58 protein-coding genes, 5 pseudogenes and 2 riboswitches (1 of these 65 running past the window's edge) are annotated in these 53912 nt (G+C 68.4%); of the genes and pseudogenes, 21 read left to right on the top strand and 42 right to left on the bottom strand.

Annotation, left to right across the window (positions count from 1 at the left end):
- Positions 1–51, top strand: the end of a protein-coding gene (locus tag ACFYWM_RS40365) for an arsenate reductase ArsC (protein ID WP_389925744.1). It extends 354 nt beyond the left edge of the window; 51 of the gene's 405 nt are visible here — the last part of the coding sequence; its start codon lies beyond the left edge, outside the window; its stop codon occupies positions 49–51.
- A gap of 325 nt (positions 52–376) precedes the next feature.
- On the opposite strand, the pseudogene ACFYWM_RS40360 reads toward ACFYWM_RS40365, so the two are convergent.
- The 10 genes and pseudogenes from ACFYWM_RS40360 to ACFYWM_RS40315 all read right to left on the bottom strand — a co-directional run.
- Positions 377–538 (bottom strand): annotated as a pseudogene (locus ACFYWM_RS40360) (YnfA family protein); the annotation flags it as partial.
- A 21-nt stretch (positions 539–559) separates the two neighbouring features.
- Entirely contained in the window at positions 560–1021 is a 462-nt protein-coding gene (locus ACFYWM_RS40355) for a MerR family transcriptional regulator (RefSeq protein WP_389925741.1), read from the bottom strand.
- Between the two features lie 56 nt (positions 1022–1077).
- Positions 1078–1374: a rhodanese-like domain-containing protein gene (locus ACFYWM_RS40350; RefSeq protein ID WP_389925739.1), complete on the bottom strand. Its 297-nt coding sequence runs from the start codon at positions 1372–1374 to the stop codon at positions 1078–1080.
- A gap of 15 nt (positions 1375–1389) precedes the next feature.
- A complete protein-coding gene (locus ACFYWM_RS40345; RefSeq protein WP_389925737.1) occupies positions 1390–1758 on the bottom strand; it encodes a hypothetical protein in 369 nt (122 codons plus the stop codon).
- Between the two features lie 81 nt (positions 1759–1839).
- On the bottom strand, positions 1840–1977 hold the full coding sequence (locus tag ACFYWM_RS40340; RefSeq protein WP_389925734.1) for a hypothetical protein: 138 nt from the start codon (positions 1975–1977) through the stop codon (positions 1840–1842).
- Positions 1978–2343: 366 nt separating this feature from the next.
- Positions 2344–2691: a metalloregulator ArsR/SmtB family transcription factor gene (locus tag ACFYWM_RS40335; RefSeq protein WP_389925730.1), complete on the bottom strand. Its 348-nt coding sequence runs from the start codon at positions 2689–2691 to the stop codon at positions 2344–2346.
- A 33-nt stretch (positions 2692–2724) separates the two neighbouring features.
- Positions 2725–3966, bottom strand: coding sequence for an MFS transporter (locus ACFYWM_RS40330; RefSeq protein WP_389925728.1), 1242 nt, complete (start codon positions 3964–3966; stop codon positions 2725–2727).
- Positions 3963–4238 carry a hypothetical protein gene (locus tag ACFYWM_RS40325; RefSeq protein ID WP_389925726.1) on the bottom strand — a complete coding sequence of 92 codons (276 nt, stop codon included), beginning with the start codon at positions 4236–4238 and terminating at the stop codon, positions 3963–3965. Before ACFYWM_RS40325 ends, ACFYWM_RS40330 begins: the two co-directional genes overlap by 4 nt.
- Before the next feature lie 48 nt (positions 4239–4286).
- On the bottom strand, positions 4287–5717 hold the full coding sequence (locus tag ACFYWM_RS40320) for an FAD-dependent oxidoreductase (RefSeq protein ID WP_389925723.1): 1431 nt from the start codon (positions 5715–5717) through the stop codon (positions 4287–4289).
- Positions 5718–5921: 204 nt separating this feature from the next.
- Positions 5922–6263, bottom strand: coding sequence for an ArsR/SmtB family transcription factor (locus ACFYWM_RS40315; RefSeq protein WP_389925721.1), 342 nt, complete (start codon positions 6261–6263; stop codon positions 5922–5924).
- A 57-nt stretch (positions 6264–6320) separates the two neighbouring features.
- On the opposite strand from ACFYWM_RS40315, the gene ACFYWM_RS40310 reads away from it, so the two are divergent.
- Together ACFYWM_RS40310 and ACFYWM_RS40305 are read left to right on the top strand one after the other, a co-directional pair.
- Positions 6321–7409, top strand: a complete 1089-nt coding sequence (locus ACFYWM_RS40310) for a flavin-containing monooxygenase (RefSeq protein ID WP_389925718.1) — start codon at positions 6321–6323, stop codon at positions 7407–7409.
- An 895-nt stretch (positions 7410–8304) separates the two neighbouring features.
- Entirely contained in the window at positions 8305–8721 is a 417-nt protein-coding gene (locus tag ACFYWM_RS40305) for a hypothetical protein (RefSeq protein WP_389925715.1), read from the top strand.
- A gap of 121 nt (positions 8722–8842) precedes the next feature.
- Here the strand turns inward: ACFYWM_RS40305 and ACFYWM_RS40300 are convergent, their stop codons facing one another.
- Positions 8843–9910 carry a hypothetical protein gene (locus tag ACFYWM_RS40300; protein ID WP_389925712.1) on the bottom strand — a complete coding sequence of 356 codons (1068 nt, stop codon included), beginning with the start codon at positions 9908–9910 and terminating at the stop codon, positions 8843–8845.
- A 292-nt stretch (positions 9911–10202) separates the two neighbouring features.
- Positions 10203–10493: a molybdopterin cofactor-binding domain-containing protein gene (locus ACFYWM_RS40295; protein ID WP_389925709.1), complete on the bottom strand. Its 291-nt coding sequence runs from the start codon at positions 10491–10493 to the stop codon at positions 10203–10205.
- Here ACFYWM_RS40295 and ACFYWM_RS40290 point away from each other — a divergent pair.
- Together ACFYWM_RS40290 and ACFYWM_RS40285 are read left to right on the top strand one after the other, a co-directional pair.
- Entirely contained in the window at positions 10480–10923 is a 444-nt protein-coding gene (locus ACFYWM_RS40290) for an aldo/keto reductase (RefSeq protein WP_389925707.1), read from the top strand. The two genes, ACFYWM_RS40295 and ACFYWM_RS40290, sit on opposite strands and share 14 nt — an antisense overlap.
- Positions 10924–11506: 583 nt before the next feature.
- The gene (locus ACFYWM_RS40285; protein WP_389925705.1) at positions 11507–12070 is read left to right on the top strand and encodes a flavodoxin; all 564 of its coding nucleotides are present in this window, start codon (positions 11507–11509) and stop codon (positions 12068–12070) included.
- Positions 12071–12133: 63 nt separating this feature from the next.
- Here the strand turns inward: ACFYWM_RS40285 and ACFYWM_RS40280 are convergent, their stop codons facing one another.
- Positions 12134–12595 carry a VOC family protein gene (locus tag ACFYWM_RS40280; RefSeq protein WP_389925702.1) on the bottom strand — a complete coding sequence of 154 codons (462 nt, stop codon included), beginning with the start codon at positions 12593–12595 and terminating at the stop codon, positions 12134–12136.
- A gap of 160 nt (positions 12596–12755) precedes the next feature.
- Here ACFYWM_RS40280 and ACFYWM_RS40275 point away from each other — a divergent pair, with 160 nt between their 5' ends.
- The gene (locus ACFYWM_RS40275) at positions 12756–13760 is read left to right on the top strand and encodes a helix-turn-helix transcriptional regulator (protein ID WP_389925700.1); all 1005 of its coding nucleotides are present in this window, start codon (positions 12756–12758) and stop codon (positions 13758–13760) included.
- 45 nt (positions 13761–13805) lie between these two features.
- Here the strand turns inward: ACFYWM_RS40275 and ACFYWM_RS40270 are convergent, their stop codons facing one another.
- The 4 genes from ACFYWM_RS40270 to ACFYWM_RS40255 form a co-directional block, all read right to left on the bottom strand.
- The gene (locus ACFYWM_RS40270) at positions 13806–14750 is read right to left on the bottom strand and encodes an acyltransferase domain-containing protein (RefSeq protein ID WP_389925698.1); all 945 of its coding nucleotides are present in this window, start codon (positions 14748–14750) and stop codon (positions 13806–13808) included.
- A gap of 10 nt (positions 14751–14760) precedes the next feature.
- Positions 14761–15615: a type I methionyl aminopeptidase gene (gene map / locus ACFYWM_RS40265; protein WP_389925696.1), complete on the bottom strand. Its 855-nt coding sequence runs from the start codon at positions 15613–15615 to the stop codon at positions 14761–14763.
- Positions 15616–16074: 459 nt separating this feature from the next.
- Positions 16075–16944 (bottom strand): nucleotidyltransferase domain-containing protein, encoded by an 870-nt coding sequence (locus tag ACFYWM_RS40260; RefSeq protein ID WP_389925694.1) that lies wholly within the window; start codon positions 16942–16944, stop codon positions 16075–16077.
- Between the two features lie 69 nt (positions 16945–17013).
- Positions 17014–17871, bottom strand: a complete 858-nt coding sequence (locus ACFYWM_RS40255; RefSeq protein ID WP_389925691.1) for a hypothetical protein — start codon at positions 17869–17871, stop codon at positions 17014–17016.
- Positions 17872–18666: 795 nt separating this feature from the next.
- On the opposite strand from ACFYWM_RS40255, the gene ACFYWM_RS40250 reads away from it, so the two are divergent.
- A complete protein-coding gene (locus tag ACFYWM_RS40250) occupies positions 18667–18822 on the top strand; it encodes a hypothetical protein (RefSeq protein ID WP_389925688.1) in 156 nt (51 codons plus the stop codon).
- Here ACFYWM_RS40250 and ACFYWM_RS40245 read toward each other — a convergent pair.
- From ACFYWM_RS40245 to ACFYWM_RS40220, 6 genes are all read right to left on the bottom strand, one after another.
- Positions 18819–19985, bottom strand: coding sequence for an acyltransferase (locus ACFYWM_RS40245; RefSeq protein ID WP_389925685.1), 1167 nt, complete (start codon positions 19983–19985; stop codon positions 18819–18821). The two genes, ACFYWM_RS40250 and ACFYWM_RS40245, sit on opposite strands and share 4 nt — an antisense overlap.
- 73 nt (positions 19986–20058) lie before the next feature.
- Positions 20059–20691: a TetR/AcrR family transcriptional regulator gene (locus tag ACFYWM_RS40240; protein WP_389925682.1), complete on the bottom strand. Its 633-nt coding sequence runs from the start codon at positions 20689–20691 to the stop codon at positions 20059–20061.
- Between the two features lie 129 nt (positions 20692–20820).
- Positions 20821–21804: a BtrH N-terminal domain-containing protein gene (locus ACFYWM_RS40235; protein ID WP_389925679.1), complete on the bottom strand. Its 984-nt coding sequence runs from the start codon at positions 21802–21804 to the stop codon at positions 20821–20823.
- A gap of 135 nt (positions 21805–21939) precedes the next feature.
- A complete protein-coding gene (locus tag ACFYWM_RS40230; protein ID WP_389925677.1) occupies positions 21940–22494 on the bottom strand; it encodes a DUF1697 domain-containing protein in 555 nt (184 codons plus the stop codon).
- An 84-nt stretch (positions 22495–22578) separates the two neighbouring features.
- Positions 22579–24636: a CHAT domain-containing protein gene (locus ACFYWM_RS40225; protein WP_389925674.1), complete on the bottom strand. Its 2058-nt coding sequence runs from the start codon at positions 24634–24636 to the stop codon at positions 22579–22581.
- Complete coding sequence (locus tag ACFYWM_RS40220; RefSeq protein WP_389925672.1) at positions 24633–25637, bottom strand: tetratricopeptide repeat protein; 1005 nt, start codon at positions 25635–25637, stop codon at positions 24633–24635. The genes ACFYWM_RS40225 and ACFYWM_RS40220 overlap by 4 nt, the downstream gene beginning before the upstream one ends.
- Positions 25638–25673: 36 nt before the next feature.
- On the opposite strand from ACFYWM_RS40220, the gene ACFYWM_RS40215 reads away from it, so the two are divergent.
- The 5 genes from ACFYWM_RS40215 to ACFYWM_RS40195 all read left to right on the top strand — a co-directional run bounded on the left by ACFYWM_RS40215 (position 25674) and on the right by ACFYWM_RS40195 (position 28101).
- Positions 25674–26021 carry a hypothetical protein gene (locus ACFYWM_RS40215; protein ID WP_389925670.1) on the top strand — a complete coding sequence of 116 codons (348 nt, stop codon included), beginning with the start codon at positions 25674–25676 and terminating at the stop codon, positions 26019–26021.
- A gap of 3 nt (positions 26022–26024) precedes the next feature.
- A complete protein-coding gene (locus tag ACFYWM_RS40210; RefSeq protein WP_389925668.1) occupies positions 26025–26921 on the top strand; it encodes a hypothetical protein in 897 nt (298 codons plus the stop codon).
- Between the two features lie 172 nt (positions 26922–27093).
- Positions 27094–27420, top strand: a complete 327-nt coding sequence (locus ACFYWM_RS40205) for a PadR family transcriptional regulator (RefSeq protein ID WP_389925666.1) — start codon at positions 27094–27096, stop codon at positions 27418–27420.
- Positions 27417–27773 carry a DUF1048 domain-containing protein gene (locus ACFYWM_RS40200; RefSeq protein ID WP_389925663.1) on the top strand — a complete coding sequence of 119 codons (357 nt, stop codon included), beginning with the start codon at positions 27417–27419 and terminating at the stop codon, positions 27771–27773. The genes ACFYWM_RS40205 and ACFYWM_RS40200 overlap by 4 nt, the downstream gene beginning before the upstream one ends.
- Position 27774: 1 nt before the next feature.
- Positions 27775–28101 (top strand): DUF1048 domain-containing protein, encoded by a 327-nt coding sequence (locus ACFYWM_RS40195; protein ID WP_389925661.1) that lies wholly within the window; start codon positions 27775–27777, stop codon positions 28099–28101.
- A 144-nt stretch (positions 28102–28245) separates the two neighbouring features.
- On the opposite strand, the gene ACFYWM_RS40190 is transcribed toward ACFYWM_RS40195, so the two are convergent.
- The 5 genes and pseudogenes from ACFYWM_RS40190 to ACFYWM_RS40170 form a co-directional block, all read right to left on the bottom strand.
- Positions 28246–28680 (bottom strand): ester cyclase, encoded by a 435-nt coding sequence (locus ACFYWM_RS40190; protein ID WP_389925659.1) that lies wholly within the window; start codon positions 28678–28680, stop codon positions 28246–28248.
- A 278-nt stretch (positions 28681–28958) separates the two neighbouring features.
- Entirely contained in the window at positions 28959–29213 is a 255-nt protein-coding gene (locus ACFYWM_RS40185) for a response regulator transcription factor (protein WP_389925656.1), read from the bottom strand.
- A 154-nt stretch (positions 29214–29367) separates the two neighbouring features.
- Positions 29368–29607: pseudogene (locus ACFYWM_RS40180) on the bottom strand (response regulator transcription factor); the annotation flags it as partial.
- Positions 29604–30248 carry a hypothetical protein gene (locus ACFYWM_RS40175; protein WP_389925789.1) on the bottom strand — a complete coding sequence of 215 codons (645 nt, stop codon included), beginning with the start codon at positions 30246–30248 and terminating at the stop codon, positions 29604–29606. The pseudogene ACFYWM_RS40180 and the gene ACFYWM_RS40175, both read right to left, overlap by 4 nt.
- A gap of 187 nt (positions 30249–30435) precedes the next feature.
- Positions 30436–30867: pseudogene (locus ACFYWM_RS40170) on the bottom strand (hypothetical protein); the annotation flags it as partial.
- A gap of 911 nt (positions 30868–31778) precedes the next feature.
- On the opposite strand from ACFYWM_RS40170, the gene ACFYWM_RS40165 reads away from it, so the two are divergent.
- Together ACFYWM_RS40165 and ACFYWM_RS40160 are read left to right on the top strand one after the other, a co-directional pair.
- Positions 31779–32267, top strand: a complete 489-nt coding sequence (locus ACFYWM_RS40165) for a CAP family protein (protein ID WP_389925653.1) — start codon at positions 31779–31781, stop codon at positions 32265–32267.
- Between the two features lie 420 nt (positions 32268–32687).
- A complete protein-coding gene (locus ACFYWM_RS40160) occupies positions 32688–33038 on the top strand; it encodes a hypothetical protein (RefSeq protein WP_389925650.1) in 351 nt (116 codons plus the stop codon).
- An 84-nt stretch (positions 33039–33122) separates the two neighbouring features.
- Here ACFYWM_RS40160 and ACFYWM_RS40155 read toward each other — a convergent pair whose 3' ends face one another.
- Positions 33123–35030: a hypothetical protein gene (locus ACFYWM_RS40155; RefSeq protein WP_389925648.1), complete on the bottom strand. Its 1908-nt coding sequence runs from the start codon at positions 35028–35030 to the stop codon at positions 33123–33125.
- Between the two features lie 443 nt (positions 35031–35473).
- On the opposite strand from ACFYWM_RS40155, the gene ACFYWM_RS40150 reads away from it, so the two are divergent.
- Positions 35474–35860, top strand: coding sequence for a hypothetical protein (locus ACFYWM_RS40150; protein WP_389925645.1), 387 nt, complete (start codon positions 35474–35476; stop codon positions 35858–35860).
- Between the two features lie 598 nt (positions 35861–36458).
- Here the strand turns inward: ACFYWM_RS40150 and ACFYWM_RS40145 are convergent.
- Positions 36459–36840: pseudogene (locus ACFYWM_RS40145) on the bottom strand (transposase); the annotation flags it as partial.
- A 271-nt stretch (positions 36841–37111) separates the two neighbouring features.
- Positions 37112–37786 carry a hypothetical protein gene (locus ACFYWM_RS40140; RefSeq protein ID WP_389925643.1) on the bottom strand — a complete coding sequence of 225 codons (675 nt, stop codon included), beginning with the start codon at positions 37784–37786 and terminating at the stop codon, positions 37112–37114.
- A 78-nt stretch (positions 37787–37864) separates the two neighbouring features.
- On the opposite strand from ACFYWM_RS40140, the pseudogene ACFYWM_RS40135 reads away from it, so the two are divergent.
- Positions 37865–38012, top strand: a pseudogene (locus ACFYWM_RS40135) (IS5/IS1182 family transposase); the annotation flags it as partial.
- Positions 38013–38588: 576 nt separating this feature from the next.
- On the top strand, positions 38589–39107 hold the full coding sequence (locus ACFYWM_RS40130; RefSeq protein ID WP_389925640.1) for a hypothetical protein: 519 nt from the start codon (positions 38589–38591) through the stop codon (positions 39105–39107).
- 437 nt (positions 39108–39544) lie between these two features.
- Here the strand turns inward: ACFYWM_RS40130 and ACFYWM_RS40125 are convergent, their stop codons facing one another.
- From ACFYWM_RS40125 to ACFYWM_RS40115, 3 genes are all read right to left on the bottom strand, one after another.
- Entirely contained in the window at positions 39545–39967 is a 423-nt protein-coding gene (locus ACFYWM_RS40125; RefSeq protein WP_389925637.1) for a hypothetical protein, read from the bottom strand.
- Positions 39968–40091: 124 nt separating this feature from the next.
- Positions 40092–40460, bottom strand: a complete 369-nt coding sequence (locus ACFYWM_RS40120; RefSeq protein ID WP_389925634.1) for a hypothetical protein — start codon at positions 40458–40460, stop codon at positions 40092–40094.
- A 367-nt stretch (positions 40461–40827) separates the two neighbouring features.
- Entirely contained in the window at positions 40828–44013 is a 3186-nt protein-coding gene (locus tag ACFYWM_RS40115; protein ID WP_389925631.1) for a BTAD domain-containing putative transcriptional regulator, read from the bottom strand.
- A gap of 398 nt (positions 44014–44411) precedes the next feature.
- Positions 44412–44604, top strand: a riboswitch (cobalamin riboswitch).
- Here ACFYWM_RS40115 and ACFYWM_RS40110 point away from each other — a divergent pair.
- A complete protein-coding gene (locus ACFYWM_RS40110) occupies positions 44573–44884 on the top strand; it encodes a hypothetical protein (RefSeq protein WP_389925781.1) in 312 nt (103 codons plus the stop codon). (Overlaps the previous riboswitch by 32 nt.)
- 596 nt (positions 44885–45480) lie before the next feature.
- On the opposite strand, the gene ACFYWM_RS40105 is transcribed toward ACFYWM_RS40110, so the two are convergent.
- The 3 genes from ACFYWM_RS40105 to ACFYWM_RS40095 all read right to left on the bottom strand — a co-directional run bounded on the left by ACFYWM_RS40105 (position 45481) and on the right by ACFYWM_RS40095 (position 47200).
- Positions 45481–45975, bottom strand: a complete 495-nt coding sequence (locus ACFYWM_RS40105) for a hypothetical protein (RefSeq protein ID WP_389925628.1) — start codon at positions 45973–45975, stop codon at positions 45481–45483.
- Positions 45976–46610: 635 nt separating this feature from the next.
- Complete coding sequence (locus ACFYWM_RS40100; RefSeq protein WP_389925625.1) at positions 46611–46820, bottom strand: hypothetical protein; 210 nt, start codon at positions 46818–46820, stop codon at positions 46611–46613.
- A gap of 2 nt (positions 46821–46822) precedes the next feature.
- On the bottom strand, positions 46823–47200 hold the full coding sequence (locus ACFYWM_RS40095) for a hypothetical protein (RefSeq protein ID WP_389925622.1): 378 nt from the start codon (positions 47198–47200) through the stop codon (positions 46823–46825).
- A gap of 366 nt (positions 47201–47566) precedes the next feature.
- Here ACFYWM_RS40095 and ACFYWM_RS40090 point away from each other — a divergent pair, with 366 nt between their 5' ends.
- Entirely contained in the window at positions 47567–48736 is a 1170-nt protein-coding gene (locus tag ACFYWM_RS40090; RefSeq protein ID WP_389925619.1) for a hypothetical protein, read from the top strand.
- On the opposite strand, the gene cutA is transcribed toward ACFYWM_RS40090, so the two are convergent.
- The gene (gene cutA, locus ACFYWM_RS40085) at positions 48675–48992 is read right to left on the bottom strand and encodes a divalent-cation tolerance protein CutA (protein WP_389925616.1); all 318 of its coding nucleotides are present in this window, start codon (positions 48990–48992) and stop codon (positions 48675–48677) included. The two genes, ACFYWM_RS40090 and cutA, sit on opposite strands and share 62 nt — an antisense overlap.
- A gap of 269 nt (positions 48993–49261) precedes the next feature.
- Positions 49262–49454, top strand: a riboswitch (cobalamin riboswitch).
- Between the two features lie 109 nt (positions 49455–49563).
- Here cutA and ACFYWM_RS40080 point away from each other — a divergent pair.
- The gene (locus ACFYWM_RS40080) at positions 49564–49914 is read left to right on the top strand and encodes a hypothetical protein (protein WP_389925613.1); all 351 of its coding nucleotides are present in this window, start codon (positions 49564–49566) and stop codon (positions 49912–49914) included.
- 454 nt (positions 49915–50368) lie between these two features.
- On the opposite strand, the gene ACFYWM_RS40075 is transcribed toward ACFYWM_RS40080, so the two are convergent.
- From ACFYWM_RS40075 to ACFYWM_RS40065, 3 genes are all read right to left on the bottom strand, one after another.
- Positions 50369–51160 (bottom strand): hypothetical protein, encoded by a 792-nt coding sequence (locus ACFYWM_RS40075; protein WP_389925610.1) that lies wholly within the window; start codon positions 51158–51160, stop codon positions 50369–50371.
- 489 nt (positions 51161–51649) lie between these two features.
- Positions 51650–51859, bottom strand: a complete 210-nt coding sequence (locus ACFYWM_RS40070; RefSeq protein WP_389925608.1) for a hypothetical protein — start codon at positions 51857–51859, stop codon at positions 51650–51652.
- Between the two features lie 2 nt (positions 51860–51861).
- The gene (locus tag ACFYWM_RS40065) at positions 51862–52284 is read right to left on the bottom strand and encodes a hypothetical protein (protein WP_389925605.1); all 423 of its coding nucleotides are present in this window, start codon (positions 52282–52284) and stop codon (positions 51862–51864) included.
- A 141-nt stretch (positions 52285–52425) separates the two neighbouring features.
- Here ACFYWM_RS40065 and ACFYWM_RS40060 point away from each other — a divergent pair, with 141 nt between their 5' ends.
- Entirely contained in the window at positions 52426–53571 is a 1146-nt protein-coding gene (locus ACFYWM_RS40060) for a helix-turn-helix domain-containing protein (protein ID WP_389925602.1), read from the top strand.
- Between the two features lie 9 nt (positions 53572–53580).
- On the opposite strand, the gene ACFYWM_RS40055 is transcribed toward ACFYWM_RS40060, so the two are convergent.
- The coding region (locus tag ACFYWM_RS40055) for a replication initiator (RefSeq protein WP_389925599.1) at positions 53581–53912 on the bottom strand (332 nt) is incomplete at its 5' end.

The following is a 53912-nucleotide window of genomic DNA, read 5'->3' as shown; positions in this document are numbered from 1 at the left end:
GAGATCCGCGCCCGCATCGAGAAACTCATCGCCGAACTCGACGCCAGGTAACCACCGCCCGCCACCCCGCCCTGGCCCAGCCTGGCCGGGCGGGGTGGCCGGGTCTCGGCCGGCGCCTGCCTTAAGCGTGTGGCGATCCGGCCGGCAGCCACACGGTGGCCACCAGCAATCGCGCGGCGGCCAGCAGCGTGTCCGGCTCGACGCGTTCAGGGGTTTCGGCGGGGGGCTGGTAGCCGGGCATGCCCATCTTGATTAGAGAAGCGTCAAGTTAGAAGGATATCTAAATAGTGAAGTTTCTCTTTGGCCCGGTCAAGCGCCCTAACGTGCCTGCCCCGCCGGTGAAGTCCTCTGCTTTGCCAGAAAGCTGGCCTCGGGTTCAGCCCCGCGGCGCGTACATGATTACGACGACTCCGGCCAGGTAGACCAGCGCGCCGATGATGTCCCAGCGGTCGGGGCGAAAACCGTCGACGACCATGCCCCAGGCCAGGGATCCGGCGACGAACACGCCGCCGTAGGTGGCCAGGATGCGGCCGAAGTTCGTGATGAGTGCTCACTTCGGTCAGCTCTCTTTGGGGGCACGTGCGTCGGCCAGGTCGGCAAAAGGCAGGGGACAGTCGGGGCAGGTGCAGTGGATCAGGCTGTCGCAACCCGCCAAGACCACCGCGTTCAGCGCCCCCCGGATGGTGGTCAGGTCAGCGATCTTCGCCTCCACTTCGGCGATCTTCGCCTGGGCGCGAGCGCGCAGATCGGGGGTGGGGTGGCCGCGCCGGCCGGTGTCAAGAAGCTCGGCGACCTCCTCCAGGGTGAAACCGAGCCGCTGGGCGGCTTTGATCACCGCGAGCAGGGTGACGGTCTCGGGCGGGTAGGCGCGGTGTCCGCCGGGGCTGCGCGCCGGTTCGGCGATCAGCCCGCGGCGTTCGTAGTAGCGCAGCGTCTGCGGGTTGACCCCGGCCGCCTCGGCCACCTGCCCGCTGCGCAGATACGGCCCGCCGGAGCCCTGCAGCACGACGTCCTGCTTCATAGCGGCCACCCCGCTGACACCGTATTCGCGCGGCTGCCCTCCAAGGCCAGCCCAGCCTAGGCCCAGTCCTGCTTACCGCCCGCGTAGATGCGCACGTCGGTGTAGCCGAGCCGGGCGGACCTGGCGGCGGCGATCGTGGAGCGGTTGCAGTACGGTTCCGAGCAGAAGAGCACCACCGTGAAGGCCCACTCGGGCGCCACTTGCTCGGCGAGCTCGGCGGTAACCTGATCGGATACGTTGCGAGCGCCGGGGATGTGCTCGGCGGCGAAGGCGTCGACCGGCAGAGTCTCCACCAGTTGCCCGCTTCCGCGCTCCAGCAGCTCGGCCAGTTCTTCGGGCGTGATGCGCGGCATCGGCTTCTCCTTTCCCTACGGTTGCCGCGACGATGGACCCGCTCCGGCGGCCGCTGAGACGCGGGTTTGCAGGGCGTCCAGCACCTCGGCCTGCTCGGTCGGCACTGCGACCTCCAGGGCCAGGCCGGCGTCGGCGATGGTCAGGGTGAAGGCGAAGAAGGAGCAGCAGCCGTTCTCCCGGGCCGTCAGCTCAGCGGCGCGGGCGGCATGCCCGGGGCTGAAGACGAGCTCCAGCCGCAGCCTCGTCCGCTCCGGGCGTGTGATGGCCTGCACCGCGTCGGCGAACAAGGCGTCGAACTCGGCCACCCGCAGCGGCTGCTCGGCGGTCGGCAGCGTGCACGCCGAGGGCACCCATTCTTGGTTAAGGGCGATGTCCTGGCTCATGCCTCGACGGTAAGCCTGTACCTAGGTACCGGATGCAAGCCCTCACGCGCCACAATCCGGACCGATCCTCCCTTGAGGCTTTCACAACAGATCGCGGGCGATGTCCTTGACAGCGTCGCGGGCAGCCTGAGGAGCGGCGCCATCCACATGGTTGCGGATGACCATCTCCAGCTGAGGGCGGGCTTTGGCGGCGATCTCATTGGCCGATTCCTCGGCCACCTGGCGGCGCCGCGACAACGCGCTCGCCTCGTGTTCAGAGAACTCGCCTCGTGTTCAGAGAAAGAGCTTGATGCGCATCCTGGACTTCCTCCTCACCGCGCTTCAGCCGGCCACCGCGGGCGTCGGCCTGTACAGCGGCGTGGCCGCCTCCCGGCGCGCACGCCCCGGCTCACACCGCGATGACGGCGTCACCAACACCGAGACCACTGGCACCACTGCAGACACCGACACCGGGGCTGGGAGTGCTGCGGGGCCGTCGGCGGTGAGGCGCCGCTCGCCGCGGGGCGAACACTAAAGCGGCGGGCCGCACCGTCGGGTGCGGCCCCCCTCGGCCGACCGGCCGCTTTCCCTGACGCGCTGGCGGGCTCACGCGCTCGCGAAGTCGGCCAGCGGAGTGAACAGCGCACCCAGCCGCGCCACGGCGGCCGGGATGATCCAGTAGTAGACCCAGGTGCCGCGGCGCTCGGAATCGATCAGCCCGGCCATCCGCAGCACTTTGAGGTGGTGGGAGATGGTGGGGCCGCTCAGGTCGAAGGCGGGGGTCAGGTCGCACACGCACGCCTCGCCGCCCGCGTGTGAGCCGATCATCGACAGCAGGCGCAGCCGGACCGGGTCGGCGACGGCTTTGAGCATCACCGCCAGGTCGGCCGCGTCATCCTCCGACAGTGGCTCGCGGGCGATCGGCGCGCAGCACTGGACGGTGGTGGCGGTCATACGGCAACTCCCTTGCTTCGACATTCGTCTAAATCATACGCGGTGGTAGGCGACCAGCGCGAGCGCGGCGACGGCGCAGGCCACCGCCACGGCCGCCATCACCCACGTGTAACCGGCCGCCTGGGCTAACGCGACCGCGCCCAGCGGCGCCAGGGCCTTGTCGGCGACGGAGAAGGCCGCGATGCGGCCCGACAGCGAGGCGTAGGCGCTGCTGCCGTAACGCCGCAGGAGCAGGTGCGGCAGGGTGATGGAGGCGATGCCGAAGCCGAGCCCGAACCCCAGCACGCAGCCGATGGCGCCCGGCACCGTGCGCCCGGCCAGCGGGAACAGCGCGGCGGCGACGCCCTGCAGGGTGAAGATCGCGGCGGCGATGAGAGCGGCGGGCAGGCGGCGTTGCAGGCCGGTGGTGAGCAGGCGGCCGGTCACCGACAACACCCCCAGCAGCCCGGCCAGCGTGGCGGCCAGAACGGGTGAGTGGCCCAGGTGGATGAGGTAGGTGATGAGCAGGACGGCCATCACCGCCACCGCGCCGCCGTTGGCGGTGAAGGCGACCACCAGCAGCCAGAACGGCCGCGCCCGGGTGGCGTCCTTGACGATCCGGGCCCGCTCGTGGGTCGTGGCCGCCTGGCGGCCGGTGTGGGCGGGGCGGCGCACGACGAGCGCGTGCAGCGGGATCGCCGCCGCGCCGTAGATCACGGCCAGGACCACCAGGGCGGTGCGCCAGCCGTAGACGTCGACCAGCAGGCCGGTCAGCGGCAGGAAGATGGTGGAGGCGAACCCGGCGACGACGGTGAGCGCGAGCAGCGCGTTGGCCCGGCCGTTGCCGGGACCGTCGAACCAGCTGACGATGACGGCGAAGGCGCTTTCGTACAGCACCATCGCCGAGGCGATGCCGATCGCGGCGAAGACCGCGTACAGCTGGGCCAGGTTCTCGACCCGCGACCAGGCCAGGACGGCGAGCGCGCCGATGACCGACCCGGCGGTCATCAGGCCCCGGCCGCCGCGGGCGTCCAGCAGGCGGCCGACCAGTGGGGCGCACAACGCGGCGATCAGGATCGAGCCGGTCAGCGCGGCCGCGATCTGGGCGCCGCCGGCGTGCAAGTCGGCCGCCATGGGGGTGAGGAAGACCGAGAAGGCGTAGTAGAGCACGCCGTAGCCGATGGTCTGGGTGACGGCCAGGGCGGCGACGATCCGCCAGCCGCGCCCCGAACGCGGCCGGCCGCCCCCGAGAACGGGGGCGGCGGCCTGGGTGGCGGGTTCAGCGGCGGAGCTCACTCGCGCGTCCCGGCGCAGCCGATCAGCCGGCGTCCATCGGCCGTGGTCATCCAGCGGCCAGGTGATGGGTCTTCGGCGATGAACCCCTGGACGTGCAGCCGCCAGGCCAAGGGGCCGGCCGTCCGGGCGATCGCCGGGGCGAACGTGGGGTTGCTGCTCGGCCCGCGGGCGGCGACCAGGCGCTCTCCCAACCGGTGGGTGTCGATCGGCCCGTGCTCGCAGATCAGGCGCAGGACTTCCTTCTGGGCGGCGGTGGGGTATTCCTCAGACATCTGAGGCTCCTTGTCGGTGCGGCTTCGGCGCTGGTCGATGGCCGGTGGTCAGCCGCAGCAGCCGCCGCCACCGTCGCCATCGCCGCCGACGGTGACCAGCGGGAGCGGGGCGGTCAGCAGGCCGCCGCTGATGCCGGTGGCCAGGCCGACCCTACGCTCTTGCGCCTCGACCAGTCCCGAGGAGCACACGCCGGTCTCCGGCAGGTCCAGCTGTACGTCGCGGGCGGCTTCCCAGTCGCCGGCCAGCGCGGCGACGACGGAGCGGACCTGCTCGTATCCGGTGGCCATCAGGAACGTCGGGGCGCGACCGTAGCTCTTGACGCCGACCGCGTAGTAGCCGGACTCCGGGTGGGCCAGTTCGTCGACGCCGTGCGCGGGGACGGTGCCGCACGAGTGGGCGTTGGGGTCGATCAGCGGGGCCAGGGCGCGGGTGGAGCCGAGGATCGCGTCCAGGTCCAGGCGCAGCTCGGCGGCGATGGAGTGGTCGGGCCGGTAGCCGGTGGCGGCCACGATGCGCTCAGCCGTGACCGACTGCTCGGCGCCGGAGGGGTCGCGGCTGGTCACCGTCACCTGGTCGTCGTTCTCGGTGATCGAGTGGGTGTAGAAGCCGGTGACCAGCGAGATGCGGCCCGAATCGACGTGCGCCCGCAGCCGGGTGCCGAGCGCCCCACGCGCCGGAAGGGCATCGGCCTCGCCGCCGCCGTAGGTGCGGTCGGCGTTGGTGGCGCGGATCGCCCACGTGATGGGGGTGTCCTCCAGCTCGGCCAGGGCCAGCAAGGTGGTGGCCGCCGAGTGGCCCGCCCCGACGACCAGGGTGTGCTTGCCCCGGTAGGTGTCGCGGTCGGCGCCCAGCACATCGGGCAGCGCGTGGTCGATGCACGCGGACGCCTCGTGCTCGCCGTAGGCGGGCAGGCCGCTCGCGCCCAGCACGCTGGGGGTGGTGTAGGTGCCGGAAGCGTCGATGACCGCTCTGGCCCGCAGCTCTTCACCATCGGACAGCCGCAGCAGGAAGGGGACGTCGTCTCGGCCGGTGCTGCGGACCCGGTCGAAACCCAGGCGGCTGATCGCGGTCACCTTCGCGCCCAGGCGGACCTTGTCGCCGAACAGCTTCGCCAGCGGAGCGAGGTAGTCGGCGATCAGCTCGGCGCCGGTGGGCAGCCAGTCCGAATCCGGGGCGCTCCAGCCGTCGGCCTCCAGCAGCCGGCGGGCGGCGCCGTCGATGTTGTAGCGCCACGGGCTGAAGACCCGCACGTGAGCCCACTGTGCGACCGACGCGCCGACCTGCTGCCCCGCCTCCAACACAACGAAGTCCAGGCCGCGCGCCGCCAGGTGCGCGGCGGCGGCCAAGCCGACCGGGCCGGCGCCGATGACCACGACCGGCAGGGCACCGGGTGCGCGGGGCGCGGCGTGCGTCGCGACCTGCTCGACCTCCACAGCGGCGGTGGTGGAAGTAGTGGTGCCGCAGCATCCGTCACTCATGAGGGCCTCTCCTGCCATTCGTGCGACCTGTGATCGCTGGATTTCAGCAACTGAGCAGGGCAGGGGAGCGCAACCGGCGCAACCGGACGCGCACCACCCACCCTCTGTTTAGAAAAGCATCTAAGTAGTAAAGAGAGTGCCTCGCTGATTAGAGGATTGTCAAATCAGCAGATCGGGTGGCGCGGGTCGACCGGCGAGGGAGGTTCACCCGCAGGTGGCGCCTGGGGTGCAGATGTCGGGCGGGCAGCAGGCCTGCAGGCTGGTCTGCAGATCGCTCAGCGCCTGGCCGATCCGGGCGGGGTCGGCCCGGTAGTAGACCGTCTTCCACTCCCGCCGGGCGCTCAGCACCCCGCCGTCGCGCAACGTCGCCAGATGGGTGGAGGCGGCCGACTGCGCCAGCGCCATCCGTTCGGCGACCTCGCCCACTGTCAGCTCGATCCCGCCGGCGAACAGCATCAAGATCTGCTGGCGGGTGTCGCTGGCCATCGCCTTGAGGAAGCCGCGCGCGGCCTCGGTCAGCTCGATGTCGGTGCTTCCCGTCTCCATGGAGCCGACTCTACTCCTCATATTGTCATTTCTTGATTTGACGATACGATGCGGCGCATGAACACCATCGTCATCGGTGGCGGCCAAGCCGGACTGGCCGCCACCCGAACTCTTCTGGACGCCGGACTGACCCCGGTGCTCTTGGAGGCAACAGACCAGACCACCGGCTCCTGGAGGCACTACTACGACAGCCTCACCCTGTTCTCGCCCGCCCGCTACAGCTCCTTGCCCGGCCTTCCTTTCGGCGGCGACGGTGATCGCTACCCGCACCGCGACGAGGTCGTGGACTACCTGACCCGCTACGCCCGCGATCTCGGCCGCGGGGGCGCCGAGATCCGCACCGGCGCCCGCGTCACCGCCGTCGAAGCCGACACCCATCGCGGTGCCCGAGGCGCTGGCTTCGCCGTACACCTCGCCGACGGCAGCACACTGAACGCGCCCACCGTGATCGCCGCCAGCGGCTCCTTCAACCGCCCTCACCTGCCCGTCCTGCCGGGCCGCGACGGCTTCACCGGCCAGATCCTGCACGCCGCCGCCTACACCGACCCCCTGCCGTACGCGGGCCGGCGCGTCGTCGTGGTCGGCGCCGGCAACTCCGCCGTGCAGATCGCCTGCGAACTCGCCGAGACCACCACGGTGACCCTGGCCAGCCGTACGCCGATCAGCTTCGTCGACCAACGCCCCCTGGGCAAGGACCTGCACTTCTGGTTCACCGTCACCGGCTTCGACCGCCTGCCCGCCCGCCTGGTCACCACCCCGCCCACCGTCCCCGTCCTGGACGAGGGCACCTACCGCCAAGCGCTACGCGAAGGCCGACTCGATCGGCGCCCGATGTTCACCCGTCTCGACGAAGGCGACGTGGTGTGGGCCGACGGCAGCCGCGAACCGGTCGATGTCGTGCTGCTGGCCACCGGCTACCGGCCCAACCTCGACTATTTGAACGGGCTCGGCGCCTTGGATGAGTGCGGCCACCCGCGCCATGACCGGGGCCTGTCCACCACCCATCCCGGGCTGGGCTTCCTCGGCCTGGAATGGCAGCGCACCCCCGCCTCCAACACCCTGCGCGGCGTGGGCCGCGATGCCCACCACCTCACCCGCAAACTCGCCGTCCACCTCAACACCCACCGCTCCCGGGCGCGCGTATAACGAAGGGCGCTTCCCTGGTTCTCCGCTACCAAAAACGTCCCACTACGCCCGGCAACACACCAACCGCGATTCCCCTCTCTCAGCAGAGATGCCGGAGAAACAGTCGAAGGGGCGACCGAACCGAGGTCGGCTCGTACTGTCACCTTGAATGACGTTCGGTCGCCCTGGTTGGACAGCCATCTAGTTGACAGTGTCCAGGTGGGAGCGGCACCCCGCTGTCAAGTTCGATGGCCCCAGACACCTGGTTTGTCTGGGGTCCTGGCAGTGGGCAATTTGGTGATGGCGGTGGCCGCGTGTACGACAAAGGGTTCAGCATCCCTCGGCGTTTGACGTTGGTGGGCGAGCCGCAGCCGGGACGGGGCCGGTTGGTCGACCGTATGGCCTGTCACGCATACGCGCACCTGCCCCGTTGCGATGCGGCGCGATCGTTGGCGGGAGTGTTCGCGATCGACCGATCTCGCGGATCAGGACGAGTGCGGTGAATGACAAGCTCGTCCACGCGCGACGGCCGATGCTTGAGGTGTTGACGCGCCGCCGACCTGCGCTGATCGCGGCCCAGGTAGTGGGAACCGGCCAGTGGTTCGCGGCGTTGGAAGCGACTTCCAGGCCGGGATCTCATGACGGCGCGCCTGCGGGCCTGCCGGTTTCCGGCGGGCGACCGTGACCACCGGACGCGAGGGCAAAGGCCACCTCCGACCCCCCTGACATGCGGCTTTCACCTTAATTTCAGCCGAAGGGAGTCAGGGCGGATTCATCGGCGCAGCTCAACGTGGCCTGTTTGATTCGAATCCATGGGAATCCCCGCTCGGCCTTGTCGGGCTGCGGCGATCTCATCAGAATCAATTTAGCCTTCAACTAATTGGCCGGAGGCTCACCTGTACGGATGAGGAGAGGTATGAAGCGCACCATCTTCGTTCTCATCGGCGTCCTCGGCGCCATGCTCACCGGTATCAATCCCGCGTCCGCGGCCACCTCCGCGGTCGACTGTTCCACTGGCGGGTACACGCGGGTGTACAACAGCTACATCCCCTCCAACATGGAGCGAGGGGCCATCGACGGGCGCAGCTACAACATCGGCGGCTCGTTGTCGTACGACTACGAGATCTGCCTCGACATCCCGGACACCTCCACGTTCACGATCGAAGTGCGGATCTGGAACAACGGCACACAGACCGCCTTCGTGGACGACCGGCCCGGCGACAAGGTCTTCCGCTTCTCGCTCGCCCCGAACAGTTTCTGGCAGGTCTACGGCACGCTGACCGGGCCCGGCAGCACCTACCTCTACTACACCTGGCACGAGAAGCGGGTCTAGCCGCGGTGGGTCCAGCCGCTCCGCCACGCCGCCTCGGCGAGATCGCCGCCCCGGACGACGCGCTTCCTCTTCGCCAGGAGGCGGATCGGGCCGGGTAGGCGATGTAGCGGCCCCAGCCGGCTCAGCGGCCGTGGGCCCAGATCAGACCGCCGCGGCCGGAAGACGCCCCGCCGACCGCCCAGACGGAACCGCTCCCGAGCCGGATGGCGAGGTCACGGACGAACGCCTTCCGGTTCGGCGGGGCCGGGAAGGCGCCCGCCTCGACACCGCCCTCGCCGACGTGCAGGAACTTGCCACCCCCGCCCTTGGCGTCGTAGACGATCCAGGCCCCGCCCCTGCCGTCGGGCTCCGCCTGGGCGCGCGGCTGGATGCCCGGTTCGCCGCGGACCTCGAAGGTGAAGCCGTTCAGATAGCCCGACAGCAGCAGGGTCTCACCGCAGAAGGAGCGCTTCGCGGTGCCGCACGGCCAGGCGGCCCAGCCGACGGCCGTCACCCGGCCGGTCTCGCCGTCGACCGCGACGTCCGTCAGCTCCGAGAGCTGGCCCGGCCGCGCGGACGGGATCGCGGGAAGCGCGACCGCGCGCCAGGCCGTGCCGCTCCAGCGGGCCAGCGCCGCCCTGCCCCGCACCGAGCCCGCCGCCCACTTGCCGTCGAGTCCCTTGACCACGATCGGCGTGTCGACCCTGCGCCACACCGACCCGGTCAGGCGCCGCAGCGTGGACCGCGCCTTCCACCCGGCGGCACCGGCCGCGGAGAACGCGTTCGCGTTCTCGATGACCCACAGGTTCCTGCCGATGGCGTACGCCCGATCGACCCGGCCGTGGCTCCATCGCTTGACCTGCCAGCGCCTGCCGTCCCACCGGGCGTACCGCGACGCGCCGAACGCCCAGACCCTGGTGTCGGACGCCGACGCCAGCCGCTTCACCCGGAAGCCCGGCCCGGTGACCCGCTTGAAGGCGGAAGGGCCGCCCCTGAGCAGGAGCGGCTCGGCGCGACCCGATCCGCGATCCGGGCGCCTCGTCCCGGCCACCCAGACCGCTCCACCCGGCGTCACCGTCACCGCGTCGTAGGAGTCACGGCTGTGGTCATGGACGACGCTCCACCGACCGGCCGGTGCCACGGCGTCGGCGGCGGCCGGCCCGGCGGCGACGAACAGGGCGACGGCTGCGGCGGTGCCGCGAAACAACATTCCCACAAGGATGAGACGCGCCCTCCGGGGAAAAAGTTTGCGTGCGGCAGGACGGGAGTCGCCTCCACGGGCTCGCGGTCGGACATCTCGCGGCCGGACCACGGCGAGATCGGGGACCGCCCGCGGGCACGGCCCACACCGTGCCGCGACCCGGCGGGGGCCGTGGGCGTGGACACCCGCTCGGTCCGGAGGACCCTCGCCCGGTGTAGGGCCGAGGAACGCCCGGACCTCGCTGCGGTCGTCCATCCCCCCGGGTGGGCACCTCAGCCGGGGCGGAAGCTGTCTCGTACCTTCAGAGCAGGGCGTCGGCGGTGATGGGCAGCGAGCGGACGCGGCGGCCGGTGGCGTGGAAGACGGCGTTGGCGATGGCCGGTGCCATGCCGACCAGGACGACCTCGCCCAGGCCCTTGGCGCCGATGGGATCGGCGACCTCGTCGCGGCCGTCGAGGTGGATCGCCTTGAGGGCGGGTACGTCGGCGTTGACCGGGACCAGGTAGTCGGCCAGGTTGGCGTTGACGATCCGGCCGTCGCGGGGGTCGGTGAGGGTGTGCTCCAGCAGGGCCGCGCCGATGCCGCCCACCATGCCGCCGATCGCCTGGCTGCCGGTGCTGCGCGAGCTGGGCATCGGCCTGGTGCCGTTCTCGCCGCTGGGGCGCGGCTTCCTGACCGGGAAGGTCCGCTCCACCGACGGCTTCGCCGAGGACGACTTCCGCCGCGGCAACCCGCGTTTCACCGGCGAGAACTTCCGGGCCAACCTGCGCATCGCCGACGAGGTCGAGGCCGTGGCCGCCGAGGCCGGTGCCACCCCCGCCCAGGTCGCGTTGGCCTGGCTGCTCGCCCAGGGTGACGACATCGCGCCCATCCCCGGCACCAAGCGGGTCAGCCGGGTGGAGGAGAACACCGCCGCCGACGGCGTCCACCTGACCACCCGGCAGATCGACCGGCTCTCCGGCCTCCCCCCGGCCGCGGGAGACACCCACCCCGAATCCGGCCTGCGGATGATGGAGCGCTGACCCGAGAGCCAACCGGGAGTGCCCTCGCCGCGCAGGCTCGGCCTGGACCACCTCGGCCGGTATCTGACGCACCGGCCCCTTCGGCGACGTCCACAGCCGGTGGGGCGCCATGCGGGACCTCAACCGCGAGGGGCAGGGACCCGGCCGTGGTCAGACGGCTCGGCCGGGTGCGCGTCAGCGACCGACCCGGCCGGAAGCGGGCTCCGCCGCCGGCCCGCCACGGGCCCGCCGCGCCGGTGCGGCTCCCGCGCCGCGCCAAGCGGCGGTCCGCTCGCGCGTTCGCCGCGTGAAGCGGTAGTTCGCCGTGTGGGGCGGTGGTCCGCCGTGTGGGGCGGTGGTCCGCCCGTACGTTGCCCAGCCTCGCCCACTCACCCCATCGGAGCATGTGATGACGAACCCCGGCGACGACCGCACCGCCGCGCCGGCACGGCGCTCGTTCCTGCGTAACACGTTCCTGGCCGGAGGGGCCGTGATGGCCGGCGTCCCGATCCTCGGTTGCGCCTCCTCTGCGTCCAGTCCGTCCAGGCCGCCCGGCCCGTCTGGCCCGTCTGGCCCGTCTGGCCCGTCTGGCCCGTCTGGCTCCGTGTCAGCAGACCGGCCCGTACGGTCCGGCCCGGCCGCGACGTCCGTCCTGCTGGCCTACTTCTCGCGGCCGGGCGAGAACTACCACTACGGCGGCCGCCGGAACCTGAAGGTCGGCAACACCCAGGTCCTCGCCCGGATGATCGGCGAGCGTCTCGACTGCGACCTCCACCGCATCCGGGCCGCCGACCCCTACCCCGACGACTACGACCAGACCGTCGCCCGCAACGTCCGGGAGCAGGACGCCGGCGCCCGTCCCGCCATCGCCGGCGCCCTGCCCGATCTCGGCCGCTACGACACGATCCTGCTGGCCGGCCCCATCTGGAACGTCCGCGCCCCCATGATCATGACGACGTTCACCGAGAGACTCGACTTCACCGGCAAAACCATCCACCCCCTCGCCACCTACGCCGTGAGCGGCCTGGGCGCCATCGAACGCGACTACGCCGCCTCCTGCCCCGGCGCCACCATCGGCGAGGGCCTCGCCGTGCGCGGAGAAGAGGTCACCGGGGCCGGTCCCGGCATCGAGGCGTGGCTGCGCCGCACCGGCCTGCCCCGCGGATGACCCTGGCCGCGGCTCGGCGTCCGGTCGTCGGAACCCCCGGTCGCGGACGGGTGGCGTCGTTGGTCAGCCGGCGTGCGGGGCGGCGACGTCGAGGATCCAGGTGACGCCGAAGCGGTCGGTCAGCATCCCGAAGCCCGGGGCCCACCGCGACGGGCCGTACTTCTCGATCAGGTCGGCGCCGTCGGCGAGCCTGTCCCACAGCGCGCCGACTTCCTCGGCGGTTTCGCCGCGGACGGAGACGAAGAACCGCTCGCCGGTCAGCGTCATGCCGTGCTCGCGCGTGGTGGCGGCGGGCGCGGCGGCGGCCGGTGCCTGACCGGGCACGTCGTAGGCCATGATGCCGAAGCCGTTGTCGGCCGTGACCTGGCCGAAGACGATCTTGTCGGCGTCGGGCAGGTCCTTCGGCATGCCGAAGTCGCCGTAGGTGACGGTGGTGAGATGCCCGCCGAACACGGTCTGGTAGAACTCCAGCGCCGCGCGGGCGTCACCCCGGAAGTTCAGGTGGGTGGTGGTGGAGATGGCCATGCTGGTGACTCCCTGTCAATTTTCCGGACGCGGTACGCCCGATATGGGTCGGTAAATCTCGTCTGAGAGAGCCGGGGAAGGGGTGGTTGACCGGCTCAAGACGAAGATTCGCAGGGGTAGGTGACAGGGTGTGGCACCTAATTTGGGCAGAATCGGGTTCATGCCGAAAACCTCCGCCCGGCTGCTCGCCCTGCTGTCGCTGCTGCAGACCCGCCGGGACTGGTCCGGCACGGTGCTGGCCGATCGCCTGGACGTCAGCCTGCGCACCGTGCGCCGCGACGTCGACCGGCTTCGCGAGCTCGGCTACCCCATCGCCGCCGTCAAGGGCCCCGACGGCGGCTACCGGCTCGGCGCCGGCACCGAGCTGCCCCCGCTGCTGTTCGACGACGAACAGGCCGTCGCCCTCACCGTCGCCCTGCAGGTCGCCGCCACCACCCCCGGCAACGGCCTCGCCGAACCCGCCGAACGGGCACTGAACGCCATCCGGCGGATCATGCCCTCCCGGCTCCGCCACCGCGTCGACGCGCTGCGCGTCACCGCCGTCGAACCACCCGTCACCCGGCCGGCCACCCCGGTCGACGGCGACGTGCTCCTGACCGTCAGCGCCGCCGTCCACGCCCGCGAGATCCTGCGCTTCGACTACGGCGGCTACGGCGGCGAGGCCACGGACGAACCCCCGCGCCGCGTCGAACCCCACCACGTCGTCACCTGGAACGGGCGCTGGTATCTCGTCGCCTGGGACCTCGGCCGCGACGGCTGGCGCACCTTCCGCGTCGACCGGATCACCCCGCGCACCCCCGGCGGGCCCCGGTTCGCCCCGCGCGTACTGCCCGGAGGAGACGTCGCCACCTTCGTCACCGGCACCTTCCGCGGCTCCGGCGACGGCTTGGGCGACTGGCCCTGCCAGGGCACGGTGATCCTCGACCTGCCCGCCGCCACCGTGGCCCTCTACACCCGCGACGGGCTCGTCGAGGAGATCGGCCCACACCGCTGCCGGCTCACCCTCGGATCCTGGTCCTGGACCGGCCTCGCCGCCGCCGTCGCCCGCTACGACGCGGACATCGAGGTCATCGGCCCCGGCGAGCTCACCGAAGCCTTCGAACACCTCTCTCGCCGGTTCGCCAGAACGGCAGCCGGTCACGGCATCACACCACCGCCGTCCTGAGCCGGCCCTCCGCTCCCGAATACCTCCCCGGCCGCCGGGGGGTGGCTAGATCGGGAAGTGGCCACGGCGGATCCGCCAGTGGCGGCCCGCTTTCAGGTGGTCGACGATCGCGCGCTGGAGGGCGGTGCGGCGCGGCAGGCGGTCGAGCGGCGTGGTCAGGGTGCGGAACACGAACCGCAGCACCTCGACGTCGGCGTCCAGCCCTTCCGGCTCCTCGTAGGGCTCCAGCTCGAACCTCCGCTGGAACCGGACGATGTTGGAGTCTTCGGGCAGGTACTCCAGCAGCTGCGGGTCGAGCAGCCACGAGCCGCAGGCGAACGCCGTGTGGCGCTCGTCGGGAAAGTGGCGCGGGAAGAACGCGCGGGCCTCGTCGAGCGACGCCGCGACCGCCTGCGGGGTCATCGGCCCCGACTCGGGGATGTGCAGGTCGATGGCGGTGTCGCCGCGGTGGTACTGCAGCCGGCCCAGCTCGTAGAGGGCGCCGCGCGCGTGCAGCGTCAGCCAGCTCTGCATGACCGGCCAGCCCTCGCGGCGCATGCGCCGGTCGATCGCGAGGTTGCGGCCCAGGTCCGCGAGGGTCGTCCACGACACGGCGTCGGCGACGCCGTGGTCGCGGTGGTATCCCGTGGCGACGCCGACGAGGGCGAGGTACGCGTACACGTAGAGATGCCGCCAGGCGGGGCCCCGATCGCGCGGCAGCTCCGGGCCGGGCGAGAGCCAGGTGTGGCCCCCGAGGTCGGCGCGGACCAGGGCGATCGAGCGGTCGAGCAGCCAGCGCAGCTCCGGGGTCCACAGCGGGGAGCCGGGGTCGGGCCAGCCCGCCATGATCTCGGCGGCGTCGTCCGGCCGCACCGCGAGCCGGTCGAGGATCGCGGGCGCGTCGGCCCTGGCGGGCAGCGGAGCCGACGGCCGGTCACCGGCGAGCCGGTGCACGCGGTCGACCTCCTCGACGGGCACCCCGAGCCGGGCGGCGGTGTCGGCCAGATCCACGCGGACGATCCTAACGACCGGCGGGGGCATCCCTCCAGTCGCCGGTTCGTGCCTGTTCCCGACCCGCCACGGAACCGCCCCTCGGTGCGGGGGCCTCCGACTCACGCCGGGTGAGCACCAGGGGGGCGTCCTCGGTGATGGCGACCGTGTGCTCGGAGTGGGCCGTGCGTGAGCCGTCCGCCGACCGGATGGTCCAGCCGTCGGGGTCGTAGACGATCCGGTCGGTCGTGCGGGCGAACCAGGGTTCGAGCGCGAGGGCCAGGCCCGGCCGGAGCACGAGGCCGCGCCCCGCCCGGCCCTTGTTCGCGACGTGGGGTCCCTCGTGCATGGTGCGGCCGATGCCGTGACCGCCGAACTCGGTGTTGACCGGATAGCCGTAGTCGTGGGCCACCGCCCCGATGGCCGCCGAGACATCACCCAGGCGGTTGCCCGGACGTGCCACCGCGATCGCCGCCTCCAGCGCCTCCTCGGTGGCACGGATGATCCGCAGGTCCTCCTCGGCGGCGGTGCCGACGACGACCGTACGCGCCGAGTCGGCCGCCCAGCCGTCTACGCTGACCGCGATGTCCGCGCTGAGCACGTCGCCGTCACGCAGCGTGTAGTCGTGGGGGAGGCCGTGCAGGACGGCGTCGTTGACCGACAGGCAGATGACGTTGCGGAACGGGCCGCGTCCGAAGGAGGGCGCGTAGTCCCAGTAGCACGACTCCGCCCTCGACTGCTTGATCATGCCGCGCACGTAGTGTTCGAGGTCCAGGAGGTTGACGCCCACGTCGGCGATCCGGCCGACCTCGGAGAGCACCTCGGCGACGAAACGCCCGGCCACGTGCATGCGTTGGATCTCCGCAGGCGTCTTCAGTTCAATCACGAGTACCTCGCGCTACAGGGTGTCGGTATAGTTATACCAGTGACTCTAGCACCTACCGGTATAGTAATACCAACCCCCATCTCGGTACGCGTGGCCCCCCGACCGCTCCCACCTGGGCGGATCGAGGCCGGCAGGCGTCTCGGCGCCCGGCCACGGACCGTGACACCCGGACGGGGCTCCGGCGATGGCCGCGAAGGGACGACCGGCGGTCATGGCCACCCTCGACAGGGGCGCCGCGTTCACGCTCCCCGGCCGGACCTGAACGGTCGGTCTCGCGGGCAGGGCAGCTGGGATCAGAGGCTTGTCACGGCCGGGCCGCCCGTGGAACGACCCGCCAGGGCGATCCTCGCCTCCGGACGCGGGGACGTCACGACGTTCTCACGCCGGACCGGCCGGGCCGGTACGTGCCGGTCGGTGTGGACGACGAGGGCGGCGGGCCGAGCCGCGCCGGTGGGGGAATCAGCCGAACCGGCTCCACCGGACCCGGGGGGTGTCAGGTGACACGACCGCCCGTACCTCGTCCGTCAGGACGGCCGCGTCGGCCACGGCCTGCTCGATCCGCCGCGCCGACTCGCCGACGTGGCCGAGAAGTCCCTGCGCCCGTACGGCGAAGTCCCGTGGGGCGAGGGGCAGCCGGCCGGCGGAGGCCACCATGCCCTTCTCGTTGATCAGCCACCGGCCCGCGTGGCCGTGCAGGGCCTGGCAGGCGACGCCGACGGCGCGGAACAGGCACCCGGCCGCGTAGGCGGGATCGTCGCCGGCCGCCCCGTACCGTGCCAGTGCCACGGAGAAGTCCGCCTCCCACAGGCCGCCCACGAGCGCGGCGCCCAGCGCCTCGGGGTAGACGGAGGTGCGTTCCCGCAGGTCGGTGAGTTCTCCGGTGGGGTCGGCCAGCACCCGGCACAGCGCCACCTCGCCGGCGTAGGCGTGGGAGTGGAAGCCCAGCGGATGTCCGGCCTGGACCCCGACCTCGTAGCGGCCTTCCCGGCAGTCGGCCCAGATCCGGTGGACCCGGTCCAGGTCACGGTAGATCCAGTCGACCTGCCGGCCGCCGATGGTGAGCCAGCCGCCGCCGTCGACCCAGGGACCCCAGCCGCCCGGCTCGGTCAGCTCGGTCCGCTCCCCGCTCTCCTGTACGGCCAGTGCCCGCAGCGCCGTCACGTCCAGGTCGCCCCGGTAGTACAGCCCCAGGTCGATGTCCGAATCCGGGCGGTGCGTGCCACGGGCCCGGCTGCCGCCGAGAGCCACCGCGACCACCCCGGGGATCTCCGCCAGCCGCCGCGCGAGTGTCCCCAGCGCCATGTCGTCCATGGGGACGTATTCGATCACACACCGGCGAGCCCCTCCACCGGTATCCGGTGAAGGGGCTCGGGGGTCAGGGGTCAAGTGGTCAGAAGGTCAGCCCGGCGGGAAGTTGCCGTTCTTGGCGACCGGCAGGGCCAGCTGGCTGGCGCCGCTGAGAACGGCCGGCTCCGGCGGGAGACCGGCGAGGACGGGGTTGATGTGCCGCAGGGTCAGCGAGACCGAGGGCAGGGCGGGGGCGGAGATGTCGAACTTCTCCAGGTCGATCCAGCGGACGATCTTGAGCACGTCGTCCGGGATGACGTCACCGGCCTTCTGCACCGGGACGCACAGCTGGCGGGCGTTGAGGACCACCGCGCCGTGCGTGGGGATGATCGGGGTCAGGACGGGGTTGAGCTGGCGCAGGGACAGCTGCTGGTTCAGCGGGGTGTTGGGGGTGATGCCGTAGCACTTGAGGTCGATGTGACGGACGAGCGACAGCACCTCGGCGGGCGGGGTCACGTTGTTCTTGATGACCGGCACGCACAGTTGCTGCGGGGTGTTCATGGAGACCTGCGTGCGCGGCAGGCCCTGGAACAGCGGGTTGAGGTGGCTGAGCACGAGGCCCGTGTTCACCGTGGTGCCGGAGATCCTGTAGCAGGCCAGGTCGATGAACCTGATGAAGTTCAGCACGGTCGACGGCGGCTGCTGGTTGTTCTTGGCCACCGGGACGCACAGTTGCTCGCGCTGGCCGAGGACGACGGTCTCGGTCGGCAGGTTGCCGAGCACCGGGTTGAGGTGCCGCAGCGTGAGCGTGGCGGCGGGCGGCTGGTACGGGCTGGTCTTGAAGCATTCGAGGTCGAGGTAGGCGGTCAGATCCTTCGGTGTCGGCAGCGCGAGGGCGCTGGCGGGCGGCACGCAGAGGAACGCCACGGCGAGCATCGCGACGACGGCCGACGCGAGGCGCCGCAGCATCGGTTTCCCGCGCCCGTGAATTCCGGTTACGGATCGGTCCATTGTGGCTCCAAAGGCTGGGGGGTGGGCCTTCTCAACGCCGAGTGTGTGCCGCCGCGGCCGGACTTTCAATATCGCCGCTCATCTTTGTCGCAAACAAAATACGGGCCGACGGGGCGGGGATTTGTCATCAGGCGTAAAAGCGTCGCCGGTTCACCGGAAATCGAAATACGAAGGTTCCGGTAAAAAGTTGTCAAGGTGATGGTTCGGGTCATTGGAAAGGCGCATCGAGGTAAGTTGACACGAGAGCGGGAGCCCAGTAAGACGGCATCCGGCCAGGAGTGGAAGCCCTGACCGGACAGCCCGTCGCCGCCCCGCCGACGAATCGCCCTCTCGCGTGCCTGACCGGCCGGTGAATCGCCTTCCACCTGCCCGATCGGCAGGTCACCTGCCTGATCGGCTGGTGAATCGCCTAGCGTGCCTGCCCCGCCCCGGGCGCGCTCGGCACGATCACAACCGGCGAACGGCGATCCGCGATCCGCGCCGGTCCGGCGCGGACGCCATCGGCCTGTCTTTCCCGGGCCGATGGCGTCCGGCGAACGATCCCCGAAGACGGCGGCCCGGTTTCGCGTCGCCGTTCGGGGTTCGGCCTTCGCGTGCCGGAAACCGGGGTGACGATCGCCGGCCCGATTTACGGGATTTACGGTTCGCCCTTACCGCACCTGGCCGTATTGGAAACTGTATTCCGGGGAACCCGGATCGGGGTCGTTGCGGAGATTCCACTCAAGCGTGCTGCCGTTCGAGTAGACGACGCCTGTGCCGTCGCCACCGACCCCGTCCCGGTTGCCGGTGACCACGTACGCGTTCGTGAACCTGCGGTCCACCAGGCTCGACAGTGGCCCCACGCCGGTCTTCGAGGACTGGCCCGCGCCGCGTCACGGCTCGTGGCTGCCGGGCACCCGTACGGTCTAGAGCACCTTCCGGGCACCCGGCAGGGCGCGTACCAGGTACGCCGTCGCCCAGCACAGCGGCAGCCCGAGGGCGGCGACCAGCGCGAACTTCGCGACCGCGGGCGCCTGCACGTCGTGGAGGGCGTAGCCCAGGGCGACCAGCACGACCGGGTGGGTGACGTAGACGGCGTAGGCGTGCGCCGACAGGAACCGGCGGCGGCGCCCCTGGTGGCCGAGGCGCTCCCGGAACAGCACCAGGAGACCGAGGATGACGCCGACGGCGAGCGCCGACTCGCAGATCGCCGCCGCCAGGGACGGCAGGGTCCCGTGACCCAGGATCGCCTCCTCGTCGGAGGCCAGGACGAGGAAGAGCGCGACCGCGGCGACGGCCGCGGTGGCGAACCCGATCCGGCCGGCCGTTCTGGACAGGCCCTCCAGCCAGCCGCGCCGGGCCGCGACCAGCCCGACGACGAACAGCGACGCGTACTGCGGCAGGTAGGCGGGGGTGGGCAACCCCAGGATCGAATCACCCATCGGCACCACGACGCGCCACAGGTAGGTCACCAGAGCCAGCCCGGCGGCGAACCCGACGATCGCGACGGCGCCGGGCGCCCGGCCCGTGACCGGGGTTGGAACGGGGCCGGAGGCGGGCCGCCTCCCGGCGGTCAGGCGCCGCCAGAGGACGTAGAGCGCGCTGAACACCAGCAGCACCTCGACGAACCACATCGGCCCGGGGTTGAACGAGAGCAGGTAGAACCGCCAGTAGGGCAGCTCGGCCCCCTGCTGGGCGGCGGCGTCGCTCGCGGCGGCGTATCCGCCGATGGTCACCATGGGGCGGAGCACCAGCAGCCAGAGCAGCAGCGGGACTCCCAGGCGCAGCAGCCGCTCCCTCAGGAATCGTCCGGCTCCCTTGCGGTCGTAGGAACCCGGCACGAAGAGGCCCGAGACGAGGAAGAAGGCACCCATGAAGAACGCCTGGTTGAGCACCAGCAGGACGTCCAGGAACGTTCCCGACGGGTCGCTCGGCGGTTCCATGTAGTACCAGCGCGAGACGTTGCTGTAGGCGATCGCGGAGTGGTGGATCACCACGAGCGCCATCAGGGCGGTGCGCAGGTTGTCGACGTGGAGGAGACGCGGGGAGGCGGTGGATGATGGCGGGGGTGGCGTGGGTGGCGTGAGTGGCACTGTCGGCGTGGTCGGCGCGGTCGGCCGGTTGACGGGCTGTGTCATCGGTTCGCCGTTTCTCCAGGGGATCGGCTCATGCAGGGGGTGCGGCCCGGGCGGCGTGCTCGAACAGGTCCGCCAGCTCGTCCGCGTGCGCTTCCAGGTCGTGCTCGGGGTGGGCCACCCAGTAGGCGAACATGGAGTCGATCGCGGCCTGCACGGTGACGGACATCACGCGGGGGTCGAAGGAGCGGAACTCGCCGTTCTGCTGGCCGAGGCGGAACAGCGTCTCCCGGTCCTTGTAGATCGGCTCGTTGAAGACGGCGCCGTAGCGCGACCTGCCGTCGGGGGAGCGGAGGTTGTTGAAGATCTCTCCGAGGGCGAGCAGCTGGGCGCGGTGGCCTCGCATGTACTCGGCGACCGCGCGGATGTTCGCCCGCAGCGCGCGGGCCGCCGTGGTCTCCCCCTCCGTCCGGGGCACGACGAACTGGGCGATGTCGAGGTAGACCTGCTCGACGATCCGCTCCATCAGCTCGGTCTTGCCGGTGAAGTGGTACGAGATGACGCCCTTGCTGATGCCGGCGCGCTCGGCGATGTGCGCCAGCGAGGTGTTGGCGTAGCCCAGCTCCGTCAAGGTCTCGATGGCGCTCTCGATGATCTGCGCGCGACGGGCCTCCTTGATGAACGAAGGCTTCTTCTGGCCATCCGGCTGATTTTCTGGCCGCATGGCCAAAAGATAGTACGATCGGCCAGAAGTCACAACCCGGCCGACCGGTAGAAGTCCCTTGCGGGCGCGGGACGGGCGCGGTGGCGGGGACGGTGACGGGAGGAACCGCGCCGGAACCGCGGCTTCGGGCTACAGCCGGCGCAGCGCCCGCATGGCGGCCCGCTCGACGCGCGAAAGGTCGTGGAGGATGGCACCGGCCCGTTCGAGGTGCGCCGCGTCGCCGCTCTCCCCGGCCTTCGCGATCAGGGCGGACACGTCCGTCCACAGGACGGCGGCCTCGGCGTACAGCCTGTGGCCGGTGCGGAGGGTCTGGTCGTCGACCAGCCGGGTGCACTCGTCGAGGAAGTCGCGGTAGAGGGCACGGAACAGGGCGCCGCCGGTGCCGCCGCTCTCCATGAGGAGAGCGGCCTGCGGCAGGTCCCGCCGAGGCTCGGCGGCGCGCGACAGCCATCCGGGCACCTTCGCGCCGGCCTTCTCGATGCCGCGGTGGCCCAGGTTCGCGATGGGAGCGGAGAGGAAGGCGTCGGCGCAGTCCCTGATGGCGGGAATGACCTGGTCCTGCCAGGGAAGCGGGCGAGCCGGCAGGGCGATGGTGAAGGACCGGTTCCTCGCGGTCATCGGGCCGCGTTCGGCGCGCGCCAGGGCGAGGCCGGCCCGGCCGGTGCGCACCGCCCCTCCCTGCTGATCGGTGTCCACGAGGTGGGCCTCGTGCTCGTCGTAGCCGTACATGGCGACGACATGGCCGCCGAAGTGCACCTTGGAGCGGAAGTAGTCCAGGTGGTAGCAGTCGAGCTGGAGGCCGACCGGCCGGCCCGCGTCGATGGGGGCGGCCACGTTCTCCCACGCCCTGCGCGCCGAGGTGGTCTCCTTGACCGTCAACGTCAGCCCCAGCCTGGCGGCCAGGTTCCTGGTGAGCTCGAAAGGCCTGACGCGGCCTCCGAGGAAGGGGAACGCCATGCCCTTACCGTCCCAGTAGACGAAGGACAGGCCCGAGCCCAGCCCGAACAGCATGGGTTCGGACAGGTCGAGCCCCTCGTGCCGCAACAGCACCCCCAGCGCCGTCGTCTCGCAGTGGTGCGTGCCACGGGCCTCGACGTCCTTCAGGATGGTCATGCGTCGCTCTCCTCGGGTTGACGCGGCGAACGGTCACGCGGTCCACGTCCCTGACACCTTCATGATCGAAGAACGGGGACCGCCGGGAGCAGCATGAGGCCTCCCACAGGGGGAGAGTCCAACGCCGAGCGAAGGTCAGGCGGGCCGGGTGAGCTCCACCAGCTTGGCGACGGTGTTCCAGTTGCGGCTGGTGGCGATGACACCATCGGCGGGCGCCGCCTTCGCCAGGACCTCCGCGAGCTTGGAGCGGCCCAGGCCGTCCGGAGTGTAGAGGTAGAGCGCACGGTCGCCGAGCCGGAACTCCTCGGGCAGGTATCTCGCCGCGTCGAGGGACGCCAGGCGCGACGCGGCGACCGGCTCGGAGAAGTACGTGACGTGCAACTGCCTGCCCTCGAGCGAATCCGCGGGGAACGGGCAGGTGTCGGCCACCGCCCTCAAATACGCGTGATCCCGCACCAGGACGTCGACGCCGAAGCCGAAGCGTTCCTCGATGGCCTGCTCCAACCGCGCCGCGAGCGCCTTCTCGTCGCCCACGGCACCGGTGAAGACAGCGTTGCCGCTCTGCAGGTAGGTGCGTACGTCGCCGTGGCCGAGCTCGGTGAGCAGCGCTCGCAACTCGGCCATCGGGACCTTCTTGTGGCCGCTCACGTTGACGCCCCGGAGGAGCGCCGCGTACGCCTTCGTCGTCATCCCCGCACATTACCGGTGACCGAGGACGGGCGTTGTCCGGAGAATGCCCGTCCTCCGAACACCGGTGCCGTCACCGCCTGACGGTCAGCCCATCCTCGTCAGCCAGCTGCCGTACTGGCAGAAGGCCGCCCAGTAGTAGGGGTGCGGCGTGCCGGCCCGGACCGTGAGCTGGGCCTGACGGAGCGCGGCCCCGACGCCCAGGCCGGCGGACAGCCCTTCGTACAGGCTCGACATGAGCCCGGCGGTCGCCTGGTCGTCGACCCTCCACAGCGAGGCGACCACGCTGGGCACCCCCGCCGTCAGGAACGCCCGGACCAGACCGTCCAGCTCCCCGCCCGGCGCGAGGTCGGCCAGCCCGGTCTGGCACCCGCTGAGGACGACCAGCCGGGCCCGCGCGCGCTGCTCGTTGAGCTCCGCGACCGTGACGCGGCCGGGACGGCGCGGGTCGCCGGGGTCGGCCAGGAGCAGGGCGGAGTCGCGGGGCGCGTGCGGGTCGAACCACGCGTGGCAGGCGAGATGGACGATGTCGTGGGTGGCGAGAGCGGTGCGGAAGGCCTCGGTGGTCGCGGCCCCGCCGACCGCCGCCTCCGCGCCGGTCAGGGCGGCGATTCGCCAGGTCTCGTGCTCGCTGTACGGCAGGGCGAGCCGGTCGTCGTCCGGATGCGGGTTCGCCATGATCATCATGTTGCGCAGCCGCGCGGGCGCCCCGCCGAGCAGCCGGTCCAGGATGGCCGCGCTCGGCGCGTAGGCGAGCTCGACCCGCTCCGCGAGCGGCCGCCCGCCACCGAGCATCGCGAACGGCAGGTAGGTGAGGACGCCGTACGGGATGATCACGAGGCGCTCCAGCCGGTCGATGGCCTCCCCGGCCGGTTCGACGAGCCAGTGGTGCAGTTGCTCCGCCGGCCGGGTGACGTCACCGTCGCGTTCCTCCAGGAGCCGGCGCAGGTGGGTGACCTTCCTGTCCAGGACACCGGGACCGACCGGGAGGCTGAACAGCCGCGCCTCGGTCTCGGTGGTCAGGAACGAGTACAGCCGCGACCCGCTCACGAAGAACTCCAGCACCCCGGTGCGCGCGCCCCAGGGCCGGGGGCCGAGCGGACCGGGCGAGTCTCCCAGCACGATCCGTTCCTTGCCCTCCAGGGCCTGGACCAGGCGGTCGTGCCGCCGCGACGTGGGGCGGGAGGCGTATTTGCGGGCGGCGGCGGTGACCTCGCGGGAGGCCCTGGCCCGCCTCTCGCCCGCGTCCGGCGGAGCGGCGGGGCGCCTGACGCCCATCCTGGCGAGGAAGACCCTGGCCCGGGCGTGCTCGCTCAGCCGCCACACCATGCCCCCCGCCCCGAAGTCGAAGGCGTGGTCGATCGCGTGCTGGTAGAGCTCCTCCCGCGAGGAGCGCACCGCCGCCCGGAGCTCGTCGTCACGGATGGTGGCCTGCGGGGACTCGTACCACCAGAGCGCTTCGAGCAGGTGGTTGAGCGCCTCCGCCGGGTCGTCCGCCAGCAGGGCGAACTCGACGTGCGCGTTCGTCACGGCCTCGGCGTCACCGTTGTCCCGCGCGCCGGTGAGCGCCGCGGCCAGTTCGGTGCGGGCCTGCCCGACGTCGGCGAGCTTGCGGGCCACCCGGCCGAGATGCAGGTGTACGAGGTGCTCGATCTCGCCGAAGAACGCGACGGCCGTCGCTCGCGCCGGCGTCGCGGGACCGGCGGGAAGGGCGGCCTGCCGCCCCGCGATCAGCGTCGCCTTGAGCAGGTACTCGGCCCGCAGCAGCTGGCCCCGCCGCTCGTTCAGCCGCGCGGTGGCCACGTTGCGGTGGACCAGGGTCGTGAACCGTTCCAGGCCTTCCAGATCGACGAGGGACGCGGAGACCTGCACGCACAGCGCCTCGGCGCGGGCGAACTCGCCGAGCCGTTCGTAGGCGTCGGCGAGGACCATCCTGAGTTCCGCCTCGTACGGGCCGGTGTCGCTGACGAGGCCCTTCTCGGCGGCCGCCACCGCCGCGGGCAGGCGGCCCGCGCGGATCCGGGCGCGGGCCAGGTCGCGGAGCGCCCCGGCGACCTCCGGCCCCCCGCGGGCGACCGAGGCCTCGGCCAGGCGAAGGGCCTCCTCCACCCGTCCCGCCCGCAGCGCGGCGTCAAAGGCGGTCATGAGGTGTAGAGCGCGCTGTGGTCGCCATGGTAGTCGATGAAGCGACGCTCCTCGCCGCTCGGGGCGCGGACGGTGATCTCATTGCCGATCGGGACGATCTCATGGAAACCCGCGCCTCCCAGAACCGAGAAGACCGGCGCCCCAGCACCGGTCGGGCCGATGACCTGCGTGACCATGACGGGACCTGCCGGGACGTGTCCGGGGTCGAGCTCGCGGACCAGCTCGTGGCAGACCCTGTCGGCGTCCTTGCGCATGCCCGCCTCCATGATGCTCACGGCGAGCGAGGGCATGAAGGCCTGCGCGCACGGCACCACCTCGCGGCGCTGCCGCATCCCGGTGAGGTACTCGGTGTGCAGGTCGAGGTGGAAGGCGAGGGTGGCCGCGAACTCCGCGCAGATCGCCTGGCTCGCGGTCCCCGGCTCCAGGCCGCCGGCGAGCGCTCCCACGCGCTCGTGCGCGCTGACGAGGTCGCCCTCGTTCAGGGGTTCCATCGCGGCCGTGAGCAGCCGTGGCAGCTCCAGCCCGTCCGTCCGGAGCCATTCGCCGACGAGCCCGAGCAGGGCTTCCACGTTCTCCGGTCTCGGCTGCCCGGCGTAGAAGGCCATGAGACGGGTCGAGACGAAGTAGGCGGCCACCGGTTCGCCGGTGGCGAGATAGGCCCAGAGAAGGTTGACGAACGCGCCGGTGTAGAAGGGCTGGAGCGCGACCGCCCGCTCCAGTGACCGCCGGGCGAGGGCGAACTCCTCCTGGCGCAGCAGCGCCACCCCGAGGTCGTAGTGGTGAAGAGGGTGTTCCGGTTCGAGGTCGGCAGCCGTCTCGAAGCAGCGGATCGCCGTGTTTAGCACACCCTCGTCGCTGGCGTAGGCCCCGACGTCGGAGAACAGTGCGGCATCCCAGTCGATCTCACCGAGGAGCTCGTCCGCCGCGGCGAGGACCGCCGCCGGGGCCTCACCGCCCCTGATCATGCCGACGAGGTGCTGTCGCGCCGAGTCCGGATCCATCTACCACCCCAAGTGGATTTGACTTACTGTACGAGCGTGCCTGAACGAAGGTCCAGCGTTCGGCGGCTGTGCCAGCAGTTCGCGCGGTTGCGGGCGAGTGCGGTGGCCGCCCCGGACGTGGCCGCGCTGGAGGCCCTGGTGACGGCCGCCAGGGACGGAGCGGACATCGAGGAGGGCCGGGCGGCCCTCGCCGAACGCCTCGGCGTGTCCGACCCGCCCCGCGGCCGGACCATCACCGGGGTGTTCGGGCTGGACGGCGGGCACACCGAGCCCGACCTCTACGTGTGCCCGGCCGGACTGTGCTCGCGAACGTGGCTGAACGTCCCGGGCAAGGGCGCGCCTCCGCGATGCGCGATCACCGATGCCGTCCTGGTCAGGGAGTAGCCGGTGGAGTCGTTCCTCTCCGGGCTGGGCGGCAAGATCGCGGAGAAGTGGCTGACGACGCTGGTCCTGCCCGGCCTGCTGTTCGCGGGAGCCGTCCTGGTCGCCTTCGCGCTCCCGCACGAGCACGCCCTCGACGTACACCTCCTGCTCGCCAGGACCCGGGCCGCGACCGCCGAGCTCGGCAGGAGCGGGGCCGCGTCCGTGATCCTGGTGGTCGTGATGACGCTGACGGCCGCGTCCGCGGCGGCGCTCGCCGCCCGCGGGTGCGGTTCCCTGGTCCAGTGGCTCTGGTTGCGGCAGTGGCGCGGGCCGCTGGCCCGCCGCCTCGTCGAGCGGCGGCGGGCGCGCTGGACGGCGGCCGACGACGCGCTCGCCGACCACCTCGCCGAGACCAGGGACGATCCCGCGCGCCGGGACGATCCCGTACGCCGGGACGAGCTCGCCGCGGTGCGGAACGGCATCTCGCTCGCCTATCCCGCCCGCCCGGTCTGGATCGCCGACCGGGCCCGCAGCGTGGACATCCGGGTCTGGCACGCCCACGGCATCGACCTCGGCTCGGCCTGGCCGCGCCTGTGGCTGGTCGTCCCCGACTCGACCCGTACGGAGATCGTCGCCGCGCGCGAGACCTTCGAGCGCGCCGGGGGCCTGGTCGGCTGGGGCCTGCTGTACACGGCTCTCGGCGCCATCTGGTGGCCGTCCGCGGTGGCGGGACTCGCGACCGCGCTGACCGGCTGGCACCGTACGCGCGCCGCCGTGGCCGGTTATGCCGACCTGGTCGAAGCCGCGGCCGACCTGAACGCGAAGGTCCTGGCCACCGAACTGGACCTGCTCGAACCGGGTGCCCCCTTCAGCCGCGACGTCGGCCTGAAAGTCACCCGCCTGCTCCGCAAGGGGACGTGATCGCTCTCATCACGCGGCGATGACCGCGCCGAAGCCGGGGCGGCCCACGTCGGTTCGGATCGTTTCCCATGGTCCGCGCTCGCCACTCGCTGGACGGCGGTTCACTACTTTGTGATACTGTGTAGTGGTACTCGGTGCTACGGAGTAGTAGGAAGAGCGAAAAGGACCCGCGATGGACGACCTGACGGAGATGCTGAAGGGCACGCTCGAGGGCTGCGTGCTGGAGATCATCGCCAGCGAGGAGACCTACGGGTACGCCATCACGCGCCGGCTGAACGAACTCGGCTTCACCGACGTCGTCGAGGGGACGGTGTACACCATCTTGCTGCGGCTGGAGAAGAACGGGCTCGTCCAGGTGACGAAACGACCCTCCGGGGTGGGCCCGCCCCGCAAGTTCTACGCGCTCAACGACGCGGGACGCGACCAGCTCGCGACGTTCTGGGCGAAATGGGAGTACGTCACATCACGGATCGACAAGCTCAAGGAGGGCGGGAGATGAGCTTCTGGGAGACCATCACGGGCAGTGATCTCACCAGGGAATGGAAGGCGTTCGAGGTCCGGGCCGGGGCACTGCCGGCCGACTACCGGGCGGCCTGGGAGGAGATCAAGGCCCACCTCTTTCCCTACGGGGACTTCACGGGCCGGAACCTGATGCCGATCCTCGACGGCGCTCTGGGGCTGCTCGAAGAGACGGCGGCCGACGGGCAGAGCGTCCACGAGGTGCTGGGTGACGACATCAAGGGCTTCTGCGCGGCGCTGGCCGGCGAGGAAGGTGGCCGGACCTATCGCGACCGGTGGCGCGAGCAGTTGAACAGGAACGTCGCGAGGAAACTGAACCGGCTGGGAGGCTGACGTGGGCATCCGGGACATCATCGAGGGCAAGAAGCAGTGGCGGGCGCACACGGCGCGGGTCAGGGCGCTCCCGCCGGACTACCAGATCGTCTACAAGGAGATCCAGAGATACTTCTTCAAGATCGGACCGGTCGACCTGCTCGACGGGTCCCTGCTCCCGGGGATCGTCGACTTCTTCGAGGAGGGCGCCGCGACCGGCAAGGGAGTCCTGGAACTCATCGGCGACGACGTCGCCGCCTTCTGCGACGACCTGGTCAAGGACTCGCGCACCTACGCGGACATCTACCAGGAGTCCGTCAGCGGGAAACCCGGCACGACCGGGAAGTGACCCTCGTCGGCTCGCCCCCGTCCGGCGGGCTCCACGCACGCGGCGTGCCCAGACGCGCTCGCGCCGCGTCCGCGGTCGTACGGCAGGACCGGTGTCGTACGACAGGGCCGGTGCGGCGGATCCGCGGCACCTGCCGGAGAGAGGTCAGAGCGGAGCGTTCACCGCGACCGGCAGGCCGAGCTGGGTGTACCACTCCAGCTGGTCGTAGTAGTCACGGTCGGTGACGATCAACCCGTTCTCGATGCTGGCCACCGCGACGCCGCGCACCGCGATGTGCCGGCCCGTGGCCTGCAGCACGTGGCCGTTGGCGAGCAGGAAGGGCCCGTTGTGCGTGCCGGTGAGCATGTACTCGGTGACCGCCGGATCGTCGAGCATGGGTTTGTTCCAGGCGGTGAACCTCATGTCCGGAAACCCCTCGAACAGGTGCGCGTAGTACCAGCTGACCTGCTCTCGCCCCTCTATGATCCCCGTGGGCGAGACCATGATGGCCTCCCGGGCGAAGTGGCGCACGATGCCCTCCACATCGTGCTCGTTGAAGGCTTCAATGATCTTGTCCTTGAGCTGCCGGGCACTTGTCATCGGCATCACCCCCGCTCGCGCTCCGCGCGTTTCCCCAGGTTAACACCCTCTAGCGAAGGCAGCCCGGGGCGTCCCGCCAGAGCCGGATACGGGGTGTAGGCGCAGAGGTGATCGGCGTGCCGGTCGGCGGTTCAGTCGCCTGCCGCCGCTTCGATCGCCCGCTTCATCTCCACCGCGCCGCGTTCGACGCGAATCCGGATCTCGGCCGCGAGCGCGTGCGGCAGGACGTCGGTGGTCCAGATCAGCCGGCCCGCCTCGGGGGAACCTCACCCGCCGCCTCACCTGGCCTGCCAGACGAGCAAGGCCGCCTCGACCCGGTTTCGCACGCCGAGCCGTGCGAAGGCCGAGCTCAGGTAGCCCTTGACCGTTGCTTCGCTGAGGTGCAGCGTTTCCCCGATCTCCGCGTTGGAGTGTCCTTCGGCGACCAGGTAGAGGACGTCGCGTTCCCGTGGGGGCAGGCTCGCGAGGATCCGCCCGGCGGTGTTCACGACCTCGCGCCGGTCCGCGGCCGACCGGGCATCGCCGATGACCATGGCGGCGACGGTCGGCGCCAGGCACGCCCCGCCCACCATGACCGGCCGCAGACCGGCGAGCAGGTCGCGCGGATCCCCTACCTTCAGGAGGAACCCGGTTCACCCCCAGACTTATGGCGCGACGGACGTATTCGGTCTCTCCGAAGGTCGTGAGCACGATGATGCGCTGCCCCGGCCACCGGCGGCGGATCTCGGCCGCGGCCGTGAGGCCGTCACCGCGGGGCATCCGGATGTCGAGCAGGACGACGTCCGGTACGCAGCGGTCCACCTGTTCCACGGCTTGGTGCCCGTCGGCCGCCTCGCCCACGAGCTGTACCGAACCGTCGCTGGTCAGGATCGTCCGGAGTCCGGCCCGGACGTCGGGATCGTCGTCCACGACGAGCACCCGGATCATCGCCAGGGCCCTCTGCGCAGGTCGTGCACGCGGGTGAGGGTTTCACCGTCGTCGCAGATCTGGAACGTGGCGATGCCCAGTGGGAAGTTCCCGTCGGTGAAGTAGCGGCAACGCCAGGACGCGGGGATCGGGTCGGCCGGGATGAGAAGACGGACCGGCGCCTGCCGTTGCGGCAGGTCCCTCGCGGAGGCGACCGGCTGTCCGGCCGCCAGGCCGGCGAACCGGTCCCGTTCGACCACCGTCGCGTACGTCGCCCAGGTGTGGAAGGCGAGCAGCACGCAGACGGCGCCGAGCGCCGGCAAGAGCACCCAGCGCAGCGTGGCGGCGCCGGGCCGCCGGGCCGGCGCGTCGTCTGCCGGCGGCGCGTTGTCGTACGACGAGCCGGGGAAGGGGATGCGGGCGAACGTCACGCGTGTGCCGTCGGCACCGCGGACCGACAGCTCGCCGTTGAGGGCCCGCACGCGCCGTTCCAGCCGGGCCAGCCCGGACCAGCCGCCGGTGTCCTCGCCCGCGTCCCCCGCCGTGGCCACGGTGACCAGCTGGGCGTCGCCCTCCACGGTGAGGCGGATGCCGACCGGTGCGCCCGGGGAGTGCTTCGCCGCGTTGGTGACGGTCGGCGGATTCTTGCCCGTCAGGTTCACCGATAGCGGGCGGACTGGGCATCTCCCTCAAACGCCGCGCCACGCGTCCGGCCGCCTTGTCGAGCTCCCCTTCGATCTGCTCCGATCCCGCGGCGGACACCCTGGGCGTCAGGTACGGCAGTGCCGGCACGCGCCGTATACGCAGGTACGTCGGCGGATGGGTCGTGTCGACCCCCGTCTTCTCGACGCGGGCAAGCTCGCGGTGTCGTTCGAGCTCGGTTTCGGTGACGGCGTCCAGATGGGACCGGAGAGCCGTCCACAGGTTCCCGGTTCCGACGGCCACCGCGCTGGATGCGAGGAAGCCGCTGACCGAGTGCGTCCGGGTGATCAGGACGTCCAGCAGCGAAGCGGCGGCCGCGGAGCCGGCCACCTGGGCTTGCATCTCGTCAGCACGGTACTCGGCGTGCTGGGAGGAGCGGTTCAGCAGGAGTTCCAGCAGGAAGATCAGGACGCGGACGGGAATGCCCAGGATCGCGAGGAGGCACGCGGTGATGAGGGCGGACACACCGTCACCGGGTTGCCACCCGAAGCCGGTGACGACGCGGAGCTCGTGGAGCGAGTGCAGGGCACTGCCGACGACGAGGCCGTGTCTGGCGTCGCCGTTCCGGGAGTGGGCCATCTCGTGGGCCAGGAGGGCGAACAGGATGCCGACCACCGTCAGGCGGGTGACCAGGTACACGCCGGTGACGAGGAAGGCCGGTGCCAGAAGGTGGACGACCAGGGCGAGGACGTAGCCGCTGGTCCGGGACACACGACCGGCCGTTCGGCGCGACCGGACGGGAGCCGGCGCAAAGGGCGGGAAGGGCCCAGGAGATCGCGAAGACTCCTGAGGCGTGCTCGGTGTTTCGGCCGGTAGGTCGGTGGACACGACGAACAAAGTGTCAGAACCCGAGAACGGCGGTAAGACGCCGAAGGTGGCCGGTTACGCGGTCAGGCTTGGATCACCTCTCCGGATCCGGTGCGGAGGAGTGAACGCGACTTCCGGATGAGATGACCGGACCGATTTCCAACTCTTCGGGCCGACCCGTCGCGGTGTGTCCGATGGAGTCGTCGAAGCCCGGTCGGGCCACGGCCGCGAGCGGCGATCGTCTGTCGCTCATCCGCGGAATCCCCGGTGGATGTGACGGACGGCGCATCCCGAAGAGCCCTAAGTGACCGAAAGCGGCCATAAGGATTGCCGGGCACACGCTGTCGTGTTCCACTCAAGACCTCTTATCACCCAATAAGCGGGTATCGAAGTGGCGTGATCGGGTGCGGATGCGCGGCGTTCCCGATGCGCGGATTCGAGGTCTTCTCGCCTCGCTCTCCGCCCAGGTGTTCTTTCTCGCGCGTATTTTTCTGATGGTTCGCTTGAGGAGCGACATATCATATCGCGCCATGCGAATCTATTACGGTTATCCCAATTCGGATTCATTCTCAAATGGATATTTGACGGACATGTGGGATGCGGTTAAAGATTGGGCGAGAAATCGCGATTAACAGTGATCGTGATGCCAGAGGGCGCTCAGAGCGCCATTTGGGAGATGACCCATGCCGGGAACCCGCCCCGCCCTCCCCGACGCCACCACCCCTGAATTCCAGGAAGAGGCCCTCGCCGAGGCGAACGCCTTCCGCGCCAAGCACCACGCCCCGCCGCTGGTCATGGACCCCGAGCTCAACGCCTACGCCCAGGCGCGGGCGGCCTCCCGCTCCGAGCAGGAGAAACTCAAGGCGGGTCACGCCGATCTGCGCCCGCAGACGGGGGAGAACATCTTCTGGGGCGGTGGCTCCGAAGCTCTGCCGGGATCGGACGCGGTCAACCGCTGGTACAGCGAGATCGGCGCCTACGATTTCGCCGCGGCCCAGTTCTCGGCCGGCGCCGGCCACTTCACCCAGCTCGTCTGGAAGTCCAGCACCAAAGTCGGAATCGGACGCGTCGCGGGGCAGGGCAGCGAATACTTCGAGACGTACATCGTGTTCGTCTTCGAGGAGCGCGGGAACATGCAAGGCGCTTTCGCGGAGAACGTCCTGCCCGCCTGACCGGACGGAGTTCCGTCCGCCCAGAACGATGGGCGGATGACCGTGTTAGACTGTCGGGAATGATTGGATTTTATCCATTTCACGGTTGATTTCCGAAGTCTGGCATATAGCCGTAAATATGTAATTTGCCCGCTGGGTGCCGTTTAGTGTGAACTGTCCGTTGCCGTCATCTGTGATCACGAAGGAATAGAGGTCACAGGTTCATCTGCATCGTCAAGGCGGCAGTGCTCCGCGCCGTCGTCCGGCGCGGCGCGCCCGTCCGCGCCGGACGGACATCGGGACCGGGCATGCGGCCTCGGGGCCGGTCCCGTCCCGCGCCCGCCCGGCGCGGACGGCCGGACCCCGCCGCCGGCGTTCCCGGCTTATCGGAAAGTGACTTACGGCTCTCCGGGGGTTCAGGAAGCGGATCCTTCGTGCCGGGTGGCGGAGCGAGGGGCTCCCCCTGCGGTCAGGGCACTCCTGCTGGAGCGGGCGGCATGGGCGTACGCCTCTGAAAGGCAGAGATACCAGATTGAGGCCGAAAGAGCCCTTGAGGAAGCCGGCAGGGCGCTTGAGGAGAGCAGTGGTGAGCCGAACCCGGGTTGGGCACTCCGGGTTGACCGGCTCGAACCTCAGATCATGACGGGACGGTGCTGGGTCGCGCTGAATCGACCCGTTAAGGCCGTCGCCGTTCTTGAGGATGCCCTCTCGGAATACGAGGACACCCACGCCCGAGACAAGTCCCTCCATACGACCTGGCTTTCGGAAGCGTACCTGGACGCCATCGCGTGAATTCGGAGCGCGGGCCGCGCCCCCGGGTGCGGTCTGAGGTCCCGGGGGCGCGGCCGCGTCAGTTAGACCGCGACCTTCCCGTGCCTACTTCTTCGGCACGTACAGCCGGATGTTGTCGATGCGGGCCTGGCCCTCACCGACGTTCGTGTACGGCTCACCGATGACGAAGTAGTCGGGGTAGGCCGAGCCGGCCGGCCACTGGTTGCCCCACGTCTTGGAGCCGAACGCGCCCTGCGCGGTGTGCGAGGTGTTGAACTGGCCGTTGTACTCCTCGGCGTCCACGTTGTAGTGGAAGATCGGGACGTTCGCCCCGACCACGCCGGCGTCGTCGTCGATGAAGCCCCGGGTGAACCGGTAGGTCTGCTTGCCGACGTTCTTGAAGACGCCGCTCACCTCGAGCGTGTAACCCGCCTCGGTGCGCTCGATGGCGAACGTGTAGTCCTTGTGGGGCATCAGCTCGGGCTGCAGTTCCACGGCCGACTTCTGCACGCCGGAAACCGGCCGGCGGTCGCAGCTCGTCACGAACGTCTGCGACTGGCCGAGCGAACCCGTGAAGTAGAGCATGTTCACCGTGGTGCGGTTGCTCGTGTCCCAGGGGTACTTCTCACCGGTCAGCGAGTTGCAGACGTCGTAGCCGTTCGTGTTCCGGGACGGGGCCGGGCTGAACTGGTCCATGAGCACCTTGCGGTGCCAGTGGTACATCGCCAGGTTCCGGGGCATCGCCGGGAAGTCCAGGATCGACATGAAGTGGAACGCGTTGTACGCCTCGTTGCTGTCCTCCCGCACGGAGCGGGTGGCGCAGGGGTCGGCCGGGTCGATGTCGTTCGGGTCGCCGACCCAGGGGTAGAACGTCTTGCACTCCCCGAGGGCGTACCCGTTGTACTTGCCGTCGTAGAACAGCGAGCCGTTACGCAAGCCGCCGAAGTCGAGCGTCTTGAGGTCGTACTCGATGCGGTAGTACTTCGGCAGCGGCTCGGTGTTGCGGATGATCGCGCCACCTGTGTAGTGAGGCACGGTGATCTTGGCGACGGCGCCCGCGGTCTCCAGCTTCTCCGTCTTGATCGACGGACGTTCGGCGGTGTCGGTATAGCTGTCGTCGACCCGCCCGCCGCTCTCGCGTGTGGAGAGGGACGCCGTGAGCCAGCCGTCCCGGCCGAACTCGGTCTCCTGACGGTAGGTCCGCATGGTCGCCATCGCCGCGTCGAACTTCGGACCGAGCTGAAGGCGGTAGAGGTCGCCGTTGTCGTCGTTGAAGTCGTCGACCGGCTCGCTGTAGTCGTCGCGCACCCACGGGCTGGCCTCGGTGCGGATCTTCTTGTTGAACGGCTCGTCATATTTGAGCCGCCAGCGGACGGGGGTGGGTTCCGGGTCGGGATCGGCGGCCGCGCACGGCGGGGTCACGCCGTCGTCGTCCTGGATGATCGTCAACTTCACGCTGTGGAAGGTCACCCCGGCCGTGCCCGCCTCGACGCGGAAGTCGGCGCCGCCGTTCTCGCGGTTGGCGAACCGGGCGTCCATCAGCTCGAAGCCCGCCGTCTTCCACGTGTTCGACCCGGTGCGGTTCACCGACCCCGTCGAGCCGTACGCGCTGCCGGTCGAGTCGTACTGGACGCGGAACGTGGCCCCGCCCTCGTCGAAGTACTCGACCTGCAGGCACGCGACGAACGCGCCGTCGAAGGCGACCGCGTCGTCGACCTGGAAGTACATGTGCTGCGCCGGTGCCGAGGTCTGCACGGTCTTGCGTGCGCTCCGCCCGCCGACCGTCACGGGTGCGGTCGCGCCGTCACCCTCCTCGATCTGGCGGAGACCGTTCTCCTCGTTGACCTCGCCCAAGACGATCGAGGCGCTGGGCTCGTCCGCGGCGGCCGATGTCGCGGCGGCCGACGTTGCGGCGGTCGGTGTCGCGGCGAGGAGCAGAGACGCCCCCAGGGTGACCACGCTCAGGGCCGCCACGGCCGAGCGACGTCTGCGATTGCGAGTTGTTGCTCTCATTGCGCTTCCTTCTTCGTTGAGCAAGGCGTCCGTTCGTGCCGCTCCGAGCCTCGGGGCCGCGCGTGAGGCGCGGCCCCCGTCACGGGTGCCGATGTGCGCTGATTCGGTTCACTCGGACGCCACCGTCTCCAGGGGCTCGAACGCCTTGGTCGTACTTGACGACTTCCTCATCGTCGGCATTTCTGTCGTCGCCATTCGAATAACTCGAATCCTCTTCGATTTGGTACCTGATCACAGCCTTGATAAATGCGAGACACCTTGTCAAGGGTTTCGATTCGTGGACTTTCCTGGCTGATCGGCGGATTCCTCATCGGGGATTCGAGTATGTCGAATCGACGGTTCATCTCGACACCGGCGTAGGCCGTCGACGGTCGCGGCCACGGTGATGGATCGCGGCAACCGGTCACGCCGCTTACCGCAAGGGGAGGCAGACCCTCGGCCGCATGTCGAGCGCGAGCCCGGTCGCCGGTAGTCGGCGTTCGAAGGACGTCAGGCGCACGCTTGCTCATGCCAACCCCGCGACCCACTCGGTGGACGTGGCCACCAGCCGCGTTGTCAATGGCCAGTTGCCAAATGAATCGAAACAACTTGAGGAGGGCCTTGCATTAATTGTGGAAGGCATTCAGATCGCTGTAGAGCGGGCTCTTCCTTATCTCGGCCGCGTGGCAATAACGCTCCTCCGCAACCTCTGTCAGCAGAACCCTTCGGAGTTCGCGGAGACGTGGCGTAAGGCGACCTCAACTGAACCGCCGGGGGATGACGCAGTGATCATCTTGGCGCAGAGGGCGGGCCCCTCCGTCAAGCAGGCGAAAGCCTTCAGCCAGGCCTGAGCCACGCCGTACGCCTGGCTCATTGAGGCGATCAATACTCTGAGCTGCCAGGACGTCTGGGCAACCGGCCATGTAGGTCTCTGAATTACATGATCGAGATTGCTTTGACGAGCGTGTAAAGCTTCAGAGGGTCCATAAAGCTTCAGAGGGTCGATCGCGAGGATTCTCATCACATGGTCGAAGGTGGTCCGCTCTGCGGCCCTCCGCGCGTCGGGCGGTCACTGGCCGCGCTGCGGCTCTTCGGCCGGTCGCGGCCGGCATCGGTCACGCGCCAACGCCACCATGTGAACAATCTCAGACAAGACAAGAGCATCACCAGCCACGGCAGGCCACGCGGAAAGCATATCTCCGACAGAGTCCCGCGTGCCGGCTCGGCCCATCGTACCGGGAGTGTTTTTCATCCTAAGTGGCGGTCTTCCTCAACTCGAAACCACTCGTATAAAACACTTTGATCTTTGCTGGCGTTACCCTCGTCCGAGTGTTGTTCCTGAAGTGGCACACCACCCGCACGACTGCCGGATGTCGGAACACATGTGTGTTGAAGTTTTCACGAAATCCGGTGCCGGCACCTACTTGAGCGTAGGCCCTGGACGTCGTCTCATGTGGCGAGTCGGCGGTAGCAAATGAGGGCGGCGGCGAGGGCGACGAAGGAACCGAAGTGATCGGCCCGGCGTTCGTAGCGGCGGTGTAATCGGCGATTGCCGACGCGTTCGCCCGACCACCCAGCGGTGCCGGCTGTGTCGCCGGCTGGACTCGATGCCGCGCCGGGCGATGCGTGGGACGATTCCGCGTCCGCGCGGGAACACGCGCAGGTGCGGGTAGTCATACCCCTTGTCGCCGTGCAGCTTGGCCGGACGGCGGCGACGTGGCCCGCGCCGGGAACGGATCGGCGGGGTGCCACGCACGAGCGGTTCCAACACCTTGCTGTCGGGGGTATTGGCGGCGCTGATCGCGACCGAGATGGGCAGGCCGGTCTGGTCGGCGATGATATCCAGGCAGTAAGGAGGAGAAGGTGTTCACGCGGGGGCATCCACGACCTTCTCGACAGCCGCTACCCCGGCGAGGAGATCGCCGACATCCTGACGAAGCACATGCACGCGGGGGGCGGCGAGCACCCCGTGGCGCGGGACACCCTCCACCGGCGCACGTCCCGGGCCGGCCCTTCGCCGAGATCCTGATCACACGGCCTCCGCGCTCCGAATCCACCGTTCGCGTCTCCCGCCGCCGCATCACGGGCGCGCCGCCTGCCCGTCAGTCCTTCCTGCTGTCCCAGGGGTCGCCGATCCAGCTGTCGAAGGAGGGAATTAGGGCCACGAGGGCGGCTCCGAGCCGCCAGTCCAGCTCCGGTGCGTACAGACGTACCGTGTCCCCGGACGACTTGAACTCAAGCGGGACCTGTCCGCCGGAGCGCCACTTGATGCGGCGTGGGCCTCGCGGGAAGTCGCCACCGCCGCCGCCGAACAGGGCGGCCACGAGGATGAGCGGCAGCAGGGGCGAGCAGAGCCACCACACGCACCACCAGAACAGTCGGCCCTTGTATCCCACCGCGTCGGGGCTGCCGGCGCGGCTCACAGTCCAGCGTGTGCGCAGTCCCTGGCTGAACGCCTTGTCACGCGTGAACATGCCGAGCGGTTCGCCGTGCGGGTCGAGCACCTCGAACTGTGCCCGCCCGCTGCCCGTGGAGACGGTGACCAGGGTGGCGACCCGCGCCTGGCGATGCTCGTCCGCCCACAGGACGAAGGAGCGGGCTCCGCTCTTCCGAGCCGCAAGGTAGGCGGATATGCCGTTGGGCAGCACCTCGCGTTCCACATAAGCGACCGGCCGCGAAGGTCCTGGTCCGTCGGAGAAGCTGATCCGGCAGTCGAGCTGCCCGCCAGGGGTGGTCCTCAGTCGCCGCAGTGCTTGCAAGGTCAGAGTGCTGGTCACCTGACGGGCTCCTTCGCGCGTGTTTGTGTCGAATGGTCAGCACGAAGGTACGCGTGCGCGGCCTCCGTTGTTCCCTTCCAGCGACTCGGCCGGCACCGCTGGGCGGTGGAACGGCCCTTCCTCCTGGCTGACCGGCACCCGCCGATTACATCGCCGCTACGAACGCCGATCCAATGACTTCGGCTCCTTCGCCGCCCTCATCCGCTACCGCTTACTCGCCAAATGAGACACGGTTTTAATTCGGGCCACCTTGACGTCGGGAGGCACGGCCACCGTGGGTTCGGAAAGGAACGGCCGGCCGACCTCCCAGTTCACCGGCTCGCGGCAGGCCTGCTTGAACCTGCCGTAGGACCAGGTGCGGATTCAGTCGAGATTGGATTTCACTCGTTGATCCAGGTGCGGGTCCGACCATGTCCGCGCCGTTGTTACCTGGTGCGCAGGGCCCTGAGAAATCCAGCGCCTGTATGCCGATCATATTCTCTGAATATACCGAGGTCATATAGAGTTCGGTCGGAACAAAACTTGAAAAACGTCTGGAAAGAAAGGGGTTTAAATAACCGGAAAGCAGAAGAGGATCGCAGGCGTTGGGTCTGTTCTCTGCGTTTCGGTTGGCGTCGTTGCCGGGGCGGCACGGAGATGCGGATGTGCGAGGGTCACGTGCTCGGCGCCCGCGCAGCCGACCGGCTCCACCCTCACCCGGTTCGACGTTCACTCTTCGGTCTTACCGCGCTCCTCGAAAGTATCTTCCGAACGGCCAGATGATCATCTGTCCAGGAATGCCTCGCATGGCAAAGGAGAACCAGTGCGACCCCTCACGCGACTCCGGCTTCCCACGATCGGAGTGGCTCTCACCGCCACCCTCGGAGCCGGGCTGTTCATGGCGCCCGCTGCGCACGCCGCGCCCGACCAAAGAATCAGCTACGTCAAGCGAGTCAAGCCGATCCAGTCCGTGATCACCCATGTCGCGATCAAGGACCACCGTGGCCGGCAGTACCCGATCAAGGTGACCACCACCTGGGCCTACAAGTCCTCCAAGTCCGCGCAGCTGCGGTCCATCGTGATCCGCGAGAACGGCTTCCCCAGGGGCGAATGCATCTTTCCGGATCTTTACCTCGCGAACGCGAACGACTGGAAGGCCCAGCGGGGTACATACGGCAAGATCTGCGACGGCGGCTCCAAGGCGTATTCGGTCATGAGGACGGTCCGAGTGCAGGGCCGCAGCAACCTCGGGCAGCTCTGGATCCGGACTCCCAACCCGAGTCACCCCGGCTGCTGCGGAGCGCGGCAGTACACCATCCAGTACAACATCGCAAAGCGCTGAGCTCACTTCTCGGCCTGACCTTTTCCGAGTACCGCGAGAACCGCGATCGGGAGCGGCGGCATGACCGGGAGCACCGGAGAGCACGGGCTCTCCGGTGCTCCCGGCCGGCTCGATCGGCGGCCCGCGCGTGGTCGGCGTCGAGCCGGTCGTCCAGAGGGTGACGACCTGCTGCTCCTCCGGCTCGACACACGACTGCGGGAAGCTGTGGGCGATAGGCGTGAACGGCGCCCACACCAGGTCGCCCAGGCCGAACACGATCACGCCGAGGTGGGGTCGCACGTACGGGGCGAGCACCATCTTCAGCGGCATGTGGAAGAACACCACGACCAGCAGTCGTGCGGCGACCGGTCGGTGCCGCAGGATCCGCCCTCCGACTTACCGGCCTTGGACGGCGCAACGCGTCGCGGCCCTCAGCGCGACGTCAGCGAGTGGGTCGGTCAGTGGAACTCGTCCGAGGCTCTGCAGGTCATGATCGCGTCCAGGGCCAGGCCCCCGTCCAGCACCCCTTCCACATACCCACATCCTGCTATGTAGCTACCTCGCGCGGCGATCGCGGCGAAGACCGCTCCGGAGAACAACTGCCTGCCGGCGGGATTGGAGATCCGTGGATGGACGCTACACCTGGTGGCGTTGTTACAGACCTTCGTCTTGCGCGCGGTTTTCATCGGGTTGTTGTGGCGGTTGACGTCCGCCGAGACGATGATGCGGTTCTGGACCCGGTTGCATACGACGACGTACGAGGCGACGACGGCAGAGCCGCTCGTGGAGATGCCGGAGACCTGCCCGCGGCAGTTGTCACGGTTGGCGGCCTGTGCCGGCAGCGCTCCGACGAACAGGGATCCCGCGGCGATCGTTGCCACGAGGGCGACCCTTATGCATTTGTTCATGGAAAACCCTTCGCGATCGGAGGACGTGCGAGATGTCGCCTCCTGGTGAATCGAGATGAGAACTGCAATTGACGGCGTGGAGGGCCCTGTCCGAGCGTCAGATCCCGAATTGGAACGTCCCGCGCAGGACGGTGCCTCGCCCGCTCCAGTAGCTCTCGTAATCGGCCCGGTAGGTGACGTCCTCGAAGGCGGTGAGTACCGCACAGGTGGCGCCCGGGTGCCGGATGTTGTCGTCTCTGATGACGATGGGTCTTCCGATCACACCTGGGCGGGTCAGGGTCACCTCCACCCAGGCCGTTCCTGTGGTGTCGTCCGCCCGGACGCACAACTCGTTGGTGGGGTCGGCGTAGCGGACGATTCCGTCTCCGACCTCCCGTTGAAAGCTCGCCGCCAAGGCCGGCTGTGCGAGGATGACACTCGCTACCGCGACAGCGACGCCGACGGTGACCGTTTTGAGCGGATTCATCGTTCCTCCTTCTCGGACGGAGATCAACCCTTCGGGGCGCCTGGTATTAAAGGGCGAAATATGGCCTCTAACGAGGATTCGTCATGCTCGAATCCCTCTGACGGGCCGGAGTTCGTTGGAGTGATCGTTGCACCCGGCGGTCGCACTGTGGAATACGCGCGGAATACGCCCGGTCACTTGAGCTCGACGGCACCGCCGGTTCGAAACCCGGGTCTCGGCCCTGCCCGCGATGGAGTGTGACGGTCCCGAAGAGGGCACGGACATTGTCAGATCCTGATCCTCGGCAGGCGGCACCCGGCTCTCCGAGACCGCCGGCCGTCTGATGGCGGTCGCCCACGGCGAGTGTCGCCGAGAGCCTGGCCGCCCTTCACCCGAGGCGGGAGTCCAGCGTTCTCACGCCGTTCTCGTGCGAGATCCCGCGGAACAGTTCACGGGCCTCCTCCCAGACGGCTCTGGCCGTACGGTGGTCGCCGGCGGCGGCGTGGGCGTCGCCGAGGGCGCGGAGCGTCCGCGCCAGGTAGGGGATCGAGCCGCGGGTCCGCCACACCCGGACCGAGCGTTCGAGGGTGGCGACGGCGGCGGGCAGGTCTCCTTCGGCCAGGTTCAACTGCCCGAGCACGCTGAGCGCGTCGGCGAGATAATGGCCGAAGTTGCCGTCCTCGCTGTGGGCCAGCGTAAGTTCGGCGGTCGCCCTGGCCCGCTCGTCCCCGACCGCGGCGAACAGTTTCGAGAGGTAGAGCAGCGAGAACGTCTCCAGATAGCGGTAGTTCAACCGCCGTGCCATTCCCAAGGAGCTCTCCAGCAGTTCCTGGCCGCCCGTGATGTCACCGCAGAACGATTTCGCCGCACCGAGGAACTGGGTGATCGTCGTGGTGTAGTGAGCGTTGCCGAGCGCCTCGGCGACCTTCGTCGCCTGCTCCAGGACCTTGAGCGCCCCTTGAGGGTCGTCCTCGCCGTAGATGATCGCCATCACGTGGTAGGCCCGCGCCTGGCCGCCGAGGTAGTTCGCGTCGGCGGCCGTCCGCAGAGCGTGCTCCGCCAGGGCGAGCGCTTGTGCACCACCGTTTCCGTCGGCCGTCATGCTCCAGGCCAGGGTCGCCAGGGCGTCGGCCATTCCGACCGGATCGTCCAGCATGGTGAACAGATCGAGGAGCTGCGAAGCGCCGGTCCGCATCCGTGTCATCGCCGGTCCGGGACCCGCCGGTGAGCTCCAGGTGGTGACCTCCAGGAGGCCGCGCATCAGCACGGCCTCGCCGCGCTTGTCGCTGGCCTCCCGGCAGAGCGCGAGCGCCTGCTCGTGCATGCGCTGCCAGCCGTCGTACAAGCCACGCACGTTGAGGTACGTCTCGGTGGACCCCGCGAGATCCCATGCGAGCTGGGTCAGGCGCGCCTCGCACGCCTGGGCGACCCCCGCCATCAGCGCGGCGTGCTCCGCGCCGAACCAGGCCATCGGATCGGCCAGCAGCGGGCCGGAAACCGCCGCCGGCAGCCGCCAGCGCGGAGCAGAGCTGTGCATGAGCGCGTAGCAGGGGCCCTGGACGTGCTCCGCCGCGACCTCCGCCAGCGCCAGCCACGCCCCCAGGGCCCGCCCGAGCGCGGCCCGGCGCTCGGACTCGGAATCCTCGCGCTGCGCCCGCTCACGCGCGTACAACCGGATCAGGTCGTGGAACCGATACCTGAGCCCGCCCGTCTCGTCCGTCCCGGTTAGGTTCAGCAGATGAGCGTCGATCAGGGTTTCGATCTCGTGTTCCGCCTGCCGTACCGGCACGTCCAGGAGGGCCGCCATCGCCCAGGGGGCGAAATCGGGCGCGTCGAGCAGTCCGGCCAGCCGGAAGGCCCGCTGCGCACCCGCGGGAAGCGTCCGGTAGCTCATCTCGAATCCCGCGCGGATGTCGAGGTCGCCCGCCACGAGTTCGTCCAGCCGGTGCCGTTCCTCCCCAAGGACACCGGCGAGGTGGGACAGACTCCACTGCCTTCTGCCGAGGAGCCTGGCCGCCGAGATGCGGACCGCCAGCGGAACCCGGCCGCACAGCCGGGTGATCTCCAGAGCCGCGTCCGGGTCGTCCTGGACGCGTTCGTCCCCGACGATCCTTCTCAGCAGGTCCATCGCCTGGGCCGACGGCAGGACGTCGAGTTCCAGCAGGTTCGTGCCCTCGAGACCGACCAGCCGGACACGTCCGGTGAGGAGCACGGCCGTGCCGGGGGCCCCGGGCAGGAGCGGCCGTACCTGCTCCTCTCCGGCGACATTGTCGAGCAGGATGAGTATTCTGCGTCCGGCCAGGCAGCTCCGGAAGAACGCCACGCGTTCTTCCAGGGATTCGGGTATGCCGGTGGCGCTGATGCCCAGTGCGAACAGGAACCGGCTGAGCACGTCCTCCGGGCGGGCAGGGTCGGCGGAGGCACCGCGCAGGTCCGCGTAGAGCTGGCCGTCGGGGAAGCGGCCCGCGATCCGGTGCGCGACGTGTACGGCGAGCGTGGTCTTGCCCAGGCCCCCCAGGCCCGCGATGCTGGCCATGGCGACGGTGCCCGGCCGCGGCTTGGTGAGGACGTCGGTGAGTTCTGCCACCTCGCCGTCCCTGCCCGTGAAATCCGCGATGTCCGGCGGCAACTCGGCGGGGGTGGGGGCCGCTTGAGGTTCAGGCGTCGAGGCCGTGGCAGGGACGGGACGGTCGGCGGACAGGGCACGCATGTGCTCGCTCGGCTCGACGCCCGGTTCGTCCGACAGGCGCGCAGGAGTGTCACGGTGGGCCGGCCTGTACGGGCCCGGCCCCACAGGGGCGCCCGTGATCGTCGCCATGACGCGAGGAACGAGGTCGAGTGAGGGGTCCTGAGTGAGGATTCTCTGATGCATGTCGCGCAGCTCTTCGGCCGGGTCCAGACCGGTCTCCTCGATCAGGGTCTTGCGGGCACGCGCGTATTCGGCGAGCGCGTCCGCCCGCCGGCCACAGCGGTACAGAGCCAGCATCAGCTGCGCGCGCAGCCGCTCCCGCAGCGGATACTCGTTGGTGAGCGCGGTCAGCTCGCCCAACAGCCCGGCGTGGCGTCCCAGCCTCAGGTCCACGGCGATCCGCGACTGCAAGACCGACAGGCGGACCTCGTCCAGCCGCGTGGCCTCCGCGGCCAGCATCGGGACATCGGTCATGCCGACGAACGCGGGCCCGCGCCAGAGACTCAGCGCCTCGTGCAGGCGGTGAGTCGCTTCCTCCGGTTCACCGGCAGCCTCCACCGCCTGCCCTGAGCCGGCCAGGTTCTCGAACCTCGCCGCATCCAGCTCGTCCCGGACCACCGGCACCAGATAGCCGGAGCCGTGCCGCACGACGCGAGCCGGGTCGCCCAGGTGCCGCCGGAGCCGGTGGACGTAGGTCTGCATGTTCTTGGTGGCGCTCTTCGGAGGGGTGTTCCCCCACAGTGCCGAAGCCAGTTGATCTTCCGAAACAGGATTACCCGCTCGGCACAGCAGAACCGCCAGCAGCACCCGCGCCTTGGGCGTGCCGAGATCGAGCTGCTCACCCTCTTGCCACACCGTCAGCGGACCTAGTATCCCGAACTTCATCGCGCCCCCTTGACTGGAGGCACTGTAAACCTGGACGGCCTGTTCCGGTGATCCACTTGGTGACGAAACGATTGCGAACTCTTCCCGCCCGGGCCGGATTCCAGAGCATGACCAGCCGGCTGCCGAACCGTGTCATGACCCCGTTCCGCCAGGTCTGCCACGTAGGCGGCCCTAAGCAGAGGGGAAGGAAGGTGCGCCAGGGGTGTGCGGCTCTCGACATGACTGATTCCCGTCGGAGACACAACGCTGGTAATCAGGGTGATGGTGGTCGCTTCGGCAGGATGGGGCAGGCCGAGGAGATCGCCTGTGCTGCCGGCTTGTCACTGGCGGGATCCCCGGCCGGCTGGTCGGTCTGCTGGAGGGGGGCGGTGTTTGGCATGTGTTCGTGGTGCGGTTGGTTCTTCCGGTGTCGTTTTCGGTGTCGGGAGTCGTAAGAGGGAACCCGGTGTGAGTCCGGGACTGCCCCGCAGCGGTGAGTGGGAACGAACGCCGTCATCGGCACTGGGTGTGTGTCACCTGGGAAGCGACGGTCAGTAGGGATTGTGTGTGATGCCCGCGTATCGGGGGCCGTCGCGAGTTGAAGCGGGCGACGGAGGATTACTGGGCCGGGCGCGTCGATGCCGCCGGCTTGCAGGAGGCGGCCGCGGGGTTGCGGCAAGGGGTGTGGCGGGAACTGTCGGAGGCGGGGCTGGACGCGGTGCCGTCCGACACGTTTTCCCTGTACGACCACGTTTTGGACACCGTCGCCCTGGTGGGTGCGGTGCCGGAGCGGTTCGCCGGGGTGGCCGATCCGTACTTCGCGATGGCGCGGGGCGCAGAGGGGGTGGCGCCGCTGGAGATGACCAAGTGGTTCGACACCAACTATCACTAGTTCGACCGCAAAGGCAACTATTCGTTGGAGGGCGCTCAGTGTAGCGGCTCATTGAGGTGATCAATACTCTGAGCTGCCAGGACGTCTGGGCAACCGGCCATGTAGGTCCCTGAGTTACATGATCGAGATCGCGTTAGCGGGTCGATCCGCGAGGATTTTCGTTACTTGGTTCAAGGCAGTCCGTCTGCGGCGGCCTGCGCGCGTCGGGCGGTCGCTAGCCGCGCTGCGGCTCTCCGGCCGGGGGCGCGGCCAGCGCCGCTCACGCGCCGGGCCGCCACGACGAACAACGTGAACCGATCGAAGGTCGTCACGGGTACGGTCTGCTGCGAAACGCACCCGCGCAGCCAGCGGAGGCTGGATCACACTTTCAGCGGAGGTGCTCAGGTCCTAAGGTGATCACCGCGCTTCGGGCGGATCAGTGGGATGACAGGGGGGAATCTGATCATCTTGCCCGCCATCGACCCGGACAGGCCCAGTAGACCGGCTTCCCCTACGCGATGGGTCGACAGCGTGCGAGGTGATCAGAAGAACGGTGTTTGATTGGACGCGCCCTTGCAAAAACGTGCTTTTGTCTTAACTTCCATGGAGCAGTGGCGTTATGCTGTGCGAGTTAATGTCAGAATTATATATGTTTGAGTCTTGGCGGGTTCAGTCATTAGAGCCTTTTCTACTTTTGACTCTAGGGGTTCGCCATGCGCCTCGTAATTCTCAAACGAGTCAATTTTTAGAACGGTATTTGCCCACTTTGTCGACTTCATGTGAATCCAGAGGTGGCCGCTACCTGAGGTTTTCCAGCCAATCCCTTGCAGCTGATTGCGCGCCTTATTGCGTGCTGCCTCGTAGTCGACAGCTCCAAGATCAACCAGTAAAAAATCGTCCACCTGGGTAGTGTCTTCCCAGGTGCCACTCGTTGTAGTGTGTGCGATTACCTTGCCGATAGCCCGCACTTCGGCTACAGTGGCTGGGTCTACCTTCAGAGTTGTATGTAATAGGCCGCAACCTGAAATAACAAGTGTCGCGCATAGAATGGTTGTTGTAAATATTCTTAATGTGCTCATGCGCTTCGGTTTGATAGCGTTGATCGTAGCCATAGGGAAATCTCCATTGCCTAGGTGATTACCGTGATCGCACTAGGCTGTAGTCGGATATTTTCGACTGGGCCCAATGGTGTTACATCACCGAGGGTAGCGCCACCTGGAGAACCGTAGTGAACTTCAGTGGTTTTCTGCGAACCGCTTCGTAGGTGTTCGTGCTGACGGTTCAACCTCGATCACACTCTGATTGCTTCGGGATGAAGAGGCCACAGGTTCATCTGCATCATTAGAGCGTCAGTGCTCCGCGCCGTCGTCCGGCGCGGCACGCCCGTCCGCGCCGGACGGACATCGGGGCCGGGCATGCGGCCTGGAGGCCGGTCCCGTCCCGCGCCCGCCCGGTGCGGACGGCCGGACCCCGCCGCACCAGTCCGCCCGCCGTACCGAACACCGCGCCGACCGTGAACGCGCTGCCGCCCGCTCCGACCACCGGCCCAACCGCTACGCGGCCCCTACGGGGTCCTTCGGATCGCGTCGGCCGCTCCGCTCGTATCCATCAGAAACGCCCGAATGGTAGGAGTGACACCTCTGCTGCCCCGCTTCCGATGCGCGGGCCTGACGGCCCTGTGCTTCGGGTCGGGTTGCCACCGGATGACATGGTCACCAACAGCGAGAGTGACCTACCCGAGCCGCCATCACGTGTCCCTGGCCTGCCGTAGCCGGTCCAACGCCTCGTTGACCAGGCGACCGAGGTTTCCCAGCTCGTGCACCATCCGGTGACGTTCCTTGTCCTCCCAAGCCTTGATGGCCGCCCCAAGGTTTCCCGACTTACCGGCACTGATGATGATCTCTTGGCCGTTGACGCGCTTCGTGGCCGCATCGCCCAGGATGACCCAGCCGTACACGGTCACGTCTCCCGAACGGCCAGGATCAGGTCAACGACCTTTTCCGGCTGTTCCTGCCTGACGGTCTGAAGGTCGGCGCCGTTGCGGATGGACACCAGGTAGCAGCCTGAGCGTGGACCCATGGTCACCGTGGCTACGCGCCAGCCCTGCGGACCCTTCACGGTCAACTCCGGCGGGTGTCGCTCCATCCACGACCGAAGCGGAGGCTGGTCGGGCCAGGGCGCCGCCCTGTTGGCGAACAGCCCCAGGCTGATCGTGTGATGGCGGTGAGCACGGATTCCCCGCTCGGTGAGAAGCCGCTGAACCACGGCCAGCGCCTTGTCTTGGCTCTCCACTGTCGCCTCGTCAACGGCGGGTGGGACGGCTCTACAGTTGTCCATGGGTCGCACCTCCAGTGTGCGATCAAGGAACCCGTACGGCGTGACCGCGCCTGGGGGTTCCGCTTTTTCGCGGTCCTCCCATGACAGCGCCCCACCAGCACGTGGAGATAGGGCGGGACAGGGGAGACCAGGGGAGAGAAGAGGAGTAACAGGCTCAGCTGAAGGGGAATAGGGGAGACTGAGGGAGAGACGCAGACCCCTATCTCCAGAGGTAACGCGATGCGCGACGTTCCAGCTTGGGCGCGACGGCTACGCGCCGAACGGCGTAACTGGCTGTGGACTCAGCGGGAAATGGCCCGAGCGTTGACCGATCTGGCCGACGAACGCACGCGTAGCCGTATGCCGGGACGGGATTCCGTCACCCGCATGATCAAAGACTGGGAAGCGGGCAGGCATAAGCCGAGGGATCCATACCGGCTGCTTTATTGTCGCGCTTTCGACCTGGACGAGAATGAACTGTTCGGCGCGGAAAGCACGTCACGCACTGAGCCGGAGGATGATGTGTTACGCAGAGAATTTCTCGGTGCGTCCGTGGCGACTGTGGGAATTGCCGCTATTCCAGTACCGTTTGAGAGTCTTCCTCAGGGGCGACGTGTCAATGATGAGCTTGTCGTTTCGCTTCGCAAGCGCATCGCACGTCTACGTCGAATCGACGATTATCTAGGTGGCGCCGAAACCTATCCTCTCTATGCTGCCGAGCTTGAGAGAACGAGCACACTCGTCAACGAGGCCAGTTATACGGAGAAGACGGGCAGAGCGCTTCTAAGCGTAGTCAGCGAGCAAGCACAGCAGGCAGGATGGGCTGCCTTCGACGCAGGATGGGCCAAGAGGGCGAGGCAGCTTTTCAAGAAAAGCCTGTCGGCCGCCACCGATGCCGGGGACACCGCCCTTCTTGCCAACTCGCTGGCATTCTTGGCTTATCAGAAAGTGAGTTACGGCTCTCCGGGAATTCGGGAAGCGGATGCTTCGTGCCGGGTTGCGGAGCGAGGGACTCCCCCTGCGGTCAGGGCACTCCTACTGGAGCGGGCGGCATGGGCGTATGCATCTGAAGGGCAGAGATACCAGGTTGAGGTCGAAAGAGCCCTCGAAGAAGCCGGTAGGGCACTTGAGGAGAGCAGTGGCGAGCCGAATCCGGATTGGGCACTCTGGGTTGACCGGCTCGAACTTCAGATCATGACGGGACGGTGCTGGGTCGCGCTGAATCAACCCGTTAAGGCCATTGCCGTTCTTGAGGATGCTCTCTCGAAGTACGAAGACACCCATGCCCGAGACAAGTCCCTATATATGACCTGGCTTTCGGAAGCGTATCTAGACGCCGGGGAGATCGAACGCGCATCCGCCGTTATGAGTCAGTCGTTGAGCCTCTCCGTAGATGTTGCGTCAATTCGCCCGCGTCAGCGCGCCGGCGCCGTTCTTGAGCGACTTGAGGATCACAGGTCGCTGCCATCCGTTACTGAACTCTTCGACCGCATGGCTACGCCGTCGTCTTGCTCAGCCATCCCAAGTACGGAGCCGACCCACCGTCAATCGATGTGAAGGTCACTTCAGGGTTGTTCCACGGATGCTCGGATATCAAATATGCTTCCAATTCCGGGTAGCGCTCCGCAGTTGTCCTCAGGAAGATCTGCCACTCTTCCCCTTCTCCCATTTTTCCCTCATGCCAGAAAACGGACTGCGCAGGCCCGAAGACTTGGCCCGATGCTGCCAATTTCGCGCGGACGGCAGATCTGAGAAGATTCATCGCCGCATCGCGGCTGTCCACTGTGGTCGAAACCTGGAGGTAGTCGGTCATGCGGCCAAGCCTAGGTCACTTCCCCGGATCCGGTACGGAAGAGTGAAGGCGGCTTTTGGGTGACCGGAGTGCGTCCTTATGGGGCACGAAGCACTTCATTTCACGATGACCCGTTCTCTGACGATCTCGCAGGCAGTGGCGACACTTTGCCGAGTCAGCTCAGCCCAGAGGAGGTCGTCGTGTCGGTAACTGCTTCCGGCGTGGGGCCACTCGGACAGGGTGAGCGCGGGCTCTTCGGCAGGAGCGGGTTATGCTCGGGGCGCGGTTGGTTCTTCCGGTGTCGTGTTGGTGTCGGGAGTCGTAAGAGGGAACCCGGTGTGATTCCGGGACTGCCCCGCAGCGGTGAGTGGGAACGAACGCCGTCATCGGCACTGGGTGCGTGTCATCTGGGAAGCGACGGTCAGTAGGAGTTGTGTGTGATGCCCGCGAGTCCGAAGACCTGCCAGCCGCCCGTGTGCCGTCCGGTGCGCGGTGATCCGTGGCCTCGTGGGAGGGCCTGGGATGCGTCTTTCCCGTGCGTTCCTTCCGCGTGGCCGTGGGTCGGCATGGCATGAGCCGAGGGAAGGACGCCATGAGCAAGGTCACCACGACCGTTTTGGGTTATCCCCGTATCGGGGGCCGTCGCGAGTTGAAGCGGGCGACGGAGGATTACTGGGCCGGGCGGGTTGACGCCGCCGGCCTTCAGGAGACGGCGGCCGGTCTGCGGGAGCGGGCGTGGCGGGAGCTGTCGGGGGCGGGGCTGGACGCGGTGCCGTCCAACACCTTCTCGCTGTATGACCACGTGCTGGATGCGATCGCGCTGGTGGGCGCGGTTCCCGAGCGGTTCGCCGGGGCGGCCGATCCGTACTTCGCGATGGCGCGGGGCGCCGAGGGGGTGGCGCCGCTGGAGATGACCAAGTGGTTCGACACCAACTACCACTAGTTCGACCGCAAAGGCAACTATTCGTTGGAGGGCGCTCAGTGTAGCGGCTCATTGAGGTGATCAATACTCTGAGCTGCCAGGACGTCTGGGCAACCGGCCATGTAGGTCCCTGAGTTACATGATCGAGATCGCGTTAGCGGGTCGATCCGCGAGGATTTTCATTACTTGGTTCAAGGCAGTCCGCCTGCGGCGGCCTGCGCGCGTCGGGCGGTCGTTGGCCGCGCTGCGGCTCTTCGGCCGGTCGCGGCCACGCCGCCCACACGCCAGATTCACCGGGCGAACGCCTGAGCCAGGAAAGCCTCTCGGCGAGCGCGGCGATCCCTCCGCAAGGCTGCCGCGCCGCTTCCTGTACTCGGGTCTTAACGGCCCTGCGTTCCGGGTTCTTGCCATCGAATCACCTGAGGCTGTTTCGAGCAGGTTGAGCGGTCACCGCTTGCACTGAACACCGAGGCCGTCAACGGCATCCCGCGTACCATTCCATGGTTTCTGCGAGCCCTTGCCAATGCGTGTATGCCTCCGGATTGAGCACGTCGTCACCCGGGCGCGCCCGGACCAGACCTGCTGGACACTCGAAGCCAAGGTCACGGTAGTCAGGGTCCTTTTTTCGGTGTACCGCCACGCGGAAGACCGTCATCTTCATCACCGCGTCGATGGAGACGCCCAAAGGGCAGGAGCCGTCCACGGCATCCGGGATCCCATCGAGTTCCTGCTGTGAAGGAAGCCGATCCCCCAGATAGCCCATCAGAGAGAGAATCGGGGCGCAGCCAACCCGGTCATCGTCAATGCGGGCGACACGCAGGAGAACAACGTCCCCAGATGGGACCCGGTATGCCAGCACCGCTCCAGGTGTCAGGTCGGTGACGTGGCGCCACGGGCGGCGCAGGCGCCTGCGTTCCGGTTGCGGGCCCGTGAGTTGGGCCTGAACTTTAAGGAGGGCGGCTTGCCGACCAGCTAGGGCCTTGGCCCCCTCATCTGCCCAGCGGGATAGGTCTTCGCCCTGCTCAATAATCGAAAGCGCCCTGTCGCGCACCGTCACGTCCAATCGGCCGATCTTCGACTGCGTGACGGCGAGGGCAAGCCAGACCACCGGGCCCTCGTCGGGATCGGCTAATACTTCGGTGTAGGACTCCAGGATGCGACGCTGGGCGTCCTCGTCGGTTATCCCGTCTTCGATGAGCTCGCGATAGTCGTCACGGACGTCGCAAGCTAAGTCGTCCGAGAACAGGGCAGGACCCCAGGCTCCCATCCGGCGTGTCTCCATTTCTCCGTATAGAAGGTCCAAGGTATCCGGCTCATCGACTGGGAGCGGCAGGCGGTGTCAGGGGGGCAGGACCCAAGGCCGTTACAGCAGTGGAATACAGCAACTCCGCCTTGAGCGATCACACGCCACCGACCCGCATCAACCATTTGACCAGGGCGCCAGCCCATCGGCCTGGGACGTGCCGTTCACTCGTGCGGACGGCCGGACCCCGCCGCCCGCCGTACTGAATATCGCGCCGACCGTGAACGCACTGCCGCCCGCTTCGACCACCGGCCCAACCGCTACGCGGCCCCTACGGGGTCCTTCGGATTGCGCCGGCCGCTCCGCTCGTGCTCATCAGGAACGCTCAAATGGTGGGGAAACACCTCTGCCGCCCCGCTTCCGATGCTCGGGCCTGGTGGCCCTGTGCTTCGGGTCGGGTTGCCACCGGATGACATGGTTACCAACAGCGAGAATGACCTACCCCCGCGGCCATCAGATGTCCCTGGCCTGCCGTAGCCGGTCCAACGCGTCATTGACCAAGCGACCGAGGTTCCCCAGCTCGTATGCCATCCGGTGACGTTCCTTGTCCTCCCAAGCCCTAATGGCTGCCCCGAGGTCACCCGACTTCCCAGCAGTGATGATGATCTCTTGGCCGTTGACCCTCTTCGTGGCCGCATCGCCCAGGATGACCCAGCCGTACACGCTCACATCTCCCGAGCAGCCAGGATCAGGTCAACCACCTTTTCCGGTTGTTCCTGCCCAACAGCTTCAAGCTCGGGACCATTGCGAATGGACACCAGGTAGCACCCCGAGCGCGGTCCTACGGTCACCGTGATATCGCGCCAGCCTTGGGGACCGATCACCGCGAGTTCGGGCGGGTGCCGCTTCATCCATGTCCGGGAGTCAGGTCGGTTGGGCCAGGTGGGGAGGTCTACGTGGTTGCCGTACAGTCCGAGGCTGATCGTGTTGTGGCGGTGGGCACGAATGCCGTGCTCGGTGAGAAGCCGTTGCACGACGGCCAGAGCCCTATCCTGGCTTTCCGCTGCAGCGTCGGTGATCACCTCGCCGCACTCGTCGCCACCCTGACTTTCGCTCTGCCCCTCTGTTTCGCCTTGCGTCACTCTCATAACACCCGCCTTTCCTCTCACAGGTGCGCGCTCTTTGGGGCCCTCATGGTTCCGACCCGTTTCTGAGAGCACCAGCAAGGGCATCGCTTACAGCGATAGGAGTGCTAGGGGAAAGATCGCTCACAGCGATACGCTCGTTCGGTGGATGTGCGGACTTTCCCAGAGGCCCTTAAAGCGATCATGGAGCAGCAAGGGTGGACCCAAACCGATCTCGCCCGTGAGCTAGGTGTTTCCCAGGCATGGGTCTCCGAGGTGTCCCGAGGTCAGAAGGACACCGGCATGGCCAAGGCCATCAACCTACTGGCGCGCGTAGGCTGGGAAATACGCATATCGCCCAAAGTGGAGGAGTCTGTGGAACGCAGGGAATTCCTGGCAGCAGCCGCATCCGTTATCTTCGTTCCCTCTACTAGCGCGAATCCCTATCAAGACGCCAATTATGTGAACACATTGGCCACGTCACTTGCTCGCAGCCGGTACGAGCTTGGCGGAATTCCGCTCATGTCGCGTGCGTCAAGCCATATGCAACACATCGATCGAATATTGAAAGACGTCAGCGGGCGGCCTCTACAAAAAGCGGTTTCTGAGCTTATGTATCAGGTCACCCTCGTTCTGTACGACGCGGGGAGGCTTGCCCAAGCCGACCGGACCGGCGGCATAGCGCTTGACCTCGCACTCCGAGCCCAGGACTTCAAGAGCCAGGCCCGCGCGTACGACAGCCTGAGCCGGGTCAGCCTCTATCGAGGCGATCACGCCCGAGGGGTCACCTACGCTCAGCGAGGACTACAGGTCCCGGACATCACCAGCAGCCAGCAGGCATCTTTGAGCATGAGGCTTGGGCGTTCCCTGGCGCTCATACCGGAGCAGAAAGCGGCGTCCCGGAATGCGCTTGATCGTGCGCTCAATGTCGGAGGGCTTTCCCCCTTCGGAGAAGCCGCCTTGGCGGGTGACGTCGGTATAGGACTGAGCCACCTTCGCGAGTACGGGGAAGCTGGAACACTGCTGAATGAAGCAGCCAGCACGATCGGGCAATGGTCGCCGCTTTTCCGAGCGCAATACCTGGGACGGCAGATACAAACGGCACTAAGGGCTTCCGATCCGTCTTTTGCAGCCGATCGGATGAACGAACTGGCACGAGCGCTCCCGTTTGTCGCTTCGGCGAGAGTCAACAAACGGGCTCATGAAATACTCCGAGCGTCTCTCAAATGGAACGCGACCCCAGAGATACGGCAGGCACGCGAACACCTGCAATCCATGATTTCCCCCGAATCCCCACCGCCCGCCGCGTGACAATGGGCCTCATGGTGCCGCCCGTTCTTTAGCGATCGTGCGGGCAGTCGCGATGCGTTGTCGAGCCAGCTCAGCCCAGAAGGGTTCGCCGTGTCGGTGGCCGCTTCCGGCGTAGCGCCACTCCGACAGGGTGAGCGTGGTCTCTTCGGCAGGATCGGGCAGGCCGAGGAGCACCCGAGCTTGCGCGGCCCGGTAGTCGGCACGGGTCCGGCGTAGCTCGCCGAGGGTGGTGGAGTAGTAGCGGCTCTTGGTGGAGAAGTGGGATCTGGCAAGATTTTCGTGATGGGATGACGGAACGTTATTGCGGTGGCATCGTGGCCATTGTGTGAAGACCTTCTGTA

This window comes from Streptosporangium sp. NPDC002721, assembly GCF_042888905.1.
Taxonomy (GTDB): Bacteria; Actinomycetota; Actinomycetes; order Streptosporangiales; family Streptosporangiaceae; genus Streptosporangium.
Note: the sequence above shows the minus strand (reverse complement) of the source record. Positions and strands in the feature narration are given on the sequence as shown.

What these genes read in the sequence shown, in the direction of transcription:
- ACFYWM_RS40325 (WP_389925726.1), bottom strand. Translation starts at nt 4,238, where the DNA reads ATGTCTGAGGAATACCCCACCGCCGCCCAGAAGGAAGTCCTGCGCCTG.
- ACFYWM_RS40150 (WP_389925645.1), top strand. Translation starts at nt 35,474, where the DNA reads ATGTCGAGCGCGAGCCCGGTCGCCGGTAGTCGGCGTTCGAAGGACGTC.
- ACFYWM_RS40095 (WP_389925622.1), bottom strand. Translation starts at nt 47,200, where the DNA reads ATGGACAACTGTAGAGCCGTCCCACCCGCCGTTGACGAGGCGACAGTG.
- ACFYWM_RS40235 (WP_389925679.1), bottom strand. Translation starts at nt 21,804, where the DNA reads ATGACCATCCTGAAGGACGTCGAGGCCCGTGGCACGCACCACTGCGAG.
- ACFYWM_RS40165 (WP_389925653.1), top strand. Translation starts at nt 31,779, where the DNA reads ATGCCGGGAACCCGCCCCGCCCTCCCCGACGCCACCACCCCTGAATTC.
- ACFYWM_RS40290 (WP_389925707.1), top strand. Translation starts at nt 10,480, where the DNA reads ATGCCGCCCACCATGCCGCCGATCGCCTGGCTGCCGGTGCTGCGCGAG.
- ACFYWM_RS40240 (WP_389925682.1), bottom strand. Translation starts at nt 20,691, where the DNA reads ATGCGGCCAGAAAATCAGCCGGATGGCCAGAAGAAGCCTTCGTTCATC.
- ACFYWM_RS40320 (WP_389925723.1), bottom strand. Translation starts at nt 5,717, where the DNA reads ATGAGTGACGGATGCTGCGGCACCACTACTTCCACCACCGCCGCTGTG.
- ACFYWM_RS40280 (WP_389925702.1), bottom strand. Translation starts at nt 12,595, where the DNA reads ATGGCCATCTCCACCACCACCCACCTGAACTTCCGGGGTGACGCCCGC.
- ACFYWM_RS40190 (WP_389925659.1), bottom strand. Translation starts at nt 28,680, where the DNA reads ATGACAAGTGCCCGGCAGCTCAAGGACAAGATCATTGAAGCCTTCAAC.
- ACFYWM_RS40205 (WP_389925666.1), top strand. Translation starts at nt 27,094, where the DNA reads ATGGACGACCTGACGGAGATGCTGAAGGGCACGCTCGAGGGCTGCGTG.
- ACFYWM_RS40225 (WP_389925674.1), bottom strand. Translation starts at nt 24,636, where the DNA reads ATGACCGCCTTTGACGCCGCGCTGCGGGCGGGACGGGTGGAGGAGGCC.
- ACFYWM_RS40090 (WP_389925619.1), top strand. Translation starts at nt 47,567, where the DNA reads ATGATCAAAGACTGGGAAGCGGGCAGGCATAAGCCGAGGGATCCATAC.
- ACFYWM_RS40155 (WP_389925648.1), bottom strand. Translation starts at nt 35,030, where the DNA reads ATGAGAGCAACAACTCGCAATCGCAGACGTCGCTCGGCCGTGGCGGCC.
- ACFYWM_RS40115 (WP_389925631.1), bottom strand. Translation starts at nt 44,013, where the DNA reads ATGAAGTTCGGGATACTAGGTCCGCTGACGGTGTGGCAAGAGGGTGAG.
- cutA (WP_389925616.1), bottom strand. Translation starts at nt 48,992, where the DNA reads ATGACCGACTACCTCCAGGTTTCGACCACAGTGGACAGCCGCGATGCG.
- ACFYWM_RS40255 (WP_389925691.1), bottom strand. Translation starts at nt 17,871, where the DNA reads ATGCTGCGGCGCCTCGCGTCGGCCGTCGTCGCGATGCTCGCCGTGGCG.
- ACFYWM_RS40300 (WP_389925712.1), bottom strand. Translation starts at nt 9,910, where the DNA reads ATGTTGTTTCGCGGCACCGCCGCAGCCGTCGCCCTGTTCGTCGCCGCC.
- ACFYWM_RS40065 (WP_389925605.1), bottom strand. Translation starts at nt 52,284, where the DNA reads ATGAGAGTGACGCAAGGCGAAACAGAGGGGCAGAGCGAAAGTCAGGGT.
- ACFYWM_RS40275 (WP_389925700.1), top strand. Translation starts at nt 12,756, where the DNA reads ATGCCGAAAACCTCCGCCCGGCTGCTCGCCCTGCTGTCGCTGCTGCAG.
- ACFYWM_RS40310 (WP_389925718.1), top strand. Translation starts at nt 6,321, where the DNA reads ATGAACACCATCGTCATCGGTGGCGGCCAAGCCGGACTGGCCGCCACC.
- ACFYWM_RS40230 (WP_389925677.1), bottom strand. Translation starts at nt 22,494, where the DNA reads ATGACGACGAAGGCGTACGCGGCGCTCCTCCGGGGCGTCAACGTGAGC.
- ACFYWM_RS40350 (WP_389925739.1), bottom strand. Translation starts at nt 1,374, where the DNA reads ATGCCGCGCATCACGCCCGAAGAACTGGCCGAGCTGCTGGAGCGCGGA.
- ACFYWM_RS40315 (WP_389925721.1), bottom strand. Translation starts at nt 6,263, where the DNA reads ATGGAGACGGGAAGCACCGACATCGAGCTGACCGAGGCCGCGCGCGGC.
- ACFYWM_RS40295 (WP_389925709.1), bottom strand. Translation starts at nt 10,493, where the DNA reads ATGGTGGGCGGCATCGGCGCGGCCCTGCTGGAGCACACCCTCACCGAC.
- ACFYWM_RS40080 (WP_389925613.1), top strand. Translation starts at nt 49,564, where the DNA reads ATGAGCAAGGTCACCACGACCGTTTTGGGTTATCCCCGTATCGGGGGC.
- ACFYWM_RS40345 (WP_389925737.1), bottom strand. Translation starts at nt 1,758, where the DNA reads ATGAGCCAGGACATCGCCCTTAACCAAGAATGGGTGCCCTCGGCGTGC.
- ACFYWM_RS40220 (WP_389925672.1), bottom strand. Translation starts at nt 25,637, where the DNA reads ATGGATCCGGACTCGGCGCGACAGCACCTCGTCGGCATGATCAGGGGC.
- ACFYWM_RS40105 (WP_389925628.1), bottom strand. Translation starts at nt 45,975, where the DNA reads ATGGCTACGATCAACGCTATCAAACCGAAGCGCATGAGCACATTAAGA.
- ACFYWM_RS40200 (WP_389925663.1), top strand. Translation starts at nt 27,417, where the DNA reads ATGAGCTTCTGGGAGACCATCACGGGCAGTGATCTCACCAGGGAATGG.
- ACFYWM_RS40305 (WP_389925715.1), top strand. Translation starts at nt 8,305, where the DNA reads ATGAAGCGCACCATCTTCGTTCTCATCGGCGTCCTCGGCGCCATGCTC.
- ACFYWM_RS40355 (WP_389925741.1), bottom strand. Translation starts at nt 1,021, where the DNA reads ATGAAGCAGGACGTCGTGCTGCAGGGCTCCGGCGGGCCGTATCTGCGC.
- ACFYWM_RS40185 (WP_389925656.1), bottom strand. Translation starts at nt 29,213, where the DNA reads ATGGTCATCGGCGATGCCCGGTCGGCCGCGGACCGGCGCGAGGTCGTG.
- ACFYWM_RS40075 (WP_389925610.1), bottom strand. Translation starts at nt 51,160, where the DNA reads ATGGGAGCCTGGGGTCCTGCCCTGTTCTCGGACGACTTAGCTTGCGAC.
- ACFYWM_RS40120 (WP_389925634.1), bottom strand. Translation starts at nt 40,460, where the DNA reads ATGAATCCGCTCAAAACGGTCACCGTCGGCGTCGCTGTCGCGGTAGCG.
- ACFYWM_RS40335 (WP_389925730.1), bottom strand. Translation starts at nt 2,691, where the DNA reads ATGACCGCCACCACCGTCCAGTGCTGCGCGCCGATCGCCCGCGAGCCA.